The organism is Pseudooceanicola batsensis HTCC2597 (assembly GCF_000152725.1).
In the GTDB taxonomy this organism is placed as follows: domain Bacteria; phylum Pseudomonadota; class Alphaproteobacteria; order Rhodobacterales; family Rhodobacteraceae; genus Pseudooceanicola; species Pseudooceanicola batsensis.
Genome location: NZ_CH724131.1, coordinates 276686 through 331810, shown reverse-complemented (window position 1 = coordinate 331810; position 55125 = coordinate 276686). Strand labels below are relative to the sequence as shown.

Genomic DNA, 55125 nt, shown 5'->3' with positions numbered 1-55125 from the left:
ATGTAGCAGCGCACGGTGTCTATGACCTCGACCGTGTGGCCGCGCGCCTCGCCCACCTCGACCAGCCGGCGGGTGGAATAGTTGTTCTCGCGGCTCAGCACGGCGATGCGCAGCGCGCGGTTCGGCGCCGTCTTGCGCACGCGCGCGGTGTGATAGACGTCGTAATTCAGTTCGGGCTGGCAGAACCGTTCGTGCGGCACCACCGTCATCCGGTCGCCGAGCGCCTGCCGGCCCAGCAGCATGTGCGACTGCATGCCCCTCCGGTCCGTCAGCGTGATCTCGATCGGCCGGCGTTCTTCCGCGATCTCCATCGGGGTGCGGATCACATAGCGCATTTCGGTGTCGCCGTTGGAGGACGTCACCTCGCGCCGGTCGAGGATCTCGGCCGAACAGGCGATCTGCAGGTCGTCGCGCCCGGGGATCGGGTGCACCGTGAAGCGCACATGCGGGTTCTCGGCCCGTCCGAAGGTCTCGATGTTGGTGGCGTGCAGGGCCGATGTCTTGGCCCCCGTGTCGACCTTAGCGCGCAGGCTCGGCAGGCCGAGTTCGGGGAGGGAGATCCATTCTTCCCATCCCAGCCGGAGCGGGGGGCTGTCTTGTTCTGTCATAGGGGTTTTGTGCAGTATCGGGGGAGCATGGGCAAGGCGGAGGGCGGGGGCCGGCGCGGCGATATCGCGACCATGGCATCGGCTTGCGACGAAACCGTGTCGCCCGCGCGCCGGCGCGGGTCCCTTCACAAGCCCGCGCAATTGCGTCACAAGGCACCGCTCGCACAAGGGGACGTCATGACCACCCGTTTCGCATTCGAAAAGCTCGGCCAGGACGGCAAGGCGCGGCTCGGCCGCATCTCGACCCCGCGCGGCGAAATCCGCACCCCGGCCTTCATGCCCGTCGGCACCGCGGCCACCGTCAAGGCGATGATGCCGGAAAGCGTGGCGGCCACCGGGGCGGACATCCTCTTGGGCAACACCTATCACCTGATGCTGCGCCCGAGCGCGGAACGGATCGACCGGCTGGGCGGTCTGCACCGGTTCATGAACTGGGAGAGGCCGATCCTCACCGATTCGGGCGGGTTCCAGGTCATGTCGCTGGCCTCGCTCCGGAAACTCACGGAAGAGGGCGTGCGCTTCAAGTCCCACATCGACGGCTCGGATCACATGCTGACCCCGGAACGCTCGATGGAGATCCAGCGGCTTCTGGGGTCGGACATCGTGATGTGTTTCGACGAATGCCCCGCGCTTCCGGCCGACCGGGGCCGGATCGAGGAGTCGATGCGGCTGTCGATGAGATGGGCCGCCCGCTCGCGCGAGGCCTTCGGAGACCGCCCGGGCCATGCGCTTTTCGGGATCCAGCAGGGCGGGCTGGAAGAGGATCTGCGCGCCGAGAGCGCGCGCGCCCTGCGCGACATCGGATTCGAGGGCTACGCCATCGGCGGCCTGGCGGTCGGCGAGGGGCAGGAGGCCATGTTCGCCTGCCTCGACCATGCGCCGGACCAGCTTCCCGAGGACCGGCCGCGCTATCTGATGGGGGTCGGCAAGCCCGACGATATCGTCGGCGCGGTGAAGCGGGGGGTGGACATGATGGATTGCGTGCTGCCCTCGCGCTCGGGGCGCACCGGCCAGGCCTTCACCCGCCACGGCGTCGTGAACATCAAGAACGCGCGCCACGCCGACGACCCCCGGCCCCTCGACGAGGGCTGTTCCTGTCCGGCCTGCCGCAGCTATTCCCGCGCCTATCTGCACCATGTGTTCCGCTCGCAGGAGATGATCTCGGGGATGCTGCTCACCTGGCACAACCTGCAGTACTATCAGGATCTCATGGCCGGGATGCGGGCCGCCATCGCCGCGGGCACCTTCGCCGACTGGGAAGCCGGGTTCCACGCGGCCCGCGCGGCGGGCGACATCCCCCCGCTGTGAGGGCGGCGGGACGGCCCTGCGGGCCGTGCGAGAGGCGCTGCCCCTCGCGCTTCCCGGGATATTTCCGGCAAGAAGAAGGGGGCGGGGCGCGGGATGGGGGGCCGGCGGCACGGCCGCTCTGGCGTCCGGCGCCGTCCCGGTTCATTCTGCGCGCGATGAGCACGAGACCCCCCGCCCTGCGCCGTGGCTGGACCACGGGCGCCTGCGCGACCGCCGCCACGCGGGCGGCGCTGATCGGCTTGTGGCGCGGCGAATGGCCCGAGACCGTCCGGATCACGCTGCCGCGGGGCGAACGGCCCGGGTTCACCGTCGCGCACCGGGCCGAGGGTCCGGGCTGGGCCGAGGCGGGGATCGTGAAGGATGCCGGCGATGATCCCGACGTGACCCATGGCGCGCTGGTGATCGCGCGGGTCTCGGCCTCGGCCGGGGGGGTGGTCTTCGCCGCCGGCGCGGGGGTGGGGACCGTGACGCGGCCCGGTCTGCCGATCCCGCCGGGCGAGCCGGCGATCAACCCGGTGCCGCGCCAGATGATGCAGGCGGTGATCGCCGATCTTGCCGCGCGCGAGGGGCGCGCGCCGGACGTGACCGTCACCATCGCCGTTCCCGGCGGCGAGGAGCTGGCCGGAAAGACCTGGAATCCGCGGCTGGGGATCGAGGGCGGACTGTCGATCCTGGGCACGACAGGCATCGTCCGCCCCTTTTCCTGCGCCGCCTGGATCGCCTCGATCCATCGCGGCATCGACGTGGCGCGCGCCAGCGGGCTGACCCATGTCGCGGGATGCACCGGGGCGACCTCGGAACGGGCGGTGCAGGCGGCGCTCGGTCTGCCGGATCACGCCATGCTGGACATGGGCGATTTCGCCGGCGGCATGTTGAAATACCTGCGGCGCCATCCGGTCGAACGGGTCACGATCGGCGGCGGGCTCGGCAAGCTGACCAAGCTGGCGCAGGGGGCGACGGATCTTCATTCCGGCCGGTCCCAGGTGGATTTCGACGCGCTGGCCGCGGTGCTCGGGCGGCCGGACCTGGCGGGGGCGGGGACGGTGCTCGAGGTCCATCAGCGCCACGGCCCGCCGCTGGTGGACTGGATCGTGACGGCGGCACAGGCGCGGGCCCAGGCGATGCTGCCCGGTGCGCGGGTCGATGTGATCGCCGTCGACCGGGCCGGCACCGTGGTGGGGCGGTCGTGACGGTCCTGATCCTGGGCGGCACCGCCGAGGCGCGCCGGCTGGCGCAGGGCTGCGCGGAGCGTGGCATCCCGGCGCTGGCGTCGCTGGCGGGGGCGGTGCGGGAGATGCCGGACTATCCGGTCCCGACCCGTGTCGGCGGGTTCGGCGGCGCGGCCGGGTTCCGCGAGGTGGTGTCGGCCGAGGGCATCACCGCCGTGCTCGATGCCACGCATCCCTTCGCCGACCGGATCACCGCCCGTACCGCCGCGCTCTGCCGCGAGGACGGGCTCGCCCATGCGCGGCTCTCGCGCCCGGAATGGCAGCCCGGGCCGGGCGACGACTGGCACGACGCGGCCTCGCCCGAGGCAGCGGCGGCGCTCATTCCGGCGGGCGCGACCGTGTTCCTGGCCGTCGGCGCGAAAGAGATCGCGCGGTTCTCGGGGCTCGCCGGCCGGGCGGCGGGCGTGGTGGCGCGGCGGGCCGAGCCTGCGCGGGGTGACTTTCCCTTTGCCGGCGGCCGCTGGATCGTGGGGCGGGGGCCGTTCGAGACCGGGGCGGAAACGGCTCTTCTGTGGGAACTGGGGATCACATGGCTGGTCGCGCGGAACGCCGGCGGCGTGGCGGCGCGGGCCAAGCTGGACGCCGCGTGGCACCTTGGCCTGCCGGTCGCCATGATCCGCCGGCCCCTCGAACCGCAGGGCGTGCCGATCCTGCGGACACCCGAGGCCGCGCTGGACTGGATCGAGGGCCGATGACCGCCCGGATCGACACCGAGACCGACCTCGCCACTGGCTTTGCCGCCCTGTCGCGCCGCGACCCCGCCTTTGCCGCGATCGCCCATCTGACACCGCCGCTGCGCCGCCGCACGGCCGGGTTCGCCACCCTGTTCCAGGCGATCGTGGGGCAGCAGGTCTCGACCGCCTCGGCCGCCGCTATCTGGGCGCGGCTGGAGATGGCGGGGCTGGCGGATCCGGCCGCCCTGCGCGCGGCGGGGGAGGAGGGGCTGCGGGCCGCCGGGCTGTCGCGGCCCAAGATCCGGTACGCCCTGGCCCTGGCCGACGCGGCCCCCGACCTCGACGCGCTGAACGCGCTGTCGGACGAGGCCGCCGTCCGCGAACTCACGCAGTTGCCCGGCATCGGGCGCTGGACGGCGGAAATCTATCTTCTCACCGCGCTCGGCCGTCCCGATGTCCTGCCGGCAGGCGATCTGGCCTTGCAGGAGGCGGCGCGCATCCTCTACCACCTTGAGGACCGCCCGCAGGAACGGGCGTTCCGGAGAATGGGCGAGGCCTGGTCGCCCTGGCGCGCGGTGGCGGCCCGATACCTCTGGGAACTGTACGGGGCCGAGAAGAAGAGGGAGGGCATGCAGTGACCCGAATACTGAACGCGGGCCGCAAGGAGCCGGTCTCGGGGACGACGCGATCCGTCGTCGTCTTCCTGCACGGCTATGGCGCCAACGGGGCGGATCTGCTCGGCCTGGCCGACGTGCTGGCGGATCATCTTCCCGACACCCTCTTCGTGGCCCCCGATGCGCCCGAGGCGGTGCCCGGCGCCCCCTTCGGGTTCCAGTGGTTTCCGATCCCCTGGCTCGACGGCTCTTCGGAGGAAGAGGCCGAGCGCGGGATGACCCAGGCTTTCGAGGATCTGAACGCCTTTCTCGACGCGCTGATGGTGGACGAGGACGTGCTGCCGGAGCAGGTGGCGATCGTCGGGTTCTCGCAGGGGACGATGATGGCGCTGCATGTCGCACCCCGCCGCGAGGACGAGATCGCAGGGATCGTCGCCTTTTCCGGGCGCCTGCTCAAGCCCGACCTGCTGGAGGACGAAGTCGTCTCGCGCCCGCCGATCCTGCTGGTGCACGGCGACCAGGACGATGTCGTGCCGCCGCAGAGCCTGCCCGAGGCGGCCGAAACGCTGCAGCAGGCCGGTTGGAAGGAAATCTATGCTCATGTGATGAAGGGCACCGGCCACGGGATCGCCCCCGACGGCCTGTCCGTGGCCCTGGCCTTCATGCGCGACAAGCTGAGCCTGTGATCGCGGCCGACTTGCTTTACCCTCGGGTCGGTCCGTGGAAATGTGGCGCGACCAAAGGGAGGAGACCAGCATGATCATCGTCACCGGCACGATGGAAGTGGCCCCGGGCAACGAGGACCAGGCCAGGGAGAATTTCACGCTCGCCGCCGAGATGTGCAAATCCGAACGCGGGTGCATCGAGTACCGGTTCTGGCAGAGCCTCGATCGGCCGACCCTGTTCCGCGTCTACGAGGAATGGGAGGACAAGGACTGTCTGCGCGAACATGCGGAACATCCCAACTTCAAGGCGCATGCGGAGAGGATGGCGCCGCTCGGGGTGAGCAACCGCAAGCTGAAGATGATCGAACCCGATCGGATCAGGGATCTCTGAACGCTCGCAGCCGCACGGGGTGCCGGAGCGCCTCGGCCCGCCTCACTCTTCTTCGAACCACAGCCGGGATTCGGCCATCTCGATCGAATTCCCGGCCGGATCGCGGAAATAGATCGAACGGGCGCCGTTGGGCCAGTGGAAATCGGCCTCGATCCCGAAACCTTCCGCCGCCAGCATCTCGGCCCAGGCCGAGATCTGGGCCGCGCTCGCCCGGAAGCACAGGTGGCCCGGGCCGCGGGCGCCGTGCGGCGGGACAGGAAGGTCGGGGTTGCTGCTGCCCGTCACCGTCCGGTCCGGGTTGAAGATCAGGAGCACCGTCTCGCCGACGCGAAAGAAGACGTGGCGGTCGTCTACACGGGTGATCTTTTCCAGCCCGAGCACGCTGCCGTAGAACCGCTCGGCCGCATCGAGATCTTCCGCATAGAGCGCGGCCTCGAGAATTCCTTCGAGGATTGGTTTGTCCGTCATGCGCGTCCACCTAGTTCTCCTGCAAGGATTTGCCACGTTCGGCCTGCGCGGTCCATGCGGGGCAGGATCGGCGCCCGATGTCATGGCGCTGTCACCGAATCCCGGTAGCCCTGTGGATAAGCAGGATATCGGGGGCTTGCCTTGGGTCAGCCGCGATATATAGTCGATGGCAGGCAGGGGCGGGTCTCCCCGCCCTGGGGCCGGACAGGTCGAACCGGGCGGGAGATGATGTGACGATGGACGGCGATTTCAGAACTGAATTCGTAAGGGAGCCGGCGGCGCTGAAACAGCATCCCGCGCTGGTCCTGAACGCGGATTACAGGCCACTGTCCTACTATCCCCTCAGCCTCTGGCCCTGGCAGGAGGCGGTAAAGGCGGCCTTCCTCGACAGGGTGGACATCGTGGCCGAGTACGACGCCTTCGTGCGAAGCCCCAGTACCGAGATACGGATACCCTCCGTAGTCGTTCTCAAGGACTATGTGAAACCTCAAAAGCGCGTGGCCTTCACGCGCTTTAATTTGTTTCTGAGGGACGAATTCCGCTGCCAGTATTGTGGCTCCCGCGGCGATCTCACCTTCGATCACGTGGTGCCGCGCGCCAGCGGCGGCATCACCAGCTGGGAAAACGTGGTCGCCGCCTGTTCCCCCTGCAACCTGCGCAAGGGCTCGAAGAGCCTGCGCCGTGCGAACATGTCCCTGCGCAAGCCCCCGCGCGCCCCCGGCGCCGAGGAGTTGCGCAACATGGGCCGCAAGTTCCCGCCCAACCACCTGCACGAAAGCTGGATCGACTATCTCTACTGGGACGCCGAGCTCGAGGCCTGAGTTCGGCCTTCGACCGGTCGCGCTGTTGCGGGGCAGGCGGCTCATCAGGCCCCGGGGCCGCGCGTAGACGGAGTACGCCCGACCGCCCCCGCGCTTCTGACAAGCTGGCAATGCAAAGCAAAAGGCCCCGGAAACCGGGGCCCCGGATCGTCGTTGTCGCGCGGATCAGCTTTCGGTGTTGGCCGTCGGCTTGGGGGCCGGAGCATGCGCAGGGGCCGAGCTGCCGGCGGGCGCATGGGTCGGCTGGCCCGAAGCGGCAGGCTTCTGCGCCTGTTTGCCGCCCGACAGCGGATCGTCCTGGCGCTGCACCGAGCCTTCGAAATGCGCGCCGCTCTCGATGGCGATGGTCTTGTGGATGATGTCGCCTTCGACCCGCGCGGTCGAGGTCAGGCGCACCTTGAGCCCGCGAACCCGGCCGACGATGCGGCCGTTGATCACGACGTCGTCGGCGATCACTTCGCCCCGGATCGTCGCGGTTTCACCCACGGTCAGCAGATGCGCGCGGATGTCGCCGTCCACGGTGCCTTCGACGTTGATGTCGCCCGACGTCTTCAGGTTGCCCGTCACATGCAGATCCGACGACAGCACCGACGCTGGCGGTTTGGCCTTGGGCGCCGAGGGCTTGAAGTCCGATCCCTGCGACTTTGTCACGCCGGAGTCGGACTGGGCGGCGCCGGAGGGGGCTGTCGTGTCCCCTGCCTTCGGGCCGGGCTCGTTGATTTTGCTCTTAGAAAACATCGTTAGCAGCCTTGATATAGATCATCGGGTTGACGGCCTTGCCCCCGACACGCACTTCGTAATGCAGATGGGGGCCGGTCACCCGTCCGGATGCTCCCATATCACCGATCCGATCCCCGCGCGAGACTCTTTGTCCGACCTTCACGCGAATGCGCGACATGTGGGCATAGCGGGTCTCGATGCCGAACTGGTGCTGGATCTTCACGATACGGCCGTACCCCGACTGCCAGCCCGCGTGGGTCACGACCCCGTCACCGGCGGAATACAGCGGAGTGCCGACCGGGCCGGCGAAATCCACGCCCGAATGCATCCGCCGCCCGCCGTTCTTGGGATCGCGGCGATAGCCGAATCCCGAGGTGAACCGGTAGGAGCTCTTGACCGGCACGGCAAAGGGCGCCTTTTCGGCCGCGATCCGATAAAGGTTCAGCCGGTCGAGCTGGTTGATGATCCGGTTTGCGCGGCTGGCGTCGAGCGAGGGCAGCTCGCCCTTGGTCGACAGAGAGATCGGCGTCAGCGGGCCGCCCTGACCGGAATAGCCCCGGCGCACCTGGTCGATGATCCGGTCGGTGTTCATCCCCGCGCTGCGGAACATCTTGTCGAGCGGCTTGATCGACACGGTCATCGCCTCTTCCAGCTGGCGGAAGATGCGGTCGTTCTGGTCGTGCAGCATCGCGATCTGGTGCGACAGCTCGTCCGCCTGGTCCAGCGCGTCCTGCGCGTCGGCGGTGATCTGGTCCCGCTCGGCGGCTGTCTGCGCCAGCGCGTCGGTCATGAACTCGAGCGTCAGCTTGTTCGTCTCGGCCTCGGCCGAACCGGGCAGGGGGGTGTCGGTCTGACCCAGCCGGGCCTCGAGCACCTCGGTCTCGGCCCGCGCCTCGTCGCGTTCCTTCATCGTCCGGCGCAGGGTGGACTGGACCACGCCCAGCCCGGTCTCGGCCTCGCGCAGTCGTGTCTCCGCGGCGAGCAGCTGCGACTGCATGACCGAAATCTGTTCCAGCGCCGAGTTAAACCGTTCCTGCGCGGCCACGGCCTCTTCGGCGCGCATGTCGCGTTCGTCGGCCATCGCGTTCAGGCGTTCCTGATAGATGCGCTGGTCGCGCTTGGCCTGTTCGCGGAAGTTGCCCGAACCGATCGTGTCCATCAGCAGGACGGCCGTCGCGATGATCGTCCAGGCGATCACGGCGGCCGAGCCGGAAAAGGCGATGAGCTGCGTGAGTGGTTTGAGACGTATGAAGCGCGTGTCGCTGTCGGATCTCAGAAAAAGTCGACGTTCCGGAAAATGCCGCTCCAAAAGAGCATGTGCACGAATAGCCAGCCGTGTCCGCAAGACCTGCGCCCTCTGTCCCGTTCCCCAATGAACAGCACCCGTTGTCCCCATGGCGCTGTTTGCAAAGTTGTTAACCCGTTGATTCGGATCGGGCAAGGATTTTGGCCGGAACCATGGCGAAACCGGAGGTTTTCCGCCGTTTGGGCAAAAAACCGCCGACTATGAGGCTCTTACGTCCCGGTGCTGAGCTATGCTTTGGGGGGGTGCGCTTCCGCCAGCGGCCAGTAGAAATCGGGCGGCAGGCCGGCCTCGGCCCGTTTCTCCTCGTTGAACGGGGGCTTGAGGGAAGAGTGAAAATAGCGCCTCACGAGGTCGTGAAAGACCGGCTTCGGGTCCAGCCCCTCGCGCCCGCAGAGCCAGTGGAACCACTTGGATCCATAGGCGACGTGGTGCACTGCTTCGGCATAGATGATCCGGAGCGCCTCCACGGCCTGATCGACCCCCGCCTTTTCGAAGATCCCGATCATGCCCGGCGTCACGTCCAGCCCCCGCGCCTCGAGCACCATCGGCACGACCGCAAGCCGGCCCAGGATGTCGTCGACCGTGTCTTCCGCCGCGCGCCACATACCGGCATGAGCGGGCAGGGCGCCGTAGTGCGACCCCAGCGACTCGAGGCAGTCGCAGACCAGGTTGAAATGCTTGGCCTCCTCGTCGGCCGCCTGCACCCAGTCGTCGTAGAACCCCGGGGGAAAGCCTAGATTGGTAAACCGGGCGACAAGATCCCAGTGCAGATCCACTGCGTTCAGTTCGATATGTGCAACCGCGTGCAGGATCGCGACCTGGCCTTTCAGGCTGCCGGGACGCCGTCGCGGCACGTCGCGCGGGTCGAGCAGCTCGGGCTTGTCGGGACGCGAGGGGCGCAGCGGCGGCTCGGCCTCTCCCACCGTTATTTCGGGGGCTTCTCCCGCGCGGGCGGCACGCCACGCGGCGGCATGCCGGTGCACCAGGGCGGTCTTGGCGCGACCGTCTGCGGTCGCAAGCACGTCGACGGCCATTTCGGCCAGGCTCTGAGTCATTCCGGTCCCCCGCTGCAAGCCGCCCGAGCGCGGCGGCTCACATCTAGCGGAAAGCCGACCGGGGCGAAACCGCCGGGGCCGGCATCCGGCCGGCCCGCGAAAGGCCGGCCGGTATCGTCACGGCCGCGGGATCCGCGTGCTGTGGATATTGACCACGAGGCCCTCGGCGGTCAGCGTCGGCCGGGTCTTGGCCCGCAGACAGTATGTCTGCGTGCAGACCAGGTCACGGCGCACCTCCGAGACCACCCCGAGGGTCACCCCGTCGCGCGAGATCAGGCGCTCTCCGACCAGGCTGACGATGCCCGGTGTCGCGCGTCTGCCTTGCGGTCGAGACGCCGGATCCCCTCGGCTGCCCTCGTCCGGCGCAGTCGCGCGCCCGCCGAGGGCGGTGTCGGCCCCGAGCGCCGCGACGGACCCGGCGCCCACGGTCGCGCCGACGCCGACATCCGCGACCGAACCGCCACCGACCGTCGCGCCGACCCCGGCCGAGGCGACCGATCCGCCGCCCACGGTTGCGCCGGCGCCGACATCCGCGACCGAACCGTCACCGACCGTCGCGCCGACGCCGACATCCGCGACCGATCCGTCGCCGACCGTCGCGCCGACCCCGGCCGAAGCGACGGATCCGTCGCCGACCGAGGCGCCGAGGCCCGCGTCGGCAACCGATCCGCCGCCGACCGAAACGCCGAGCCCGGCATCGGCAGCAGAACCGATGCCGACGGACACGCCGAGTCCGAGCGATCCGCCGCTGCCCCCTCCTTCGGCAAGCACAGGTTGCGCCGCACAGGCGGCGATGATGGGAAGAACGCAAAGTGCAGACTTTGACATAAGGATATCCTCCTCTGGCAGGCCCCCGCCCGCAGCTGCACTAGCCCCTCAACGCCTCTACCTGTGATTGAGTTCCATCATTTGTCGGCCGTGTCGCCCCGCAGCTCCCGCACCGCGGCGAGCACCTCGTCCACGTGGCCCGCGACCTTCACCTTGGGCCAGACCCGCGCGATCCTGCCGTCGCCATCGATCAGGAAGGTCGCGCGGGTGATCCCCATGAAGGTCTTGCCGTACATCTTCTTCTCGCCCCAGACTCCGTAGTCCTCGCAGACCGTTCCCTCGGCGTCCGACAGCAGGACCGTCGTCAGATCGTGCTTGGCGCGGAACCGCGCGTGTTTCTCGACGGTGTCCCTGGACACGCCGAGCACCCTGGCGCCCGCCGCTTCGAACTCGGGCCCCAAGGCGGTGAAGTCCCTGTTCTCGGTCGTGCAGCCGGGTGTATCGTCCTTCGGATAGAAGAACAGCACCACCGGGTCGGGCCGCAGGGCCGAGAGGGTCACCGGATCGCCCCCGTCGCGGGGCAGCGTGAAATCGGGGGCGGTCTCGCCGACCGCAGGCATGGTTTGAGTCATTGTGAGCGGCTTCCCTCTACCTGATCCGTCGAAACCATATTAGACCGGTATACTGACGGGGAAAATCCCGCGAGCCGGAGAAGCCCTTGACCGAAACCGCCGATCCCGATCCCGGCCCCCCCGCGGCGCCCCGCCGGCGCAGGCGCAGGCGGCTGATACATTGGGGGCTGGCCGTCCTGCTGGTTCCGCCGATGCTGGCCGGGCTGGCCGTTCTGGCGCTGCTGTGGTCCGCGCGGGGCACGGAATACGCCGCGCCCGACTGGCTGAAACAGCGGATCGAGGCCCGCGTCGCGGGGGCGCTGCCCGGCACGAGCATGGAATTTGCCGATCTGACACTGACGGTGACCGACAGCTGGCAACCCAGCCTGCGTCTCACCGATGTCAGGATCATGCCGCTGGCCGGAGGCGACCCGGTCCTCCTGTCCGACGTGACGGGCAGTTTCGATGCCGAGGCGCTGCTCGACGGGCAGGTGCGTCCGCGCGTCGTCACGGTGACCGGCGCGCGCATCAACGTCCATCGCGACGAGGACGGCGAATATGGCGTGGCCCTGGGCATGCCCGGCGGCGTCGGGGCGAACAATGTGGCGCGGGATCTCGCGCAGACGCTGCGCGCGGTAAGCGACCTCTTCGACTATCCCGTCTTCGCCTCGCTCCGCCGGATCGAGGGCGCCGGGCTGACCGTGCAGTACGAGGACCGGCAGAGCCGCCGCTCCTGGACGGTCGACGGCGGGCGCCTGGCGCTCGAGCGCGAGGCTGACGCGCTCCGCCTGCGCGGGGATTTCGCGCTTCTGGGCGGCCATTCCTACGCCACGACGATCGAACTGAGCGCGACCGCCGCGATGCACAGCAGCGCCGCCGCCCTGACGCTGCTGTTCGAGGACGCGGCCGCGCGCGACATCGCCAGTCAGAGCGCCGGTCTGGTCTGGCTCGGCGTGCTCGACGCGCCGATATCGGGGGCCCTGCGCGTCTCGACGAACGAGGACGGCGCCCTCGGCCCGCTGAACGGCACGCTGCGGATCGGCAGCGGCGCCGTCGCCCCCAATGCCTCGGCCGAGCCCATTCCCTTCGACGCGGCCCGGACCTATTTCCGGTACGAGCCCGAGGCCCGCACCCTGACCTTCAGCGAGATCTCGGTCGAAAGCGCCTGGGTCGAGGCGACGGCCGAGGGCCGCGTTGTCCTGGGCGACATCACCGGGGTCGTGCCGGAGGCCATGACCGGGCAGCTGCGCATCACCGACCTGACGGCCAATCCGGCCGGCATCTATCCCACCCCGCTCTTTCTCGAGGGGGCGGAAACCGAGATGCGCATCCGCTTCGATCCTTTCCGGCTGGAACTGGGGCGGCTCGACCTGCGCGACCGCGGGGAAACGCTGCGCCTCGCCGGATGGTTCGACGCCACGCCCGAAGGCTGGGATATCAGCATGACCGGGCACATGGCGGAACTGACGGCGGACGACCTGCTCGAGCTCTGGCCGACCGGCGTGCTGGCCGGCACGCGGGAATGGGTGGCGCGCAACGTCCTGAACGGGGTGATGCGCAACTTCCAGCTCGGGGTGAGATCGCGGCCCCGGTCCCGTCCCGACGTCATGCTGGGCTTCGATTTCGAGAACCTGATCACCACCTTCGCGCGGACCATGCCGCCCATCGAATCCGCCAGCGGCCACGTCGAGATGCGCGACGACAGGTTCGTGGTCACCGCCGATGCCGGCCGGCTCTATACTCCGAACGGAGAGGGGCTCGACATCACCGGCACCTCGTTCATCTACGAGAATATCCACGTCAAGCGGGGCCCCGCCGAGGTCCGCGTCAACGCGCGCGGGCCGCTGACGGATGTCCTGCGGCTGATCGACAGCGATCCGCTCAATCTCCTGTCGAACGCGGGCCGCACGCCGGACATCGCGCGTGGCACGGCCGAGCTGAGCGCGCGGCTCAATTTCGACCTGGTCAAGAACCTCCCCGCCGAGGCGGTCGAGGTTGCCTATGCCGCCCGCGTCACCGATGTCGAAAGCGACGTGATCGTGCCGAACATGGCCCTGACGGCCGAGCGGCTCGACATCAGCGGCACCGGCCGGAACATCGAGGTATCGGGCGAAGCGCGGATCGACGGCATCCCCGTCGGCGGCACCTGGACGGCGGATTTCGCCCCCGGCGGCCCCGGCGGCAGCCGCCTTGAGGGCTGGCTGGCCTTCGACCGCGCGGCGGCGGAACGGTTGAACCTCGGCCTGCCGCCCGGCGCTGTCGATGGCCGGACCCGTGCCCGGGTGACGCTAGAGATGGCACGCGACAGGCCGCCGGAATTCACCCTGACCAGCGACCTGCAGGGGCTGGCCGTCGCCATCGACGCCCTGAACTGGCGCAAGTCGCGCGGCCAGAGCGCCGCGCTCGACGTGGCGGGAAGCCTGGGCGCCCCGCCCCGCATCGACAGCATCCGGCTCAGCGCTCCGGGGTTGAACGCCGCCGGATCCGTGACCCTGCACGAGGGCGGCGCCCTCGACAGCGCCCGGTTCGACCGGGTGCAAGTCGGCGGCTGGATCGATGCGCCGGTCCGGATCACCGGCCGGGGCAAGGGGGTGCCGCCCCGGATCGCGGTCGGCGGCGGGACACTCGACCTGCGCGAGCTTCCCGCCGGAGGAGGGGCCGGCGATACCGGCCCGATCACCCTGACGCTGGACCGGCTCCAGGTCTCGGACGCCATCGCGATCCGCGGTCTGCGGGCGGAACTGGCCGGGCGCGGCGGCCTGTCGGGACAGTTCGCCGGGCGCGTCAACGGCACCGCGCCGATCAGCGGCACCCTCGTGCCCCGGAACGGGCGCAGCGCCATCCGCATCACCTCGGACAATGCCGGGGCCGTCCTCGCCGCCGCCGGTCTCCTGGGGCAGGGGCGTTCGGGTGCGCTCGACCTCACGTTGAACCCGGCCGGTCCGCGCGGCAGCTATGACGGCCTTCTCAAGGTCAGCAACATCTGGTTGCAGGACGCGCCGGCCATGGCGTCGCTGCTCTCGGCGCTCTCCATCGTGGGACTGCTTGAACAGATGTCGGGCCGGGGCATTCTCTTTTCCGATGTGGAGGCCGATTTCAGGCTCACCCCCGATCAGCTCGTCCTGCGCCGGTCGAGCGCGGTCGGCGCCTCGATGGGCATTTCGATGGACGGCATCTACGACCTGGGACGCAAGACGATGGACATGCAGGGCGTGGTCTCGCCGGTCTACATGATCAACGGCATCGGCCAGATCTTCAGCCGCAAGGGCGAGGGGCTGCTCGGCTTCAACTATCTCTTGCGCGGCCCGGCGGCGAACCCGCGCGTGACGGTGAATCCGCTTTCGATCTTTACACCCGGCATGTTCCGCGAGATTTTCCGCCGCCCGCCACCGACGACGAACTGACGATGAAACTCAGCGATTTCGACTTCGACCTTCCCGAGGGGCTCATTGCCACGCGCCCCGCCCGCCCCCGGTCCTCCGCGCGGCTGCTCGTGGCCGAGGGCGACGCCATCCACGACGCGGTGGTGCGCGACCTGACCGACTGGCTGCGCCCCGGCGACCGGCTGGTGCTGAACGACACCCGCGTGATCCCGGCCCGACTGGCGGGCAAAAGGGCGCGCGACAGCGATCAGGGTCCGACCGAGGCGCGGATCGACGTGACCCTGCTCGAGCCGCGCGCCTCGGGCCACTGGGCCGCGCTGATCAAGCCGCTCAAGAAGGTGCGCGAGGGCGAGGTGATCCGTTTTTCGGACGATCTCTCGGCCAGGCTGACAGGGCGCGACGAGGGGCAGGGCCTGCTGGAGTTCAACCTGAAGGGCGAGGATTTCGACCGCGCCCTGGCCGAGGCCGGCGCCATGCCCCTGCCGCCCTATATCGCGGCGATGCGTCCGCCCGACGACCGCGACAAGGACGACTACCAGACGGTCTGGGCCCGCCGGTCCGGCGCGGTCGCCGCCCCGACGGCCTCTCTCCATTTCGACGCGCCGCTGCTCGACCGGATCGCGGGGATGGGGGTGGAGATGACCCACGTCACGCTCCACGTCGGGGCCGGCACCTTTCTGCCGGTGAAGGTCGAGGACGTGACCACCCACAGGATGCATGCCGAATGGGGCGAGGTGACGGCGCAAGCGGCCGACGAGATCGCCGCCACCAGGGCCGGGGGGGGACGCATCATCCCCGTCGGCACCACCGCGCTGCGCCTGATCGAGAGCGCCGCCCGTTCGGGCCAGATCGGACCCTGGCGCGGCGAAACCGACATCTTCATCTATCCCGGCTTCGAATTCCGTGTCACCGACGCGCTGATGACGAATTTCCACCTGCCCAGGTCCACCCTGATGATGCTGGTCTCGGCCCTCATGGGACAGGAGCGGATCCGGTCCGTCTACGACCATGCCGTCGCGCGCAAATACAGGTTTTTCTCGTACGGCGACGCCTCGCTGTTGATCCCCTGATCCCGCCGTGTCAGCAGGGGGAGCGACGGACAGGAGATAAACTGATGCTACAGGTTCTCGGCTCGGCCTGGGCCCTCCTCTTGGGCCTCTGCCTTCTGATGGTCGGCAACGGCCTGCAGGGCACGCTGCTGGGTGTGCGCGGCGATCTCGAAGGCTTTTCGACATTCGAGATGTCCCTTGTCATGTCCGCCTATTTCCTCGGCTTCCTCGGTGGCTCGCGGCTGGCGCCCGAGATGATCCGCCGGGTCGGTCATGTCCGGGTCTTCGCGGCTCTGGCCTCGTTCATCTCGGCCGTCCTGATTCTCTATCCGACGTTCGCCGATCCGATCGCCTGGATCATCGGGCGCGTCGTCATCGGCTTCTGCTTTTCCGGCGTCTACGTCACTGCGGAAAGCTGGCTGAACAACGCCGCGACGAACCAGAACCGCGGCAAGGCGCTGTCGCTCTACATGATCGTGCAGATGATCGGCATCATCGCCGCGCAGGGCCTGCTGCTGGTGGGCGATCCCTCGGGCTTCATCCTGTTCATCATTCCCTCGGTTCTCGTCTCGATCTCCTTCGCGCCGATTCTCCTGTCGATCTCGCCCACCCCCGCCTTCGACCAGACCGAGCCGATGACCCTGCGCGAACTGATCGACGTCTCGCCGCTCTCCTGCGTCGGCATGTTCATCCTGGGTGGCGTCTTCTCGGCACAGTTCGGCATGGCGGCGGTCTACGGGTCGCAGGCCGGGCTCAGCCTGAGCCAGATTTCCCTCTTCATCGCGACCTTCTACGTGGGCGCGACCCTGGCGCAGTATCCGATCGGCTGGATCTCGGACCGCATGGACCGCCGGCGCCTGATCATGATCGTCTCGACCATCGGCGGGATCGGCGCCGTGGTGGGCATGATGGTGAACGTGCAGATCGGGCTGCTGATCGCGGCCTTTACCGTTGGCGGCATGTCGAACCCGCTCTATTCCCTGCTGATCTCATATGCGAACGACTTCCTCGATCCCGAGGACATGGCTGCAGCCTCGGGCGGGCTGATCTTTCTGAACGGGCTGGGCGCGGTCTCGGGCCCCATCGTCACCGGCTGGATGATGACCGTGGTCGGCCCCGCCGGCTTTTGGCTTTTCATCGGGGTGCTGCTCTTTCTCATGGCGGGCTACGCGCTCTACCGGATGACGCAACGGCCTGCGCCCAGCACGGAAGAGTCGGGCGTCTACACGCCCGTCACCATGTCCGCGTCGCCCGTCGCCCTCGAGGTGGCGCAGGAATGGGCCATCGCGGAAGCCGAGGCCGAGGCGGAAGCCCAGGCCGAAGACGCCCCCGAGGATGACAATACCGCCACGCCCGCGTCATGATAGCGCCCAAACAGGGCGCTATCCCCATTGCACCCCGCGGATGATTTGCGACACTTGTGGATAACTAGGCGCGGGACCGGAGGACTGCATGGCGAGCCCTGAGGAAATACTGGCGTTCTGGCTGGACGAGACCGGCCCCTCGGGCTGGTACGAGGTCAGAGAGTCACTCGACGACGAAATCCGCGACCGCTTCGGCCCGGCCTGGGAAAAGGCGGCGCAGGGGGCCCATGGCCTGTGGCTCACCTATCCTTCGGGCACGCTGGCCTACATCATCCTGACGGACCAGTTTCCCCGCAACATGTTCCGCGGTTCCGGCCGGGCATTCGACACCGACGGCATCGCCCGGACGGCCGCGAAACTGGCGATAGACCGCAGCTGGGACATGCGGATCGACGAACCGGCGCGGCAGTTCTTCTACCTGCCGCTGATGCATTCCGAGAACCTTGCCGACCAGGACCGCTGCGTCCGTCTCATGAAGGAACGGATGCCCGAGGGGGGCGAGGCCAACCTGCTCCATGCCAAGGCGCACCGCGAAGTCATCCGGCGCTTCGGCCGCTTCCCCTATCGCAACGATGCGCTCGGCCGCAAACCGACGCAGAGCGAAGAAAGCTATCTCGAAGCGGGCGGATACGGTCAGACGGTCCGCGAACTCCAAGCGGCCGGATAAGCTTCACCGGCCGCACCTCTCGGTGGCCGGCGCTCGCCGATTGATGGCGTCCGTGAAATAGTTTAACGTCAAACTATCTCGCCGGGCGAAGGAGTTTCAGCATGGCCGCATCCTACGATTTCCTTGTCATCGGGTCCGGTCCCGGCGGCTATGTCGCGGCCATCCGCGCCGCGCAGCTCGGCCTCAGGACCTGCGTCGTCGAACGCGAGCATCTCGGCGGCATCTGCCTCAACTGGGGTTGCATCCCGACCAAGGCGCTGCTGCGCTCGGCCGAGGTGTATCACATGATGCATCGCGCGAAGGAATACGGCCTTTCCGCGGAAAAGATCGGCTATGACCTCGACGCGGTGGTGAAACGCTCTCGCGGGGTCGCCAAGCAGATGGAGGGCGGGGTCAAGCACCTGCTCAAGAAGAACAAGGTCGATGTCGTCATGGGCGAGGGCAGGCTGGCCGGCAAGGGCAAGGTCGCCGTCAAGACCGACAAGGGCACCGAGGAGATCAGCGCCGGCACCATCGTCGTCGCCACCGGCGCCCGCGCCCGCGAGCTGCCGGGGCTCGAGGCGGATGGCGATCTCGTCTGGACGTACAAGCACGCGCTGAACCCGCCGCGCATGCCGAAAAAGCTGCTGGTCATCGGCTCCGGCGCCATCGGCATCGAATTCGCCAGCTTCTTCAACACCCTCGGCGCCGAGACCACCGTCGTCGAGGTGATGGATAGGATCCTGCCGGTCGAGGATGCCGAAATCGGCGCCTTCGCCCGGAAACAGTTCGAAAAGCAGGGCATGAAGATCATGGAGAAATCCATGGTCAAGCAGCTCGACCGCGCCAAGGGCAGGGTCACCGCCCATGTCGAGACCGGCGGCAAGGTCGAGAAGCTTGAATTCGACACCGTGATCTCGGCCGTCGGCATCGTCGGCAACGTCGAGGGGCTCGGCCTGGAAGAGGCCGGGGTCAAGGTCGATCGCACACATGTGGTGACCGACGAATGCTGCCGCGCGGGCGACGGTCTCTACGCCATCGGCGACGTGGCCGGTGCGCCCTGGCTCGCCCACAAGGCCAGCCACGAGGGCGTCATGGTGGCCGAACTGGCGGCGGGCGGTCATCCGCACCCCGTCAGACCCTCGGACATCGCCGGCTGCACCTATTGCCACCCGCAGGTCGCCTCGGTCGGGCTGACCGAGGCGCAGGCCAAGGAGGCGGGCTACAAGATCAAGGTCGGCAAGTTCCCCTTCATCGGCAACGGCAAGGCCGTGGCACTGGGTGAACAGGAGGGGATGGTGAAGACCGTCTTCGACGAGAAGACCGGCGAACTGCTGGGCGCCCACATGGTCGGGGCCGAGGTGACCGAGCTTATCCAGGGCTATGTCGTGGGCCGCACGCTGGAGACCACCGAAGAGGACCTGATGAACACGGTCTTCCCGCATCCGACCCTCAGCGAAATGATGCATGAGTCGGTCCTGGCGGCCTACGGAAGACCTATTCATATCTGAATTCGAAACAACAAACGGTTGTATCCGGGATTGTGCGCGTGTAATTCCTCAATCGAGGCAGAAACAGGGCATAAACTTGCCTGGCGACTCGGACCGCCGCATAGAGGTCATATTCGCCAGGTCTTATCCGGAGTAACAAATGTTCCATAAATTCCTCATGGTTGCCGCCGCAGCCATTGCGGTCGGTACCGGTGCTTCCGCCGCGACGATCGTCAACGGGGGCTTCGAAAGTGGCTCCGACGGATCCGATGTCTTCAGCGTCATCGGCTCGGGACCTCTGCCCGGCTGGACGGTCGCGTCCGGCAATGTCGAAATCATCTCGAACAACTATTGGGAGTCTGCGGAAGGCGGGTATTCGCTGGACCTCGACGGCGTTCTCGTCGGGTCGATCTTCCAGGACGTCACCGGTCTGAACGTGGGCTCGGTCTACCGGCTCGGCTTCGCCATGTCGTCGAACCCGAACGAAGGGGTCGTCGTGCATACCCTCGGCGTGAACGCGGGACCGGCCTACCAGACCTTCACCCATACCGCGACCGGCTCGCTCCAGAACATGGAGTGGACCTACCACTCGCTGGACTTCACCGCGATGAGCTCGGTCGAGCGGGTGATGTTCACCAGCATCTCGGGCGGCACCTCGGCTGCCGGTCCGGCGCTTGATGACGTCACGCTCGAGTTGATCTCGACCCCCAAGGTGCCGGTTCCGGCATCTGCGCTACTTCTTGTGACCGCGATCGGTGGGATCGGGGCGGTTCGCCGCCGCAAGTCGTAAGCTTTCCTGCAGCTGCAACACGACGGCCGCCCATTTCGGGCGGCCGTTTCGTTTGGGTGGGCAGGACGGTCCCGCGGTTTTCCCGAGCGGCGGCGGCGAAGCGCGCCGAAACCGGCAACACCGGCGCCGAGCAGCAGGGCGCTTGCCGGCAGCGGCACGGTCGGAGGCGCATAGAAGGCCGCGTCGCGGTGGCCTCGTCGGTCGCCATGGGCGAAACGACGTCGGAACCGCCCGTGGCCGCGAAGAACCGGACCTTGCATCCGCCTTCGGCGTCTCGTCGGTTTGTTGGGGGAGGTGGCGGTTCGCTGATGGGGCCATGTTGCGCCGCGAAATCCGGCGGCCGTCACGATGTGTCGGGAATGTGAGACCAAGCTGCGCCAAAGTTCGCGCAATGTTCTTCTTTTGCACTTGGAACACGGCCTGACGTAAACTATTTCTTAGCCATTCATCGCCGGGGGGCACATGGCCGAGCTGAAACATATCGAGGTGCGCGGCGCGCGCGAACACAACCTCAAGAGCATCGACGTCGACATTCCGCGCAACGAACTTGTTGTGATCACGGGCCTTTCCGGTTCGGGCAAGTCGTCTCTGGCCTTCGACACCATCTATGCCGAGGGTCAGCGCCGCTATGTGGAATCGCTCTCCGCCTATGCGCGCCAGTTCCTCGACATGATGGAAAAGCCGGATGTGGACTACATCTCCGGCCTCAGCCCCGCGATCTCCATCGAGCAGAAGACCACGTCGAAGAACCCGCGCTCCACCGTTGGCACGGTGACCGAGATCTACGACTACCTCCGCCTGCTCTTCGCGCGCGTCGGCACGCCCTACAGCCCCGCCACCGGCCAGCCGATCGAGGCGCAGCAGGTCCAGGACATGGTCGACCGGGTCATGGGGATGGAGGAAGGCACGCGCGGCTATCTCCTCGCCCCGATGATCCGGGACCGCAAGGGCGAGTACAAGAAGGAGTTCCAGGAGCTTCGCAAACAGGGGTTTCAGCGGGTCAAGGTCGACGGCGCCTTCTATGAACTCGACGAACCGCCCGTTCTGGACAAGAAGTTCCGCCATGACATCGACGTCGTGGTCGACCGCATCGTGGTCCGCGAGGGGATGGAGACGCGGCTCGCCGACAGTTTCCGCACCGCGCTCGACCTTGCCGACGGCATCGCCATTCTGGAAACCGCCCCGCGCCCCGACGAGACCGGTAACGAGGGCGAGCCCGAGCGCATCACCTTTTCGGAGAAATTCGCCTGCCCGGTCAGCGGGTTCACGATCCCCGAGATCGAGCCGCGCCTGTTTTCCTTCAACGCCCCCTTCGGCGCCTGCCCGGATTGCGGCGGCCTCGGGGTCGAGCTTTTCTTCGACGAACGGCTGGTCGTGCCCGATGCGGCCCTGCGCATCGCCGACGGCGCGCTGGCCCCCTGGCGCAAGGGCAAGAGCCCGTATTTCCTCCAGACCATCGAAGCCATCGCGAAACACTACGAATTCGACAAGAAATCCCGCTGGAAGGATCTCCCGCCCCATGTCCAGCAGGTCTTTCTGCACGGCTCGGGCGACGAGGAAATCCAGTTCCGCTACGACGAGGGCGGGCGCGTCTATCAGGTCTCCCGCACCTTCGAAGGCGTCATCCCCAACATGGAACGCCGCTACCGCGAGACCGACAGCGCCTGGATCCGCGAGGAATTCGAACAGTATCAGAACAATCGCCCCTGCGGCACCTGCGACGGCTATCGCCTCAAGGCCGAGGCGCTGGCGGTCAAGATCGGCCGCAAGGGCGACGATCTCCGCCACATCGGCCAGGTGGTCGAGATGTCGATCCGCGAGGCCTATGACTGGTGCCAGACCGTGCCCGACGCGCTGACCAACCAGAAGAACGAAATCGCCCGGGCGATCCTCAAGGAAATCCGCGAACGCCTTGGATTCCTGAACAATGTCGGGCTGGAATACCTGACGCTTTCGCGCAATTCCGGCACGCTATCCGGGGGCGAGAGCCAGCGGATCCGCCTGGCCTCGCAGATCGGGTCGGGACTGACGGGGGTGCTCTATGTCCTGGACGAGCCCTCCATCGGGCTGCACCAGCGCGACAACGGACGGCTGCTGACGACGCTCAAGAACCTGCGCGATCAGGGCAACACGGTCATCGTCGTCGAGCATGACGAAGAGGCCATCCGCGAGGCCGACTATGTCTTCGACATCGGCCCCGGGGCAGGGGTCCACGGTGGCTCGGTCGTGTCCCACGGCACGCCCGCACATATCACCTCCGACACCGCCAGCCTCACCGGACAGTACCTCGCCGGCACGCGCGAAATCGCGGTGCCCGCGCAGCGGCGCAAGGGCAACAAGAAGAAGCTGACCGTGGTCAAGGCGACCGGCAACAACCTGCGCGAGGTCACGGCAGATTTTCCGCTGGGCAAGTTCGTCTGCGTCACCGGCGTCTCGGGTGGCGGCAAGTCGACGCTGACCATCGAGACCCTGTTCAAGACCGCCTCGATGCGGCTCAACGGCGCCCGACAGACGCCCGCCCCCTGCGAGACGATCAAGGGGCTGGAACATCTCGACAAGGTCATCGACATCGACCAGCGGCCCATCGGCCGGACACCGCGTTCCAACCCGGCCACCTACACCGGGGCCTTCACGCCCATCCGCGACTGGTTCGCCGGCCTGCCCGAGGCGAAGGCGCGGGGATACAAGCCCGGGCGCTTCAGCTTCAACGTCAAGGGCGGCCGCTGCGAAGCCTGCCAGGGCGACGGTGTCATCAAGATCGAGATGCACTTCCTCCCCGATGTCTACGTCACCTGCGAGACATGTCAGGGCGCGCGCTACAACCGCGAAACGCTGGAAATCAAGTTCAAGGGCAAGAGCATAGCCGACGTTCTCGACATGACGGTCGAAGACGCGCAAGAGTTCTTCAACGCTGTCCCCTCGATCCGCGAGAAGATGGACGCGCTGGTCCGGGTCGGCCTCGGTTACATCAAGGTCGGCCAGCAGGCCACGACGCTTTCGGGCGGCGAGGCGCAGCGGGTCAAGCTGTCCAAGGAACTCTCGAAGCGTTCGACCGGCCGCACGCTCTATATCCTCGACGAGCCCACCACCGGCCTGCATTTCGAGGACGTGCGCAAGCTGCTGGAAGTGCTGCACGAACTCGTCGAACAGGGCAACACGGTGATCGTGATCGAGCACAATCTCGACGTGATCAAGACCGCCGACTGGATCATCGACATCGGCCCCGAAGGCGGCGATGGCGGGGGCGAGATCGTCGCGACCGGCACGCCCGAGGATGTGGCGCAGGTGGAACGCAGCCACACCGGCCGCTATCTGCGCCCCATGCTGGAAAACGGGCGGGTCGCCGCAGAATGAGCAGATTGATCAGCGGCGCGAGATATGCGGATTGACGTAGTCCAGCACCCGCCGCGACCTGAGGATCGCGCGGTAAATCTCTGATCCGTGGCTGAAATAGGTCCAGCCGTCGCGCGGCCGGGGCAGGCCGTATCGCAGCGGGTTCATCAGGACGAGCACGTCCGCGGGCAGCGTGTCGCCTTCCGAGAACGTTGGTTCCGGTACCTTGTTGCGCCGTGCCATGATCCGCTTGAAGGTGGAGTCCCGGTCTGTTTCCTCGTTCGCCACCTCGCGCTCGGGGACGGTCACGAAACGCGAGATGATTTCGGACCCGCGGGCGTTGCCGTCCTCGTTCGGGCCGACATAGATGCATTTCACGCGCAACCCTTCCGTGGCGCATTGCGCACCGGCGGGGCCGGCAACGCCCAGCATCGCCAGTCCCACAAGGACAGGTCGGGTGATCGCGTATCGCAGCATCTCGGCTTGCAGTGTGCCACGGCCGGGCGCGTGAAAAAAGCGCCCGTGCCATCCGGTCGGGGAAACAGTCAGTTCAGCACGCGCGCGGCCGCCCCGATCAGGGCCAACACGTCATGCGTCTCGCGGTCCACCTGGTAGACCTGTCCGGCGATCTCGTAATAGGTGCCATACGGGTCGAGACCGTAGCGACCGGGATCGCGTACCAGCACATAGCGCGTGCCGAACCCGTCATCCTGCAACCGGTCGCCGATATCCAGCCGGTGTGTCTTGGCCTGGCCCGGCGGTACGCAGGCGGGGGACTTCTTCGCCAGGCCCGGCGGACATCCCTTCGCCTCGATGACGGGCACCGGATCGCGCGCGAAGGGGGGGGCTCCGGCGCCTTCGGCCAAGGCGGCGCCGGGAACCGCCGCGAGGGCGACGAGTATCGGGAGAAAGCGGGTCATGTGAGGCCTCCTTTGCATCCGGACAATTCCGGGGCCCCACATGTGGTTCCCGCGTGCGGCAGGCGCCCGCTCAGCCGCGCCCGCGCTTTTCGAACCGGGGGAGCATGGCGCTGAAGTCGCGGCCCGCGCCGTCCTCCTGCTCCACGAAGCGTTCGTAGAGCGCCAGCGCCGCCTCTCCCATGGGCGTGTCCGCGTCCGCCACCTCGGCCGCCTGCTGCGACAGGCGCAGGTCCTTGAGCATCAGATCAGCGGCAAAGCCCGGCTGATATCCGTTGTCCGCAGGCGACTGCGGGCCGATCCCCGGCGCCGGGCAGTAGGCGTTCATCGACCACGAATATCCGGACGAGGTCGAGACGACATCGAACATCGCCTGCCGGTCCAGCCCCAGCTTGTCGGCCAGGGCGAAGGCCTCGCAGGTGACGATCATCGTCGCGCCCAGGATCATGTTGTTGCAGATCTTGGCCGCCTGCCCATTCCCCGACGGGCCGCAATGCACCGCCTTCTGTCCCATGACGTCGAACAGATCCTTCGCTTTGCCGAAGGCCGCCTCGCTGCCGCCGACCATGAAGGTGAGCGTGCCGCCCTGTGCCCCGCCGACCCCGCCCGAGACCGGCGCGTCCAGCGGAAGCAGCGATGCGTCCACGGCCTGGTCCGCCACGGCCCGCGCGCTCTCCACATCCACGGTCGAGCAATCGAGGAAAACGGCCCCCTGGCGCATCGCGGGAACGATCTCTGCGGCGACCGCGCGCAGGATCCTGCCGTTCGGCAGCATGGTGATGACCACCTCCTGGTCCGTCGCGGCCTCGGCCGCGCTGGCGGCCATGGTGACGCCCTGGACCGAGACATCGGCCATGTCGAAGCCGGTCACGACGTGTCCGGCCCTGGCCAGGTTGGCGGCCATCGGCCCGCCCATGTTGCCCAGGCCGATAAATCCGATATTCATGCTCATTCCTCCTCGAATGTCAGCTCGTGCGACAGCGGGGCCAGCATGGCCTCGGCGGCCGCTGTGTCGACCGGCCCCTCTCTCCACTGCGGATTGCGGTCCCGGTCGATGATCTGCGCGCGGATGCCCTCCAGGAAATCCCCGTGCTCCATCGACCGCGCGGTGTAGCGATATTCCAGCCGCAGCGCCTCGCGCAGGTCGGTGACGCCCGCCAGCCGGTCCAGCATGGCAAGTGTCACCGCCATCGCAAGGGGAGAGTTCCGGCGCATCGCCTTCAGCGTGGCCGCCGCGAATTCCCCCTCCGCCGCCTCCAGCCGGTCCATGATCTCGGGCAGGTCGCCCCGGAACAGCCGGTCGATCTGCGCCTGTTCCGCCGCCAGCGGCGCCTCCTGGTCCGGCACCTGCGCGGCGGCGAGGCAGGCCGGATCGCCGCTTTCCTCGATCTCGGCGGTCAGGCCGGCCCAGCGATCGCGCGGGATGCAGAAATCCGCAAACCCGGCGCGGATCGCGTCGCCGGGACCCATCCGGGCCGCGGTCAGGCCCAGATAGGCCCCCAGCCGGCCGGGCGCGCGCGCCAGCAGCAGCGAGCCGCCCACATCCGGCACCAGCCCGATCCCGCATTCCGGCATGGCGATCTGCGTGCCGCCCTCGACCACCCGATGCGACAGGTGGCAGCCGACGCCGACCCCTCCGCCCATCACGAAACCCTGCATCAGGCTGACGATCGGCTTGGGGAAACGTGCCAGGCGCGCGTTCATCCGGTACTCGTCCCGCCAAAACCGCTGGCCGAAGGCGAAATCCCCTGCCTTGCCGGTCTCGTAGAGTTTCTGGATATCGCCGCCCGCGCAGAATGCCTTGTCGCCCTCGGCGTCGATCACCACGACGCGGACGCGGTCGTCCCCGGCCCAGTCCCGCAGCGCGGCGTCGATACCCATGGCCATGTCATAGGTCAGTGCGTTCAGAGCCTTGGGGCGGTTCAGCGTGATGCGCCCCGCCCGGCCCACGACACGGATGTCGATCCCTTCGCTCATGCCGCCACCATCTGCCGGGCCACGATCAGGCGCATGATCTCGTTCGTGCCCTCGAGAATTTCATGCACCCGAAGATCGCGCACCAGCTTTTCGATCCCGTAATCCGCCAGATAGCCGTACCCGCCGTGCAGTTGCAGGCACTGGTTCACCACCTTCGATCCCGTCTCGGTCACGAACTTCTTGGCCATGGCGCAGAACTTGGTCGCATCCGGCGCGCCCTGGTCCAGCTTCCACGCCGCCTGCCGCAGGAAGGTCCGCGCCGCCTGCAGCTCGATCTCCATGTCCGCCAGCCGGAACTGCAACGCCTGGAACTGGTTGATCGGCTGGCCGAACGCCTTGCGCTCGGCCATGTAGGCAAGCGTCATGTCCAGCGCCGTCTGCGCCGCGCCGAGCGAACAGGCCGATATGTTCAGCCGTCCGCCGTCCAGCCCGACCATCGCATAAGTGAATCCCTTGCCCTCTTCTCCGATCAAGTTGGCAGCGGAAACATCGCAATTGTCGAACTGCACCTGGCGCGTCGGCTGGCTCTTCCAGCCCATCTTCTGCTCCAGCCCCCCGAAGGAGAGCCCCTCGGCCCCGTCTTCCACGTAGAGGGTCGAGACGCCCCGCGGGCCTTCGGCCCCGGTGCGCGCCATGACGACGTAGGCGTCGGAATATCCCCCGCCCGAGATGAAGGCCTTGGTGCCGTTCAGCCGATACCCCTCGTTCGTGCGTTCCGCCCGCGTCCGCAGCGCCGCGGCGTCCGAGCCCGAACCGGGTTCCGTCAGGCAGTAGGAGAGCACCGTCTCCATCGACACGACGCCCGGCAGGACCCTGTCGCGGAATTCCTGAGAGCCGAAACTGTCGATCATCTTGGCGCACATGTTGTGGATCGACAGGAAGGCCGCGACCGAAGGACAGGCCATCGAGAGCGCCTCGAACACCAGCGTCGCATCCAGCCGCCCCAGCCCGGCGCCGCCGTTCTCTTCGCTCACGTAGAGCCCGCCGAACCCAAGCGCGGCGATCTCGGGCCAGAGTTCCTTGGGAATGGATTCCGCTTCCTCCCAATCCCGCGCGTGGGGCGCGATCCGCTCCTGCCCGAAGGCCTTGGCCATCTCGAAGATGGCCTGTTGTTCGTCAGTCAGGGCAAAATCCATGTGAGTCTCCTTGCGTGGCCGACCGGCGCTGACGCGGCCGCCGTTCTTCTTTTGGTTGTGCGCGGCGCGTCGCCGTACACCCTGGCGCAGTCTGCGCACCGCGATTTCGCGGATAATCGGTGGCAATGCGCAGGCCGGAGGCTGTTTGCACGCCGCCGTCTCTTGATTTCTGCGGAAAAACAGTTTAACCGAACTTTCATATTTGTAGATGCGTCGCGCGCGTCGGTATCGGTTTCAGTCACTATAGCACCGCCGCTCGCCATAATTCCCATTTCCTTCGCTCTGCTTCTTTGGAGGAGCCTCAGATGAAACTTATGAAGACCATGGTTCTTGCTGCCGGCATGGCAATCGCAAGCTTGGCGTCCACGTCCACCGCCTCGGCGGCCGTTGCCAACTGCAGCACGCTCGGCCCGAACCTCAGCTACTACGATTTCGATAGCTGCATCATCACCGGTTCGAACGGGCATGTGGGCAAGTACCCGTCGCTCAGCGGTACCGTTTCTGCCGTATTCGGGAGCGCGATCACGCTCAATCAGGCTGACAGCCACGTCCAGGCCGGTGGCGGCGACAGCAAGAGCGAATTTCCCGGTGGTTTCACCGAACTCACGCTCACGCAGCAGCTGCTGGATGATTTCGTTTTCATCCATTTCAAGAAAAGCACCAACGTCCATCTGTTCGGCCTGGCTGGTCTGAGTGTGGGCGACAAGCTGGTTTCGGCCATCGGCTCCGATATCAGCCACTGGGGCGCTCTCGCCGGCACGGTTCCGCCTGCACCGCAGGTGCCGCTGCCAGCCTCGGGGCTGCTGCTGATCGCGGCTCTCGGCGGGGCCGGTGTGGGGCTGCGCCGCCGCAAGGGCTGACGCCATCGCCAGGAAACTCCGAGAGCGGGGGCCTTCGGGTCCCCGTTCTTCTTTCGCGCAGGCCGTGCCCCTCAGGCGTCCTTCATCGGCAGATCGGCGAACTGCGTCTCCTTGACGCCCAGCAGGGCGAGCGCCTCGCCCTCGTCCTGGGTCAGGATCGGCACCACGCCGTTCAGCCCCTCCCAGGATCGGATGATCGACAGCGCCATGGCATAGCCGATCCGCGTCGGCGCATAGTAGACCGTCAGCGACCGGTGCCCCTCGGTCATGATAAAGTCGGCCTTGGCCGCCTGCAGCTTGATGAGGTCCGGAAAGTTCCGCTCGTAGTCGTCGATCCGCGACAGATCGATCAGATGGTTCTGCCCGGGGCGGAACAGCGGATCCTGCGCATATGCCAGAAAGGCCTCGGCCGTTTCCTGCAGCGTCGCCAGACCCCAATAGCGGATGTAGACGAGGCCGATCTCGGGCAGGATTTCGTAGCGCAATGGCATCAGCAAAGCTCGGGCTGGGGCGGGCCGTCCACGGTCGGCCCGCCCTTTGAGCATATTTGTTCCCCTGGTTCAATCCTAGGTCCTTTGCAGGTACACTGTGTTTCCGCTCAGGGGGTTAGTCCATGGCCTTGAAGTGGAACTCGCCGCCCTCCTTGAGCCCCGAGGGCCAGCGCGCGGTGACCGTCTTGGTCCGCGTGTAGAACTTGAACGCGTCCGGCCCGTGCTGGTTGAGATCGCCGAAGACCGACTTCTTCCAGCCCCCGAAGGTGTGGTAGGCCAGCGGAACCGGGATCGGCACGTTCACCCCGACCATCCCGATGTTGATCCGGTTGGCAAAGTCGCGGGCCGTGTCGCCGTCGCGGGTGAAGATCGCGGTGCCGTTGCCGTATTCGTGGTCCATGGCCAGGCTCAGGGCCTCTTCATAGCTCTGCGCGCGGACGGTCGACAGGACGGGGCCGAAGATCTCCTGCTTGTAGATGTCCATGTCCTTTGTGACGCGGTCGAAGAGGTGCGCCCCGACAAAGAACCCGTCCTCGTAGCCCTGGAGGCTGAAGTCGCGCCCGTCCACCACCAGCTCGGCACCCTGGTCGACGCCGGACTGCACCAGCCGCAGGATGTTCTCCTTGGCCGCCGCCGTCACGACCGGACCGTAATCCACGTCGTCGCCGGCAGTGTAGGGGCCGACCTTCAGCTTTTCGATCCGGGGCACCAGCTTTTCGATCAGCCGGTCCGCCGTCTCGTCGCCCACGGGCACCGCGACCGAGATCGCCATGCAGCGTTCGCCCGCCGCACCATAGCCCGCGCCGACCAGCGCATCCGCCGCCTGGTCCATGTCGGCGTCCGGCATGACGATCATGTGGTTCTTGGCGCCGCCGAAGCATTGCACGCGCTTGCCCGCCGCGCAGCCGCGCGAATAGATGTATTCGGCGATCGGGGTCGAGCCCACGAAGCCTACGGACTGGATCACCGGATGATCCAGGATCGCGTCCACGGATTCCTTGTCGCCGTTCACGACCTGCAGGATCCCCTTCGGCAGTCCGGCTTCCTCCATCAGTTCCGCCAGCATCAGCGGCACCGAGGGGTCGCGCTCGGACGGCTTGAGGATGAAGGCGTTGCCGCAGGCGATGGCCGGGGCGAACATCCACATCGGGATCATCGCCGGGAAGTTGAAGGGCGTGATGCCCGCCGTCACGCCAAGCGGCTGACGCATGGAATAGATGTCGATGCCGGGTCCGGCGCTGTCGGTATACTCGCCCTTCAGCATCTGCGGCGCGCCGATGCAGTATTCCACCACCTCGAGCCCGCGCTGGATGTCGCCCTTGGCATCGGGAAAGGTCTTGCCGTGCTCGCGGCTGAGCGCCTCGGCCAGCTTGTCCATGTCGCGGTTGAGCAGCCCGACGAAGGCCATCAGCACGCGCGCACGGCGCTGCGGGTTCACCGCGGCCCAGGCGGGCTGCGCGGCGGCGGCCACCTCGACCGCCCGGTTCAGCTCGTCCGTCGAGGCCAGCGGCGCCTTGGCCTGCACCTCGCCGGTGGCCGGGTTCATGACATCGGCAAAGCGGCCGGAGGCGCCAGATACATGGGCGCCGTCGATATAGTGAGTCAGTTCCTGCATGGAGTCCTCCGTCTTTGACCCGCAGGATAAGGTTGCGTACCAGTCCGCGACAGGGGAAATAGGGCAAAAAGGTTTTGCATTTCTGCAAGGGTAGGGGCTGCATGCATTGGGATGACCTGCGAATTTTCCTTGCCGTCGCGCGCGACGAAAGCCTCTCGGCGGCAGGGCGGCGCCTGCGGATCGACCCGGCCACCGTGGGTCGCCGCGTGGGACGGCTGGAACAGGAGACGGGCGCCGCCCTCTTCGTCAAGTCGCCGCAGGGCTATGCCCTGACCGATGCCGGGCAGCGTCTGCTGGATCACGCCCAGCAGGCGGAACAGGCGGTGCTGGCCGCGCAGGAGGGCATCGCCGGGCAGGCGGGCGGCCTGTCGGGGCAAATCCGCATCGGCGCGCCGGACGGGGTGGCGAATTTCCTGCTGCCGCAGGTCTGCGCCCGGATCCTCGACGCCAACCCCGAGCTCGAGATCCAGATCGTCGCCCTGCCACGGCTCTTCAACCTGTCCCGGCGCGAGGCGGACATGGCCGTCACCGTCAGCGCGCCGACCGCGGGTCGGCTGCTGGTGCAGAAGATCACCGACTATCGCCTGCACCTGGCCGCGTCGCACGATTACATGGCCCGCCACGACCCGATCGCGGCGCTGCGCGACCTGAAGGCGCATCGCATGGTCGGCTACATCCCCGACATGATCTTCGACCGCGAACTCGATTATCTGGGCGAACTCGACGCAGGTCCGGTGCCGCTGGCGTCGAATTCCGTCCTGGTTCAGCTTCACTGGCTTCGGCAGGGGGCGGGCGTGGGGATCGTCCACGACTTTGCGCTGCCCTCGGCGCCCGAACTGCGCCGCATCCTGACGGATCAGGTCGCGCTCACCCGCAGTTTCCACCTGGTCCGTCATGCCGACGATGCGCGCCTCGAACGGATGAACCGCCTGGCAACCCTTCTGGCCGAGGGACTCCGGCAGGAAACGGCCCGGCTGGAAGCCGAACTTGACAAAATGTCGCAGGGGTCGGACGCTTGAGCCAGGCTTGTCCAGAGGAGGAACGGCAATGATCGTACAGCAGATCCTGAAATCGAAGGGCGCGGACGGGGTCGTCACGGTCACACCCGACACGCCCGTGTCTCAGGTCGCGCAGGTTCTGTCCGAAAATCGTATCGGCGGCGTCGTGGTATCGACCTCGGGCGACACGGCCGAGGGGATCCTGTCGGAGCGTGACATCGTCCGCGCGCTGTCCCGCCGCGGACCCACCTGCCTCGAGGATCGGGCCGAAGAGATGATGACCCGCGATCCGGTCTGCTGCCAGCGCCGCGACACGGCCGACGAGGTGCTGCGCCGCATGACTGATGGCCGGTTCCGCCACATGCCCGTGGTCGAGGACGGCAAGCTCATCGGCATCGTCACCATCGGCGACGTGGTCAAGGCGCGCCTGAACGAACTCTCGATGGAGCGGGACGCGCTGGAGGGCATGATCGCGGGGCACTGACCCAAAATAGCAATTCGCGCCTCTTGCATTTCCCGGCGCAATAATGTTGCGTGCCCCGAAATTGCGGCAGCGAGAGGACGCCATGCGCACCGGACTGTATCCCGGAACGTTCGACCCGATAACGCTCGGACATCTTGATATCATCCGGCGCGCCACGGCGCTCGTCGACCGGCTGGTGATCGGCGTGGCGATCAACCGGGACAAGGGGCCGCTCTTCGATCTCGAGGATCGCGTCTCGATGATCCAGAACGCCTGCGAGGACATGCAGGCCGAGACGAATACCGAAATCGTCGTCCACCCGTTCGAGAACCTGCTGATCCACTGCGCCCACGACGTCGGCGCGACGCTCATCGTGCGTGGGCTGCGCGCCGTCGCAGATTTCGAATACGAATACCAGATGGTCGGCATGAACCGTTCGCTCGACAGTTCGGTCGAGACCGTCTTCCTCATGGCCGACGCCAAGCGTCAGGCCATCGCCTCGAAGCTGGTCAAGGAAATCTGCCGCCTCGACGGGGATGTCAGCAAGTTCGTGACCCCGGCGGTCAACGATAAACTTCGGGCGAAGCTCGGGAAATGAACTTGCGGTCCTTCATCGCCTCGGCGGCGGTGCGGACAAAGGATATGCAGTCCTCGGGGCGGGTCACCGGCAGCATGTGACCGCCCTCGATCAGTTTCAGACCGATCTGCGGATGCCGCCTGACCAGCACTTCGCCATGATGCTCGTGGTCGAGGATCCGGTCCTCGCGCCCGAAGAGCACCCGCACGGGAACCGCCAGCCGCGCGTATTCCCGCGCCATAGCCGGCAGGTCGTCGGCGCTGGCGCGGAAGTCGACGCTGGCGTGATAGTACCCCTTGGGCCGGATGGCGAGCAGCCCGCCCCCGCGCACGGGAAACTCGGGCGGGATCTCGTCCGGGCCGAAGACCTGCTGGCGCACCGGTTCGGGATGGCGCAGCATGTGCGGCACGGCGGTCGTCCACGACAGGACCTTGCGGTAGAAGTCCGACCGCACGTCATAGCCCGAAAACGCCCCGGGCACCTCCTTCATCGGCAGCGTCAGCGGTGCGAGCAGCGCCAGCCCCCGCACGAGATCGGGCTTTTCCAGCGCCAGCGCCAGCGCGATCGCACCCCCCAGCGAGTGCCCCACCACCAGCGGATTGTCGAGTTCGAGCCGCTGGATCACCTCGGCCACCTGGCGCGCCTGCGCCCGGATGTTGGCGGGCCCGTCCTCCGCCCGGTCGGAATGGCCCGACCCGGGCCGGTCGATCGCCACCACCCGGAAATCCCGCGCCAGGTCGTCGATCATCCCGCAGTCGAAATGCCCCAGGTTGCCCGCCAGACCGTGGATCATCAGGATCGCCGGCCCCTCGCCGCAGTCCAGGTAATGCAGCCGGCCGGTCGAGATCGTGGTGAAGGCCCCCCGCGGCGGCACCTTGCGCTCGAACTGCCGCGCCTTGACGTAGGTGAAGGCCACATAGCCCAGTGTCATCAGGACATAGAGCGCCAGCAGCAGAAGAATGAGGTTCGGCAGGTAATCCAGCATGATCTATGTCGCGTCAGTCTGATACGGCTTAGCGCCAAAACGCGACCCATTCCAGCAGATCGGAAAACTTTTTCGCCAGGAACAGGCTGTTGTTCAGACCGAACATCTGCCAGTCCACCACAAGCAGGCCGAGGATCAGCACCGCCAGTCCGATCGCCACCTTATTGGTCATGCCCGCCTCCCGCTGCCCGGGAGGGCTATGCATGACACCCCGCGCCGGATCAAGCCCGGCGGAGGTCCGGGCGGGCGTTCAACCGATCAGCCGGCCCATGACCGCCGCCACATCCGCCATCCGGTTGGAAAAGCCCCATTCGTTGTCGTACCAGGCCAGCACCCGGACCATCCGCCGGTCCAGCACCCGCGTCTGCTCCAGCGCGACCGTGGCCGAGACGGGCGAATGGTTCAGGTCGACCGAGACGAGCGGCGCCTCGGTCACGGCGAGGATGCCCGCAAGCGGTCCCTCCGCCGCGGCGGCGAAGGCGGCGTTGATCTCTTCCGCATCCGTGTCGCGGCCGGCATCGAATGTCAGGTCCACGCACGACACGTTCGGCGTCGGCACCCGCACCGCCACCCCGTCGAGCCGGCCGTCCAGTTCCGGCAGCACCAGCCCCACGGCCCTGGCCGCGCCGGTCGAGGTCGGGATCATCGACATCGCCGCCGCCCGCGCGCGGTAAAGATCCTTGTGCCCGGTATCCAGCGTCGGCTGGTCGCCGGTATAGGCATGCACCGTGGTCATGAAGCCGCGCTCGATCCCGACCGTGTCGTGCAGCACCTTCGCCACGGGCGCCAGGCAGTTCGTCGTGCAGGAGGCGTTCGACACCACGAGATGATCGCCCGACAGCGTATCCTCGTTCACCCCCATGACCACCGTCGCGTCCGCGCCCTTGCCGGGGGCCGAGATCAGCACCCGCGCCGCGCCCGCCTCCAGATGCGCCGCCGCCTTCTGCCGCTCGGTGAAGATGCCGGTGCACTCCAGCACGACATCCACGTCCTTCCAGGGCAGGGCGGCGGGATCGCGCTCGGCGGTGACGCGGATGCGGCCGCCTCCGGCATCGATCCAGTCCTCTCCCGAGGTGATCTCGCCCCCGAACCGCCCGTGCACACTGTCGTACTGCAGCAGATGCGCGTTGGTCGCGGTCGGGTAGAGATCGTTGATGGCGACGACCTCGACGTCCCTCCGGCCGCTTTCCGCGATGGCGCGCAGGATGTTGCGCCCGATGCGGCCGAATCCGTTGATCGCAAGAGTGGTGGTCATGGCAGTCTCTCCCCCTCGGAATTCGCGATGTCCGTTAACGCTAACATAGCACTCCCGTTCCGGCTTGACCAGCACCAGGGTGCAGGGGCAGCGACCCGGCCCGCACACGCGGACGTGAGCCGCTGCGACCGCTCGCGCCCTTGATCCCCTTCGCCGCGCCCGCATCTTGCCCGCCATGCCCTCCGCCCGCCGTCCCCGCCCGACCCGCCGCGCCGTCCTCGGCTCCGGTCTCGCCTTCGCCGCCACCGCCGGACAGCTGCCCGCGCAAGAGGCCCCCTGGTCCCGCGTGGCCGAGGCCGCGCGCACCCATGACCAGCTCCACGCCATCCTCGTCGCGCAGCGCGGCGAAACCGTCCTGGCGCAATCCTTCCGCGGCCCGGGGCTGGATCGTGTCGCCAATATCAAGTCGGTCTCGAAATCGGTCGTCGCCCTGCTGCTCGGCGTCGCGATCGAGCGCGGGCATCTGCCGGGCGTCGGCGCCCGGCTGGCCGATGTGGCGCCCGGGCTGATCCCCGCCGATGCAGAGCCGCGCGTCGCCGACATCACGCTGCGGGATCTCGTCACCCTCCGCGCCGGTCTCGAACGCACCTCCGGTCCGCGGTACGGGGCCTGGATCGCCAGCGGCGCCTGGGTCGCCGACGCGCTCTCCCGCCGCTTCGTGGCCGAGCCGGGCGGGCGGATGCTCTATTCGACCGGATCGACCCATGTGCTGGGCGCGGTCCTCTCCGAGGTCACGGGCGAGAGCCTCCTGACCCTTGCGCGGGACTGGCTGGGCCGCCCCCTCGGGATCGAGATCCCGCCCTGGACCCGCGATCCGCAGGGCCGCTACATGGGCGGCAACCAGATGGCCCTGACCCCGCGCGCCATGCTCCGCATCGGCGAAATGGTCCGCAACCGGGGCCGCCACGCGGGCACGCAGGTCGTTCCCGCCGACTGGATCGCCCGCTCGCTGGAACCGCGCGGCCGTTCTCCCTTCTCGGGCATGTCCTACGGCTACGGCTGGTTCCTCGGCGGGCGGGGCGACGCCCGCCTCGTCCTCGCCCGCGGCTACGGCGGCCAGGTCATCGCCATCCTGCCCGACCTCGCTGTGACTTTGGCCATCACCTCCGACCCCACGCGGCCCGCCCGCTCCGCCGGATACTTCGGGGATCTCATGGACCTCATCCAGGGCCCCGTCACAGAGGCCGCCCGCCGCGCATGACAAAGGGACCCGCAGGCCCCTGAACTTCTTTTTGCCGGAAATATCCCGGGGGGTGAATTGGGCCCGCCAGGGCCCAAGAAGGGGGCGGCGCCCCCTCCGCCCGGTTTCAGATCAGCCGGCCCATGGCCGCGGCGACATCCGCCATGCGCGCCGAAAAGCCCCATTCGTTGTCGTACCAGGCCAGCACCCGGACCAGCCGCTTGCCGGTGACCTTGGTCTGGTCCGGCGCGAAGATCGAGGACTGTTCGGTATGGGTGAAGTCGATCGAGACCTTCGGCTCGGGATCGTACCCCATCACGGCGCCCATATGGCCGGCCACTGCCTCGCGCACCACCTCGTTCACGTCGTCCTCGGTCACGTCCTTCTTCGCGACGAAGGTGAGGTCCACGGCCGAGACGTTCGGCGTCGGCACGCGGATGGCCGAGCCGTCCAGCTTGCCCTTCAGGTCCGGCAGGACCTCGCCAAGCGCCCTGGCCGCGCCGGTCGAGGTGGGGATCATCGACATGGCCGCCGCCCGCGCGCGGTAGAGATCCGAATGCCGCCGGTCCAGCGTCGGCTGGTCGCCGGTGTAGCTGTGGATCGTGGTCATGATGCCGCTCTCGATGCCGATGGCCTCGTTCAGCACCTTGGCCAGCGGCGCCAGGCAGTTCGTCGTGCAGGACCCGTTCGAGATCATCACGTCCTCGGCCACCAGGTCGCGGTGGTTCACGCCGTAGACGATGGTTTTCTGCACGTTCTTCGCGGGGGCCGAGATCAGCACCTTCTTGGCGCCGCGCTCCATGTGGACCCTGGCCTTTTCCCCGTCGTTGAACTTGCCCGTGCACTCCAGCACCACGTCGCAGCCCGACCAGTCCAGTTCGGCCGGATCGTAGGTCGAGAAGACCTTCATCGGGCCGCGCCCGATGTCCATCGTGTCGCCGGCGACCTTGACCTCGTTGCCGAAGCGGCCGTGCACGCTGTCGTACCTGAGCAGATGCGCATTGGTCTCGATCGGGCCGGTCGCGTTCAGCTTGACCACCTGCACGTCGTTGCGCGCCTTCTCGGCGATATGGGCGAGGGTGCAGCGGCCGATCCGGCCAAATCCGTTGATCCCGAGCGTGACGGTCATTGCGGCATCTCCAAAATGATTTGGTCCGGTCTATACCCGGGCAATGCGTGAACCTTAAGGGAAAAAGGCCAATTTGCACAGTATGTTAGCGATAAACCGGCCTGTTGGCGCTAACCCGTCGGAGGGTTGGCGCTAACAGGCCCCGCCGGCTTTCTGCGCCTGCGAAACAATCCTGCACCCGGGGGCGCACTGGCGCCATCTTCCGAAAGCGCGGGCAGAATCGGCCGGAGCGGGGCGCAGGCCCCGCCGCTGTCAGAGCAGGTCCTTCGCCGCCTGCACGACGCCCTCGGCGGTGATGCCGAAATGCTCGAACAGGACCTCGGCCGGGGCCGAGGCGCCGAAGGACGACATGCCGACGAAGGCCGCCTTGGCCTCGCGCCCGCGCTCGCCCAGAAGCCAGCGGTCCCAGCCCATGCGGACCCCGGCCTCGACCCCGATCCGCACCGGGCCGGCGGGCAGCACGCGCTTGCGGTAGGCCTCGGGCTGCGCGGCGAACAGCTCCATGCAGGGCATCGAGACGACGCGCGTGCCGATCCCCTCGGCCTCCAGCGTCGCGCGGGCCTCCATGGCCAGCGACACCTCCGACCCGGTCGCGATCAGGATCACCTGCCGTTTGCCCGCCTCGGCGTCCGCCAGCACATAGGCGCCCTGTTCGGTGAGGTTCTTCGCCTTGTGCTGCTGGCGCACCGCCGGCACGCCCTGCCGGGTCAGCGACAGGACCGAGGGCGTTCCGCCCTGCGTCAGCGCCAGTTCCCAGGCCTCGGCGGTCTCGACCACGTCCGCCGGGCGGAAGACCAGCGTGTTCGGCGTCGCGCGCGAAATCGCCAGGTGTTCCACCGGCTGGTGGGTCGGCCCGTCCTCGCCCAGCCCGATGCTGTCATGCGTCATCACGTAGACCACCGGCTGCTGCATCAGCGCCGAGAGGCGCATCGCGGGGCGGGCATAGTCGGTGAAGCACATGAACGTGCCCGAATAGGGCCGGAGGCCGCCATGCAGCGCCATGCCGTTCATCGCCGCCGCCATGCCGTGTTCGCGGATGCCGTAATGCACGAAGCGCCCGTCGCGGCTGTCGATGTCGAAGATGCCCAGATCGCCGGTCTTGGTGTTGTTCGACCCGGTCAGGTCCGCCGATCCGCCCATGGTCTCGGGCATCACCGGATTGACCACCTCGAGCACCATCTCCGAGGCCTTGCGCGTCGCCACCTTGTGCCGCGCCTCGGCGGCCTGCTTCTTCAGCGCCCGGATCACCGAGGTCAGCTTCTTCGGGGCCTCGCCCGCCATGGTCCGTTCGAACTCGGCCCGCTTGCGGTCCGAGACATCGGCCAGCCGGCCCTCCCAGGCATAGCGGTCCTCGGTGCCGCGCCGCCCGATCTCCTCCCAGGCCGACTTGACCTCGGCGGGAACCTCGAAGGGGCCGGTCGTCCAGCCATAGGCCTCCTTGGCCGCGGCCAGCTGGTCGGCATCGGTCAGCGCGCCGTGCCCCTTGGCCGTGTCCTGCGCCGCATGGCCCAGGGCGATATGCGTCTTGCAGGCGATCATCTGGGGGCGCGTGCCCTTCTTCGCCCGGGTGATGGCGGCGTCGATCGCCTCGGGGTCGTGGCCGTCGATCTCCTGCACGTCCCAGCCCGAGGCCTGGAAGCGCGCGACCTGATCGGTGCGGTCGGCCAGGCCGACCTCGCCGTCGATGGTGATGTTGTTGTTGTCCCAGAAGACGATCAGCTTGGAGAGCTGCTGGCGCCCGGCCAGCGCGATGGCCTCCTGGCTCACGCCCTCCATCAGGCAACCGTCGCCGGCGATGACATAGGTGTGGTGATCGACGAGCTTCTTGCCGAACCGTGCCCGCAGCGCCTCTTCGGCGATGGCGAAGCCGACCGAATTCGCGATCCCCTGGCCGAGAGGTCCGGTGGTCGTCTCGATCGCCTTGGCGAGGAAGTTCTCGGGGTGCCCCGCCGTCCGCGAGCCGAGCTGGCGGAAGTTGCGGATCTGCTCCAGCGGAAAGTCCTCGTAGCCCGTGAGGTGGAGAAGGGAATACAGCAGCATCGACCCGTGGCCCGCCGAAAGGATGAACCGGTCGCGGTCGTGCCAGAGCGGGGCCGAGGCGTCGAACTTCAGGTGTTTGCCGAACAGCACCGTCGCCACGTCGGCCATCCCCATGGGCATGCCGGAATGTCCCGAGTTCGCGGCGGCCACCGCGTCGAGGGTCAGGGCGCGGATCGCGGTCGCCTTCGACCAGTGATCGGGATGGGCGGAACGGAGGGCAGCGATATCCACGGGCGACGGCTCCTTTGGGTGCTTGGGGCGATGATCGCGGTGAATAGCAGCCGCACCGCCAGTTGCAAGCGGCCCTTGGACCACCGCCGCCGCGCCCCGTTCCCGCGAAACCGATTTATCCCGTGGTTACAGACAGATTTGGGCAATCCTTCATGTTTTGGATAGAGTTGGGCAAAATCGCGCGACTCCGGCGATTCGCTCAGGCGGATCGGCAGGCGCGGACAAGGACGCGGCAGGAACGACAAGAGGCGGCCCGGGAATGAGTGAAATCGATGAGCTTCAGCGCCGCCTGGCGGTCGCGATGGACCGGATCGGGCAGGGGATCGGCGCGATCGGCGAGCCGCGCCCCGCGCCGGGTGCGGATGCCAACGCGCTGGAGGATATGAGGAAAGCCCTGGCCGAGGCCCGAGCGGCCCGGACCGGCCTGGAAACCCGCCTGGCCGAGCTCTCGGCCGAGGTCGACCGCCTGCGCCAGACGAACGAGAACCTGCTGGAACTCAGCCAGGCCCTGCGCGCCGCCAACGAGGCCCGCCTCGGCGACGCGGAACTGATCGACCGGACGATGGCGGCCGAACTCGAGTCCCTGCGCGCCGCCCAGGCCGTGAGCGAGGCCGAGGCGCGCGCCATCCTCGATGCGCTCGCCCCTCTGCTGGCCGAAACCCCGAAGGAGACCGCCTGATGCCCGAACTCGAGATCCTGATCGGCGGGCGCGCCTTCGAGGTCGCCTGTCAGGAAGGCGAGGAACATTACCTCCAGTCCGCCGCCGAGATGCTGAATGTCGAGGCCCAGACCCTCATTGCCCAGACCGGCCGGATCCCCGAGGCGCGGATGCTGCTGATGGCGGGCCTGATGCTGGCCGACCGCACCGCCGGCGTCGAGGACCGGCTGAAGGTGGTCGAGGACGAGGCCGAAGCCCTGCGCGCCGAGATCGACCGCCTGAACGCCGCGTTGAAGCGCGCCGAGGCGCAGCCCTCCGCATCCCCCGAACGCGTCGAGGTGCCGACCCTCCCCGAAGGGCTGGCCGCCAACCTCTCCGCGCTGGCGGACCGGGCCGAACGCCTGGCCGACGAGGTCGAGGCCAAGGCGGGCTGACGGTCCTTCGTCCCCGCCATCATCCCCGGGCCCGACCGGAGCATCTCCGGCCGCCCGTCGCCCCCGCAGCCCGAAGATCCTCCGGTCAAGCCGGAGGATGACGCACCGCCCGCAAGGCACCGGCCGCCCGACGCCACCGTCGTCCCCGGGCCCGACCCGAGGATCTCCGGACGCAGTGCGCCTGTCAGTTCACTGGAAGATGTCTCACCGACCCGGCGGGCCGGTCCGTGCCCGTCAGGCGTTTGCCGCCCGGATCTTCTCGGCCGCGTCCTTGTCGTAGGTCACTCCGTTCGCCTCGAACAGCGTGTCCAGCTCGCCCGAAAGGGTCATCTCGGTCACGATGTCGCAGCCGCCCACGAACTCGCCCTTCACGTAGAGCTGCGGGATGGTCGGCCAGTCGGAATAGTCCTTGATCCCCTGCCGGATGCCTTCGTCGGCCAGCACGTTCACGTCGGAATAGTCGACGCCCATGTAGTTCAGCACCCCGGCCACGCGGGACGAGAATCCGCACTGCGGCATCTCCTTGGTGCCCTTCATGAACAGCACGACATCATTGGCTTTCACGGTCTCGTCGATGGAGGTCTTCACGTCGGTCATTCGGTCGATCCTTTCGGTCTGCGCCCGCCCGGGCGGACGGCGATCAGGGGGCAGGGCGGCCTCAGGGCGCCCGCGTGGTCAGGGCCAATGCGTGCAACTCGCCCGCCGGGCCGTCCATCTTGCCCTTGAGCGCGGCATAGACCGCACGCTGCTGCTGCACGCGGTTCTTGCCGCGAAAGCTCTCGTCGATCACCGTGGCGGCGAAATGCTGGCCGTCGTCGCCCTGCACCTCGATCGTCGCATCGGGAAAGCTTTCGCGGATAAGGTCTTCGATGTCCTGGGCCTGGATGGGCATGAAACGCCTGCTTTCTGTCTTCATTGCAGATGTAATCCGCGCCTTGCGCCGTTGCAAGGCGTTGGCGCGGCTGTCGTACCGGCCCGATCTCAGCCGAAGGTTTCCCCGAACGTTCCGCGATACAGCGCCGAAAGCTCGGCGAGCGGCGCTGCGCTGCCGCCCAGGCTGACCGTCTCCCCGGTAAAGCGGCCGACGCTGCGCAGCGGCACGCGGGCGCGCCCGGCGGCCACCATCAGCGCCTCGGCCTGGTCGAAGTTGCAGGCCACGAGGTACCGGCCCTGGTCCTCGCCGAAAAGCTCGCCCTGATCGCTGTCGTCCAGGACCACGCCGACGCCCGAGGCCTCGGCCATCTCGAAGGCCGCGAGCGCAAGGCCGCCGTCCGAAAGATCGGTGCAGGCCTTGATGAACTCCCGGTTCTCGAGGATGAAATCGCCCGCCTTCCGCTCGGCCTCGAGGTCGACCGGCGGGGCGTCGCCCTCGATCCGGCCGAAGACCTCGGCCAGCAGGGCGGACTGGCCCAGATGCCCGCGCGTCTCGCCGATCAGCAGGGCGACATGCCCCTCGCGCGCGATCCCGGTGATGGCATTGTCGATATGGTCGATCAGCCCGACCGCCCCGATGGTGGGCGTCGGCAGGATCGCCTGTCCGTCCGTCTCGTTGTAGAGCGAGACATTGCCCGACACGATCGGCATGTCCAGCGCCTTGCACGCGGCGCCGATCCCCTGGATCGCGCCGACGAACTGGCCCATGATCCCCGGCTTCTCGGGGTTGCCGAAGTTCAGGTTGTCGGTCGAGGCGAGCGGCCTGGCCCCCGCCGCCACGAGGTTCCTGTAGGCCTCGGCCACCGCCTGCTTGCCGCCCTCGACCGGGTTCGCCCGGACATAGCGGGGCGTCACGTCAGAGGTGAAGGCCAGCGCCTTGTCGGTGCCGTGCACCCGCACGACGCCGGCGCCGAAGCCCGGGGTGCGCATCGTGTCGGCCATCACCTGGCTGTCGTATTGCTCATAAACCCACTGGCGCGAGCAATAGTTCACCGACCCGATCAGCGCCTTCAGCCCGTCGATGGGATCGACCGCGGCCACCGGCTCCAGCGCCTCGGCCTCGGGCGTCGGCTCGTGCGGGCGGTCGTATTCCGGCGCCATCGACGACAGTTTCGACAGCGGGAGGTCGGCCCAGGTCTTGCCCTGGTGCAGGATCAGGAACCGGTCTTCCTCGATCGTCTCGCCGACGATGGCGAAATCCAGGTCCCACTTGTCGAACACCGCCTTGGCCTCGGCCTCCTTCGCCGGGTCGAGCACCATGAGCATCCGCTCCTGGCTTTCCGACAGCATCATCTCGTAGGCGGTCATGCCCTTTTCCCGGCAGGGCACGCTGTCCAGATCCAGCTGGATCCCGAGGCCCCCCTTGTCGCCCATCTCGACCGCCGAACAGGTCAGCCCCGCGGCCCCCATGTCCTGGATCGAGATCACGGCGCCGGTCTGCATCAGCTCCATGCAGGCTTCCATCAGGCGCTTTTCGGTGAACGGGTCGCCCACCTGCACCGTGGGGCGCTTTTCCTCGATCGTCTCGTCGAACTCGGCGCTGGCCATGGTGGCCCCGCCGACCCCGTCGCGCCCGGTCTTGGCGCCGAGGTACACCACCGGCATCCCCACGCCCGACGCGGCCGAGTAGAAAATCGCGTTCGCATCGGCAAGGCCCGCGGCGAAGGCGTTCACCAGACAGTTCCCGTTGTAGGCCGGGTCGAACCGCACCTCGCCGCCGACCGTCGGCACGCCGAAAGAGTTGCCGTAACCGCCCACGCCCTCGACCACGCCATGGACGAGCTGGCGGGTCTTCCAGTGATCCTTTTCCCCGAAGGACAGCGAATTCATCGCCGCGATCGGTCGCGCGCCCATGGTGAAGACGTCGCGCAGGATGCCGCCCACGCCCGTCGCCGCCCCCTGGTAGGGTTCGATGTAGGAGGGGTGGTTGTGGCTTTCCATCTTGAAGACCACCGCCTGGCCGTCGCCGATGTCCACGACACCGGCATTCTCGCCCGGTCCGCAGATCACCTGCGAACCCTCGGTCGGCAGGGTGCGCAACCAGCGTTTCGAGGACTTGTAGGAACAATGCTCGTTCCACATGGCCGAGAAGATGCCCAGTTCGGTGAAGGTGGGTTCGCGGTTCAGGATGCGCAGGATCTCGGCATATTCGTCCGGCTTGATCCCGTGGCCCGCGATCAGCTCTTCGGTGATGGCCGGTTCCTGCATGATGTCCCCCGTCTGCTGGCTGCGCCTCCTTTACGATAGCTGGCGCAGGGGGGGAAGGGGGCAGGGGCCGGCCGGTAAGGTTCCTGCAGGGCGCCCGGCGCCCCGTGCCTTCCAGCAAGGGCCGCGTTCGTTTCGCGGCCGGGGCAAAGGCCGGAACCTGCGGGAAAAAAAGCCTGCTCGGCAGAGGGGCGGGGGGGGCACCCCGGGCGCTGTCCGCCGGTTGACGTGAGGTCGGCGGGCGAATCCCGCGCTGCGCCGCGGCGTTACCGTCCGCGGCCAGAACCGCAAGCGGAAAGAAAAAAGGCCGGACATAAAGTCCGGCCAAGTCCAACAGGGAGGTATGATGATGATGAAGCGCTAGGCATCATCACCGTCGAAAGCCGAAATAAGAGCCGCCCCCGAGTCGCGCAAGTTCCAAATTGCCGCAGGTGCATCAACCCTGCTATGCGCGTGGCGCAGGGCTTACGAGGCGGCCGCGGCCTCGTCCGGGCGCTGTTCGCGCAGCCGGCGGCGGTGCGTGATGATCTCTTCCTGCACGAAGTCGCGGAAGGCCGCGATCCGCTTGGAATGGCGCAGCTCCTCGGGGAAGGCCAGGAAGACGGGAACCTCCTGCGACTCGACCCCCGGCAGCACCCGTTCCAGCGTCGGAAAATCCTCGACCAGGTAGTCGGGCAGCACGCCGATCCCCAGGCCGTTCAGCACCGCCTGCAGGGCGCCGAAATAGTTGTTCACCGTAAGCAGTGAGCTGACGTCATAGCTCATCAGTTCCTGCACCAGCTGCGCCCCCGCCGCCACCTGCGCCGCCGAGGTGTTCTGACAGATGAGACGATGGCGGCTGATCTCCTCGATCCGGGAGGGGCGTCCCGCGCGGTCGAGATAGTCGGGCAGCGCGTACATCCGCATGCGCAGCGACATCAGCCGCTTGCGGATCAGGTCGGCCTGGCTCGGTTCCTTCATGCGGATGGCCACGTCCGCCTCGCGCATGGGCAGGTCCAGCACCCGCTCTTCCAGCATCAGGTCGATCTTCAGATCGGGGAACTTCTCGTAGAGCTTGGGCAGGCGCGGGGCCAGCCACAGGGTCCCGAACCCGGTTGTGGTGGTTACCCGCAACTCGCCGAAGACCTCTTCCTCGCTGTCGCGGATCCGCGCGGTCGCGGTGTCCAGCCGTTTGGCCATGGCGCGGGTGGCGTCGAACAGCAGTTCGCCCTGTTCGGTGAGAATCAACCCCCGCGCGTGACGATGGAAAAGGGTGGTGTTCAGCGATTCCTCCAGCCCGCGGATCTGGCGGGAAACCGCCGATTGCGACAGATGAAGCGCATCGCCGGCATGCGTCAGGCTGCCCGCATCGGCCACCGCGTGAAATATTCTGAGTTTATCCCAGTCCATAACCGAAACTATCCATTCCCAGGGACCGCTGGTCGCGAAATCAATGGTCAGATAGACCCTATGCCCCGTCAGGTTAAGTGTTTTTCAAAAAAACAGCGAAATTGGTCATATATCATGACCCATTCTTGGGCTATCATTGTGACGGGAGGCGTACATGACTAAACCTGAGATCTCGCTATCCGACCGTTTCGACATTGAAAAAAGTCCCGTTCTTCTGAACGGCACCCAGGCCCTGGTCCGGCTCATGCTCATGCAGAAGGCCCGCGACCGCGCCGCCGGTCTGAACACCGCAGGCTATGTCACTGGCTACCGCGGCTCGCCGCTCGGCGCGGTCGACATGCAGATGAACCGCGCCGCCAAGCAGCTCGCCGCCGCCGACATCAAGTTCCAGGAAGGCCTGAACGAGGACCTCGCCGCCACCGCCCTCTGGGGCGCGCAGCAGGCCGAGCTACGCGGCGAAGGCAGGTACGATGGCGTCTTCGGCCTCTGGTACGGCAAGGGCCCCGGCGTCGACCGCTCGGGCGACGCGATGAAACATGCCAACATGGCCGGCACCTCGCCCCACGGCGGCGTGCTCATGGCCATGGGCGACGACCATACCGGCGAATCCTCCACCGTTCTGCACCAGTCCGAATGGGCGCTGGTCGATGCCTACATGCCCATCGTCTCGCCCGCCGGCGTGCAGGAGATCCTCGACCTCGGCATCTACGGCTACGCGCTGTCGCGGTATTCCGGCTGCTGGGTCGGTCTCAAGACCATGAAGGACACGGTCGAGGCCACGGCCGTGGTCGATGGCCGCCCCGACCGGATGAACCTGGTCCTGCCCGACGATCACGACCTGCCCGCCGGCGGTTTGAACATCCGCCTCGTCGACAGCCCGCCCGAGCAGGAGGCGCGCATGATCGACCACAAGCGCTTCGCGGCCGAGGCCTTCGCCCGCGCCAACAGGATCGACAGGCGCGTCTGGGGCAAGCCGGGCGCCAAGATCGGCTTTGTCGCGGCGGGCAAGAACTGGCTCGACCTGGTGCACGCGCTCAACCTGCTGGGCATCGACGAGGCCGAGGCCGAGCGGCTCGGCATCACCACCTACAAGGTCGCGCAGGTCTGGCCGCTCGACATGGCCGGTTTCCACGACTGGGCCGAGGGGCTCGACCTGATCGTCGTGGTCGAGGAAAAGCGCAAGCTGATCGAGGTGCAGGTCAAGGAGGCGATCTTCGACGACCGCCGCGGCCGCCGCGTCTATGGCTGGCACAAGGGCGGCGGCGCGGGCTCGATGCACGGGCCGGAACTGTTCCAGACCAAGCAGGCGCTCGACCCGATCGGCATCGCCCAGAAACTCGGCGCCATCCTGATCGAGGAGGGGCGCGGCACCGACCGCATCAAAGCCGGCATCGCCGCGCTGGACGAGGCCCGGCGCAACGACAACACCCCCGAGATCGCGGCGCGTCTGCCCTATTACTGCTCGGGCTGCCCGCACAACACCTCGACCAAGGTGCCCGAAGGCTCGCGCGCCTATGCCGGGATCGGCTGCCACTACATGGTGCAGTGGATGGACCGCAACACGCAGGGCTTTACCCACATGGGGGCCGAAGGGGCCAACTGGATCGGCGAGGCGCCGTTCTCGGCGACCGGCCACGTCTTCCAGAACCTCGGCGACGGCACCTACAACCACTCGGGCGTGCAGGCGATCCGCGCCGCGCTCGCCTCGGGCGTGAACATCACCTACAAGATCCTCTTCAACGACGCGGTCGCCATGACCGGCGGCCAGAAGAACGAAGGCGGGCTGACCCCCGACCGCATCGCCAACGAGCTCAAGGCCATGGGCGTCCAGCGGATCGAGGTCGTCTACGACGAAAAGGAAGAACCCCGGCGCGAGGATTTCCCAAGCGACGTCGGCTGGCACGAGCGCGCCGAGATGGAGGCCGTGCAGAAGGCCCTGACCAAGGTCGAGGGCGTCAGCGCCATCATCTATGTCCAGACCTGCGCCGCCGAGAAGCGCCGCCGCCGCAAGCGCGGCCAGTTCCCGGACCCCGACCAGCGCGTCTTCATCAACTCGGACGTCTGCGAGGGCTGCGGCGATTGCGGCGTGCAGTCCAACTGCGTCTCGATCGTCCCGAAAGAGACGGAGCTGGGCCGCAAGCGCCAGATCGACCAGTCCTCGTGTAACAAGGATTACAGCTGTCTCAAGGGCTTCTGCCCCTCCTTCGTCACGCTCGAAGGCGCGAAGGTGAAAAAGGCCGAGGGGCAGGGGATCGACCTGCCCGACCTGCCGGACCCGCAGCTGCCGAAGATCGACGGCACACACAACGTCGTCATCACCGGCGTCGGCGGCACCGGCGTCGTCACCGTCGGCGCGCTGCTGGCCCAGGCCGCGCAGCTTGACGGCAAGGGCGCGGGCATGATGGAGATGGCCGGCCTCGCCCAGAAGGGCGGCGCGGTGCATATCCATGTTCGCCTTGCCGAGAAGCCCGAGGACATCAGCGCGATCCGCGTCGCCACGGGCGAGGCCCATGCCCTGATCGGCGGCGACCTCGTGGTCAGCGCCGGCGCCAAGACGCTCGGCCTGACGCGGCAGGGCCAGACCGGGGCGGTGGTGAATTCGCACCAGATCATCACCGGCGACTTCACCCGCGATACCGAATTCCAGATCCCCTTCGATCGGCTGGAAGTGCAGCTGCAGGCGCGGCTCAAGGATCGTGTGACCCTGTTCGACGCGTCGGAACTGGCGCGGGTGGTCATGGGCGATTCGATCTTCTCGAACATGATGGTCTTCGGCGCGGCCTGGCAGAACGGCCTGCTGCCCCTGTCGAAGGAGGCCATCGACAGCGCCATCGAACTGAACGGCGCCGCGGTCGAGAAGAACCGCGAGGCCTTCGCCATCGGCCGATGGGCCGCGCTGCACCCCGAGGAGGCCGCCAGGCGCATCCAGGGCACCGTGGTCGACAAGCCGCTGAGCCTGCAGGAAAAGATCGACTTCCGCGCCGAGCAGCTGAAAAAGCACACCGGCAGGCGCCTGGCGAAAAGGTATCGCCGGATGCTCGACGGGATCGAGGACGAGACGCTGCGCCTCGCTGTCGCGAAGGGCTATCACAAGCTGCTGGCCTACAAGGACGAATACGAGGTCGCCCGCCTGCTGCTGGATACCCGGAAGAAGGCGAAGCAGGAGTTCGACGGCGATTTCCGCATGTCCTATCACATGGCCCCGCCGATCTTCGCCAGGGAGGGCAGCGACGGCCGCCCGCAGAAGCGCCAGTTCGGCCCGTGGATGAAGGCCCCCCTTTCGGTGCTCGCCCGGCTGAAGATGCTGCGCGGCACGCCACTGGACATCTTCGGCCGGTCCGAGGAACGCAGGATGGAGCGCGCGCTGATCCGGCAGTACGAGGCCGACATGCAGGAGATCCTGCCCAAGGTCACGCCGGACAATCGCGACCTGGCGGTCGAGATCGCCGAACTGCCGCTGAAGATCCGCGGCTTCGGTCCGGTCAAGCAGGCGAACGAGGCCAGGGCCGCAAAAGAGCGCGAGGCGCTGCTGGCCCGATTCCGCGGCGGCGGAGGGATGAAACAGGCGGCCGAGTGATCGCATGGCGCGTCCGTGACCCCCGGGTCCGGCGCGCTGCGGTTCCTGCCGCTTCGGGTCATGCGGCGCTCTCGTCCGCGTTACGGTTCGACGGTAGCTGCGTCCGTTCGGATGGCGCGACAGCGCCGTTTCGAACGCCGGGTCGATGCTGTCCCGCGCCGACGCGGGGCGGGAGGTCTCTCCGGTGTCTCCGGAACCGCATCGCAACGCGCAGCGTGACTTTCGGCGCGATGTCCAGCGCGTGAAGGGGACATGCTCCGACAGCCGCGGCCATGACCGCGCCTCTTCACGCCGCATGGGACCGGCGCCAGTCGTCCAGCGCGGCATTGGGCTCGGCGCCTGCCTCGGCGACCACAAGGCCGGGCGTCTCGTCCCGCAGCAGCACGGGGCGGCGGGCGAGTGCCGCGGCGATCTCGCGTTGGAATTGCTGCCCCTTCGCCTGATGGCGCGCGCCGAAATAGAAGCTCACCACGGCCCCCATCAGCCACCACAGCGGTTCCGGCACGAGGGCCAGCCCCTGCATCCGGTCGGCGAACCAGACCGGTTCCATCATGGCCGAGACGAACAGACCGATCGTTCCGAGCGCCAGCATCGGGCGGGGCAGGCGGTTCACCCCGTCCATCACGATGTCGAACGCGCTGCGGCGGTCACGGAATTCGGCGGCGTGCTGCTCCAGCGCGGCGGCCATCCTGTCGAGATCGCGTTCACCGGCGTTCTCGGCATTTTTCCGAAAGATTTCGGCGGTTTCCCGGATCGCGTTCCGGCCGCCGCCGAAGGCGAGGGCGAAAAGTGAGCCGATCAGTCCCATGCCGCCACCCGGTTGCGGAATTCCTGTTCCGTCATGTGGTAGAGCGGCGATATGAACTCTTCCGCCCGCCGGATCCAGCCGCCTTTGCCCCCCGCGCGGGTGCGGGCGTATTTCCGGCTGGCGGGGCGGCGGTCGGCCAGGGCGAAATAGTAGTTCCGCCGCGCGATCCCGTAGGCGTCGACCAGATGGTCCGGGGCGAGTTGCGCGGCCCGGCCGGCCGCGGCGATGGTCCGGGGGCCGATCACGCCGTCGATGGCGACCTCTTGGCCCATCCGGTTCAGCAGGCGTTGCAGGATGCGGATTGCGTTCCGGCCGGCGTTCACCTGCATGTCGAAGACCGTTTCCCAGAGCATCTCGGGGAGATCGGCGATGCGCGGCCGGTGAAAGTAGCGGTTCATGTAGATGTCGACCGCGCGGTTCCGGGGCAGGGCGCGCACGTCGCGCGCGGTGACCGCGCCGTCCCCGTCGAGATCGAGCCCCAGGTCGCGCATCGTGCCGAGGGTCACGCCGTGGTTGGTCGCGCCGCCGGGATCGTCGGGATCGTTCACGTAGCCGCCCTCGCGCGAGACGATGGCATCGGCCATTTCTCGGACTGACTGCATCGGAGTGCCTCTCTCTGTTCTGGTTATGCAGGAGAGGATTGCGGCACAGGGTTAAGAGAGGGTTGCCGATGCGTGCGGTGGTGGCGGGGGCCGGGTTTTTCCGGTGGGTCTTCAACCCGCCCCCGAGGCGAACCTACCCCTCGGGCTCCTGGTACATGCCCTGTTCCTTCAGCGCGTCCACGACCTCTTTCGGCATGTAGCTCTCGTCGTGTTTGGCGAGGATCTCGGTGGCTTCGAAGGTCCCGTCCACGTAGCGCCCGGTGCCGATCATGCCCTGGTTCTCGGCGAAGAGGTCGGGCAGGATGCCGGTGAATAGCACCGGGACCGAGGCATTGCCGTCGGTCACCAGAAAACGCACCGTCTCCCCCTGTCCCCGCCGCAGCGACCCCTCTTCCACCAGCCCGCCGATGCGGAAGGTCTCGGACGGCGGCGGCGGCGCGTCGGATACCTGCGTGGGCGAGCGGAAGTAGTTGATGCCGTCGCGCATCGCATAGCCCACCAGGACGGTGGCCAGCGTCAGCGCGACGAAGGCCAGCAGGATGATCTGGACGCGGCGCTTTTTCTTCAGCCCCTTCATCGCCGTCTCACGGGAAGAGCGGGGCCGCCATGAGCCCCTGGGTCTCGGGAAGGCCGAGCATCAGGTTGGCGTTCTGCACCGCCTGGCCCGAAGAACCCTTGCACAGGTTGTCGAGCGCGGCCACCACGATGGCGCGGCCCTCGATCCGGTCGCCGGTGACGCCGAGATGTACGAAGTTCGACCCGCGCACGTGATGCGTCGACGGGGTTTCGCCGAAGGGCAGGACCTCGATGAAGGGCTCGTCGGCATAGGCGCGCAGCATGGTCTCGTGCACCGCCTTCGCATCGCCTGAGACATAGCCCGTCGAAAGGATGCCGCGGTTGGCGGGGATCAGATGCGGCGTGAACTGCACCCGGACGGGACGCCCCGCAAGCGCCGAGAACTCCTGGTCGAATTCGCCCAGGTGCCGGTGCTGCCCGCCCACGGCATAGGCGTTGTAGCCCTCGGACAGCTCGGCATGCAGCAGGTTCTCCTTGAGGCTCCGCCCCGCGCCGGAGACGGCGCATTTCATGTCGAGGATGATGTCGTCGAGCCCGATCACCCCCGCCTGGATCAGCGGGCGGAGCGAGTACTGCCCCGTCGCCGCGTTGCAGCCGGTGCCCGCAACCAGCCGCGCGCCGGCGATCCGGTCGCGGTAGAACTCGGTCAGGCCGTAGACGGCCTCCTGCTGCATCTCCACGGCCGCATGATCGTTGCCGTACCAATTCTTGTAGTCCGCCGGGTCGCGCAGCCTGAAATCGGCCGAGAGGTCGACGATCTTCATCTCGGCGGGCAGCTGGCTGATGACCTCTTGCGATGTCTTGTGGGGCAGCGCGCAGAAGCACAGGTCGATCCGGGCGAAATCGATCTGCTCCCAGATCACGAGGTCGGGCAGGTCGAGATGTCGCAGGAAGGGAAAGACCGAGGCCATGCTCTGGCCCGCCTTGGAATTGGCGGCCAGTGCGGCGACCTCCATCCCGGGATGGGAGGCAATGAGGCGGATCAGCTCGGCTCCGGTATAGCCGGACGCGCCGATTATGGCGATTTTCTTGGTCATTCCAGTGCCCTCGGTTGGCGCGGCCCCGGTCGCCGGACCCGCGTGTCGGCGGGGTGTTACACCACTGCGCGCGTCGCGTCTAACGCGTCGCGCGGCCGAATGGTATATGGGGTCGCCCCGGCGCGGCCGGAATGCGCCCGATCGTCACGCCGCGCGGCGGCGCCGTCCGAGAAGGCCGAGCGCGCCGAGAGCCGAGAGGCCGAGCCAGACGCCTGCCGGCAGCGGCACGGCGGGGGTGCCGGGTTGCGGAGACGGGTCGCTCGCGAAGGCGCTGCTGGTGACGTTGTAGAAGACGCCGGTCCCGCTCAGAAAGTTGATCTGGAGGAAGAGATCGGTCGTTGTGTCGTTGCCGAAGTTCAGCGTGACCTCGCGGGTCGGGTTGGCGGCATTCATGCTCATCTGCGGCGAGGGAATGCTCGGCGGGGACCAGGCCTGGAACGCGCTGGTGGCCCAGTTGACGCTGACGTCGCGATTGTTGGTGCTGGCATCCGGCGTGTAGCCGAAGCTGATCGTCACGGTCTGGGCGCCGGGCGTGAGGCCCGAGAAATGAAGGAAGTCGTGCCGGTTCTGCTCGCCCGTTCCGGACACGGCGGTATAGCCGCTGCCGATTTCGCTGAAGGTCCAGCCGGAATGCGGATAGCCGGAGGAATTCGAGAACCCGCCATAATCCGCCTCGGTCAGGGTGACGGCGGAAGCGGCGGAGGCCGCAAGCGAAAGAACGGCAGCGGAAACAAAGGTCTTCATCTCGGAAACAGTCTCTTGAACAGGGGAGTCGCGGTGCGGCGACAGGGTGACGTGCATATGCGCCTCGTCGACCGCTGCGGCAAGGGAGGCGCCGCGACGGTGACGCAGCGTCACGGGCAGCGCCGTGCGCGTGCCCCGTCACGCAGCGGTGAAGGTGATCTTCCGCCGCAGGAACTGGGTGGCCCGCGACGAGACGCGGGCCGGGTCGCCGGTTGTCAGGAACAGCGACTCGGTGCCCGGGCCGATGAATTCGGGCCGCCGGCCAAGGTAATCCGCAAGGCTCGCCGCCACGAGGTTGGCCTGGGAATAGACCGCCACCTCGGGGCCGAGCGCCGCCTGGAAGACCTCGTCCATCAGGGGGTAGTGGGTGCAGCCCAGGATCGCCGCCTCGGGCCGGGGCATCTTGCGTTTCAGCGCGTCCACATGCGAACGGACCAGCGCCTCGGCCAGGATCATGTCGCCCTCTTCGATGGCATCGACCACGCCGCCGCAGGCCTGCGCCTCGACGTCGACGCCGATGGCGCGGAAGGCCAGTTCGCGCTGGAAGGCGCGCGAGGCCACGGTGGCGGGGGTGGCGAAAAGCGCGACATGCTTGACCGCCACCTCGCGCGGAGGAGAGTTGTCGCCCCACTGCCGTTCGGTCAGCGCCTCGATCAGCGGCACGAAGACGCCCAGCACGCGCTTGTCGGCGGGCACCCAGCTTTCCTGCATCCGGCGCAGCGCGGCCGCGGCGGCCGTGTTGCAGGCCAGCACGACGAGATCGCAGCCCGCATCGAACATGCGGGCCACGGCGCGGGTCGTCAGGTCGTAGATGTCGTCGGCATCGCGCACGCCGTAGGGAGCATGGGCGTTGTCGCCGAAATAGACGAAGGGCACATCGGGCAGACGTTTCGTCACCGCGTCCAGCACGGTCAGCCCGCCGAGGCCGCTGTCGAAGATGCCTACTGCCATGATCTGCCTTCAGTAAACCCGGCGGGGGAGGTCGCCGTTGCGGTGCTTATCCTCGAATTCAAAGCCATATTCAAAGGATTTGAGCGGATCGGGCGACAACGCGTAGGTGCGCTTGCGCAGAAAGTCCATCATGGCGCGGGTGTCGCGGGCGTGGGGGGCCAGGTCCGCGGGCGGAATGGGGTCGCCGATCACCACCTCGACCGGGGTCCCCACGCGCGAACGGAACTCCTTGATCAGCAGCCCCATGCGGAGCGTCGAATGCAGGTGCGAGGCCAGCTGGAACAGGCGCGAGGTATGGCCGGCGAAGAACATCGGCACCACGGTCGCCTGCGACTTGGTGATCATCCGCGCCGTGAAGCCCCGCCAGCCCGGATCCATGGGGCGCGAGAAGGGGCGCAGCGCGGTCGAGACCGTGCCGCCCGGAAAGACCCCGATGGCGCCGCCGTCGGCCAGGTAGCGCAGGGCCGTCTTGCGCGTCTCGATGTTCTGCTGCACCGCCTCTTTGGTCTCGTCGAACGAGATCGGCAGGATGACGCGGTTTATGTCCTCGGCCTTGCGGAAGACCCGGTGCGCCAGGATGCGGAAATCACCCCGCTGCCGCTGCAGCACATGCCCCATCATCAGCCCGTCGAGGATGCCGTAGGGGTGGTTCGCGATCAGGATCAGCGGCCCGGTCCGGGGGATGTTGTCGAGCGATCCGCCCGTGACCGACAGCGAGAGCCGGTAGCGCTCGACCATGACCGACCAGAAGTCCCGCCCGCCCGCGATCTCGCTGGCATATCCGTCGGCCCGCCGGATCAGCCCGGGACGGCCGGTGACGTTCTCCATCACCCGGATCAGCGCCCGTCCGCCGCGCGTGGCGGCCGAATGGGCGTAGGAGATGTCGCGGGCGATCTGCCGGTTCGTGGGCGTGTTGGGCGGTGTCTGGGCGGTCATCGTGCTACCTGCTGGCTGGTGCGAATGTAGCGTTTGGCCGGGGGCGGGGCCAGAGGGTTCGGCGGCGGCCCGCACGGAGGGGAGGGAGCGGCCTCTCCCGCCTCTCCGACCGCGGCGTTCGGCCCGGAATCGGCCCGGATCCGGCCTGGATCCGGCGCGCGCCCGGTGCCGCGCGAATGTGGCTTTGCCGCGACCCGCGCGCCCCGAGCCTTCGCGCGGGCAGGGCTGTGAGATCCGCGCGCACCCCGCGACAACGTGAACCACCCGCGCGGCACGAAGTGATTGGCCCGTGCCGCGGCGATCCGTATAACCGCGGGCATGGTGACAGAACTCGGCCACTTCGCCCTCATTCTCGCGCTCGCCGTGGCGCTGGTGCAGACCGTCGTGCCGCTGGTCGGCGCACACAGGCGCTGGCCGGGCTGGATGGCCGTGGCGGAGCCGGCGGCCAACGCGCAGTTCCTGCTGGTCGGCTTCTCCTTTGCCGCGCTGACCCACGCCTTCGTCACCTCGGATTTCTCCCTGCGTCTCGTCACCGAGAATTCGCATTCTCTCAAGCCGATGCTCTACAAGATCACCGGCGTCTGGGGGAACCACGAGGGCTCGATGCTGCTGTGGATCCTGATCCTGGCGCTCTTCGGCGCCTCGGCGGCCTGGTTCGGCGGCGCCCTGCCGCCCACGCTGCGCGCCCGCGTTCTCGCGGTGCAGGGCGGCATCGGGCTGGCCTTCCTGGCCTTCCTGATCTTCACCTCGAACCCCTTCCTGCGCCTTGCGGTGCCGCCGCTGGACGGGCGCGACCTCAATCCGCTGCTGCAGGATCCGGGTCTCGCCTTCCATCCGCCCTTCCTCTACCTCGGCTACGTGGGCCTCTCGATGGCCTTCTCCTTCGCCGTCGCCGCCCTGATCGAGGGGCGGGTGGACGCTGCCTGGGGCAGGTGGGTGCGGCCCTGGACGCTGGCGGCCTGGGTCTTTCTGACCATCGGCATCGCCCTGGGGTCGTGGTGGGCCTATTACGAGCTGGGCTGGGGCGGCTTCTGGTTCTGGGACCCGGTCGAGAACGCCAGCTTCATGCCCTGGCTCATCGCGGCGGCGCTGCTGCATTCCGCCGTGGTCGTCGAAAAGCGCGAAAGC

At 67.6% G+C, this 55125-nt stretch carries 53 protein-coding genes and 1 pseudogene (2 of these 54 only partly in view); 23 read left to right on the top strand and 31 right to left on the bottom strand.

All coding sequences use genetic code 11. The annotated features are described in order from the left end of the window. Positions 1-608: the 5' portion of a 30S ribosomal protein S6--L-glutamate ligase gene (gene rimK, locus OB2597_RS05680; protein WP_009804572.1), read on the bottom strand. The gene continues 793 nt to the left of window position 1, outside the view; the window shows 608 of its 1401 coding nt (coding positions 1-608); the start codon lies at positions 606-608; its stop codon lies beyond the left edge, outside the window. Positions 609-785: 177 nt separating this feature from the next. On the opposite strand from rimK, the gene tgt reads away from it, so the two are divergent. The 6 genes from tgt to OB2597_RS20870 all read left to right on the top strand — a co-directional run bounded on the left by tgt (position 786) and on the right by OB2597_RS20870 (position 5489). After that, the gene (gene tgt / locus OB2597_RS05675) at positions 786-1916 is read left to right on the top strand and encodes a tRNA guanosine(34) transglycosylase Tgt (RefSeq protein ID WP_040609517.1); all 1131 of its coding nucleotides are present in this window, start codon (positions 786-788) and stop codon (positions 1914-1916) included. A 155-nt stretch (positions 1917-2071) separates the two neighbouring features. Further along, positions 2072-3106: a cobalt-precorrin-5B (C(1))-methyltransferase gene (locus OB2597_RS05670; RefSeq protein ID WP_009804570.1), complete on the top strand. Its 1035-nt coding sequence runs from the start codon at positions 2072-2074 to the stop codon at positions 3104-3106. Next, the gene (locus OB2597_RS05665; protein WP_009804569.1) at positions 3103-3840 is read left to right on the top strand and encodes a cobalt-precorrin-6A reductase; all 738 of its coding nucleotides are present in this window, start codon (positions 3103-3105) and stop codon (positions 3838-3840) included. Before OB2597_RS05670 ends, OB2597_RS05665 begins: the two co-directional genes overlap by 4 nt. Continuing rightward, positions 3837-4457, top strand: a complete 621-nt coding sequence (locus tag OB2597_RS05660; RefSeq protein ID WP_009804568.1) for a DNA-3-methyladenine glycosylase family protein — start codon at positions 3837-3839, stop codon at positions 4455-4457. Before OB2597_RS05665 ends, OB2597_RS05660 begins: the two co-directional genes overlap by 4 nt. Beyond that, positions 4454-5119: an alpha/beta hydrolase gene (locus tag OB2597_RS05655; RefSeq protein WP_009804567.1), complete on the top strand. Its 666-nt coding sequence runs from the start codon at positions 4454-4456 to the stop codon at positions 5117-5119. Before OB2597_RS05660 ends, OB2597_RS05655 begins: the two co-directional genes overlap by 4 nt. 70 nt (positions 5120-5189) lie before the next feature. Continuing rightward, positions 5190-5489 (top strand): putative quinol monooxygenase, encoded by a 300-nt coding sequence (locus tag OB2597_RS20870; protein ID WP_009804566.1) that lies wholly within the window; start codon positions 5190-5192, stop codon positions 5487-5489. 42 nt (positions 5490-5531) lie between these two features. Here OB2597_RS20870 and OB2597_RS05645 read toward each other — a convergent pair whose 3' ends face one another. Continuing rightward, a complete protein-coding gene (locus OB2597_RS05645) occupies positions 5532-5957 on the bottom strand; it encodes a VOC family protein (protein WP_009804565.1) in 426 nt (141 codons plus the stop codon). A gap of 236 nt (positions 5958-6193) precedes the next feature. Between OB2597_RS05645 and OB2597_RS05640 the strand changes: the two genes are divergently transcribed. After that, positions 6194-6778: an HNH endonuclease gene (locus OB2597_RS05640; protein WP_009804564.1), complete on the top strand. Its 585-nt coding sequence runs from the start codon at positions 6194-6196 to the stop codon at positions 6776-6778. A 165-nt stretch (positions 6779-6943) separates the two neighbouring features. Here the strand turns inward: OB2597_RS05640 and OB2597_RS05635 are convergent, their stop codons facing one another. From OB2597_RS05635 to bcp, 5 genes are all read right to left on the bottom strand, one after another. Continuing rightward, the gene (locus OB2597_RS05635) at positions 6944-7516 is read right to left on the bottom strand and encodes a bactofilin family protein (RefSeq protein WP_040609149.1); all 573 of its coding nucleotides are present in this window, start codon (positions 7514-7516) and stop codon (positions 6944-6946) included. After that, positions 7506-8843, bottom strand: coding sequence for a M23 family metallopeptidase (locus OB2597_RS05630; protein WP_040609147.1), 1338 nt, complete (start codon positions 8841-8843; stop codon positions 7506-7508). Before OB2597_RS05630 ends, OB2597_RS05635 begins: the two co-directional genes overlap by 11 nt. Before the next feature lie 188 nt (positions 8844-9031). Next, positions 9032-9859 (bottom strand): ferritin-like domain-containing protein, encoded by an 828-nt coding sequence (locus tag OB2597_RS05625; protein WP_009804561.1) that lies wholly within the window; start codon positions 9857-9859, stop codon positions 9032-9034. Positions 9860-9976: 117 nt separating this feature from the next. Next, positions 9977-10687 carry a hypothetical protein gene (locus OB2597_RS22240; RefSeq protein ID WP_009804560.1) on the bottom strand — a complete coding sequence of 237 codons (711 nt, stop codon included), beginning with the start codon at positions 10685-10687 and terminating at the stop codon, positions 9977-9979. Positions 10688-10764: 77 nt separating this feature from the next. Continuing rightward, entirely contained in the window at positions 10765-11247 is a 483-nt protein-coding gene (gene bcp / locus OB2597_RS05615) for a thioredoxin-dependent thiol peroxidase (protein WP_009804559.1), read from the bottom strand. Positions 11248-11345: 98 nt separating this feature from the next. Here bcp and OB2597_RS05610 point away from each other — a divergent pair, with 98 nt between their 5' ends. From OB2597_RS05610 to OB2597_RS05585, 6 genes are all read left to right on the top strand, one after another. Then, positions 11346-14642, top strand: a complete 3297-nt coding sequence (locus OB2597_RS05610; RefSeq protein ID WP_009804558.1) for a YhdP family protein — start codon at positions 11346-11348, stop codon at positions 14640-14642. A 2-nt stretch (positions 14643-14644) separates the two neighbouring features. Further along, positions 14645-15691, top strand: coding sequence for a tRNA preQ1(34) S-adenosylmethionine ribosyltransferase-isomerase QueA (gene queA / locus OB2597_RS05605; protein WP_009804557.1), 1047 nt, complete (start codon positions 14645-14647; stop codon positions 15689-15691). Between the two features lie 44 nt (positions 15692-15735). Next, on the top strand, positions 15736-17034 hold the full coding sequence (locus tag OB2597_RS05600; protein ID WP_009804556.1) for an MFS transporter: 1299 nt from the start codon (positions 15736-15738) through the stop codon (positions 17032-17034). Positions 17035-17122: 88 nt separating this feature from the next. Beyond that, a complete protein-coding gene (locus OB2597_RS05595) occupies positions 17123-17701 on the top strand; it encodes a DUF924 family protein (RefSeq protein ID WP_009804555.1) in 579 nt (192 codons plus the stop codon). Between the two features lie 101 nt (positions 17702-17802). After that, complete coding sequence (lpdA, locus tag OB2597_RS05590; protein WP_009804554.1) at positions 17803-19191, top strand: dihydrolipoyl dehydrogenase; 1389 nt, start codon at positions 17803-17805, stop codon at positions 19189-19191. A gap of 139 nt (positions 19192-19330) precedes the next feature. Next, positions 19331-19960, top strand: a complete 630-nt coding sequence (locus OB2597_RS05585; RefSeq protein ID WP_040609144.1) for a choice-of-anchor C family PEP-CTERM protein — start codon at positions 19331-19333, stop codon at positions 19958-19960. 95 nt (positions 19961-20055) lie between these two features. Here OB2597_RS05585 and OB2597_RS22735 read toward each other — a convergent pair. Next, a pseudogene (locus OB2597_RS22735) lies at positions 20056-20220 on the bottom strand (VPLPA-CTERM sorting domain-containing protein); the annotation flags it as partial. 202 nt (positions 20221-20422) lie between these two features. On the opposite strand from OB2597_RS22735, the gene uvrA reads away from it, so the two are divergent. Further along, on the top strand, positions 20423-23314 hold the full coding sequence (gene uvrA / locus OB2597_RS05580; RefSeq protein WP_009804552.1) for an excinuclease ABC subunit UvrA: 2892 nt from the start codon (positions 20423-20425) through the stop codon (positions 23312-23314). A 9-nt stretch (positions 23315-23323) separates the two neighbouring features. Here uvrA and OB2597_RS05575 read toward each other — a convergent pair whose 3' ends face one another. The 5 genes from OB2597_RS05575 to OB2597_RS05555 form a co-directional block, all read right to left on the bottom strand. After that, on the bottom strand, positions 23324-23770 hold the full coding sequence (locus tag OB2597_RS05575) for a hypothetical protein (protein WP_148234680.1): 447 nt from the start codon (positions 23768-23770) through the stop codon (positions 23324-23326). A 68-nt stretch (positions 23771-23838) separates the two neighbouring features. Further along, entirely contained in the window at positions 23839-24213 is a 375-nt protein-coding gene (locus tag OB2597_RS05570) for a hypothetical protein (protein WP_009804550.1), read from the bottom strand. Between the two features lie 70 nt (positions 24214-24283). After that, positions 24284-25156, bottom strand: a complete 873-nt coding sequence (gene mmsB, locus OB2597_RS05565; RefSeq protein ID WP_009804549.1) for a 3-hydroxyisobutyrate dehydrogenase — start codon at positions 25154-25156, stop codon at positions 24284-24286. A 2-nt stretch (positions 25157-25158) separates the two neighbouring features. After that, positions 25159-26187, bottom strand: coding sequence for an enoyl-CoA hydratase/isomerase family protein (locus OB2597_RS05560; protein WP_009804548.1), 1029 nt, complete (start codon positions 26185-26187; stop codon positions 25159-25161). Continuing rightward, positions 26184-27323 (bottom strand): acyl-CoA dehydrogenase family protein, encoded by a 1140-nt coding sequence (locus OB2597_RS05555; protein WP_009804547.1) that lies wholly within the window; start codon positions 27321-27323, stop codon positions 26184-26186. The genes OB2597_RS05560 and OB2597_RS05555 overlap by 4 nt, the downstream gene beginning before the upstream one ends. Positions 27324-27628: 305 nt before the next feature. Between OB2597_RS05555 and OB2597_RS05550 the strand changes: the two genes are divergently transcribed. Further along, positions 27629-28183 carry a VPLPA-CTERM sorting domain-containing protein gene (locus OB2597_RS05550; protein ID WP_009804546.1) on the top strand — a complete coding sequence of 185 codons (555 nt, stop codon included), beginning with the start codon at positions 27629-27631 and terminating at the stop codon, positions 28181-28183. A 71-nt stretch (positions 28184-28254) separates the two neighbouring features. On the opposite strand, the gene OB2597_RS05545 is transcribed toward OB2597_RS05550, so the two are convergent. Both OB2597_RS05545 and OB2597_RS05540 read right to left on the bottom strand, forming a co-directional pair. Then, on the bottom strand, positions 28255-28674 hold the full coding sequence (locus OB2597_RS05545; RefSeq protein ID WP_040609142.1) for a hypothetical protein: 420 nt from the start codon (positions 28672-28674) through the stop codon (positions 28255-28257). 115 nt (positions 28675-28789) lie between these two features. Further along, entirely contained in the window at positions 28790-30289 is a 1500-nt protein-coding gene (locus OB2597_RS05540; RefSeq protein ID WP_009804544.1) for a CoA-acylating methylmalonate-semialdehyde dehydrogenase, read from the bottom strand. 101 nt (positions 30290-30390) lie between these two features. Here OB2597_RS05540 and OB2597_RS05535 point away from each other — a divergent pair, with 101 nt between their 5' ends. From OB2597_RS05535 to coaD, 3 genes are all read left to right on the top strand, one after another. Then, on the top strand, positions 30391-31308 hold the full coding sequence (locus OB2597_RS05535) for a LysR family transcriptional regulator (protein ID WP_009804543.1): 918 nt from the start codon (positions 30391-30393) through the stop codon (positions 31306-31308). A gap of 28 nt (positions 31309-31336) precedes the next feature. Further along, positions 31337-31771: a CBS domain-containing protein gene (locus OB2597_RS05530; RefSeq protein WP_009804542.1), complete on the top strand. Its 435-nt coding sequence runs from the start codon at positions 31337-31339 to the stop codon at positions 31769-31771. Between the two features lie 82 nt (positions 31772-31853). After that, positions 31854-32348, top strand: coding sequence for a pantetheine-phosphate adenylyltransferase (coaD, locus tag OB2597_RS05525; protein WP_009804541.1), 495 nt, complete (start codon positions 31854-31856; stop codon positions 32346-32348). Here coaD and OB2597_RS05520 read toward each other — a convergent pair. From OB2597_RS05520 to gap (OB2597_RS05510), 3 genes are all read right to left on the bottom strand, one after another. After that, complete coding sequence (locus OB2597_RS05520; protein ID WP_009804540.1) at positions 32314-33312, bottom strand: alpha/beta fold hydrolase; 999 nt, start codon at positions 33310-33312, stop codon at positions 32314-32316. The genes coaD and OB2597_RS05520 overlap by 35 nt on opposite strands. Positions 33313-33340: 28 nt before the next feature. Next, positions 33341-33484 carry a hypothetical protein gene (locus OB2597_RS22235; protein WP_009804539.1) on the bottom strand — a complete coding sequence of 48 codons (144 nt, stop codon included), beginning with the start codon at positions 33482-33484 and terminating at the stop codon, positions 33341-33343. A 78-nt stretch (positions 33485-33562) separates the two neighbouring features. Beyond that, positions 33563-34567 (bottom strand): type I glyceraldehyde-3-phosphate dehydrogenase, encoded by a 1005-nt coding sequence (gene gap / locus OB2597_RS05510; protein ID WP_009804538.1) that lies wholly within the window; start codon positions 34565-34567, stop codon positions 33563-33565. Between the two features lie 175 nt (positions 34568-34742). On the opposite strand from gap (OB2597_RS05510), the gene OB2597_RS05505 reads away from it, so the two are divergent. Then, positions 34743-35768, top strand: a complete 1026-nt coding sequence (locus OB2597_RS05505) for a serine hydrolase domain-containing protein (protein ID WP_009804537.1) — start codon at positions 34743-34745, stop codon at positions 35766-35768. 106 nt (positions 35769-35874) lie between these two features. Here the strand turns inward: OB2597_RS05505 and gap (OB2597_RS05500) are convergent, their stop codons facing one another. Continuing rightward, positions 35875-36876 carry a type I glyceraldehyde-3-phosphate dehydrogenase gene (gene gap / locus OB2597_RS05500; RefSeq protein ID WP_009804536.1) on the bottom strand — a complete coding sequence of 334 codons (1002 nt, stop codon included), beginning with the start codon at positions 36874-36876 and terminating at the stop codon, positions 35875-35877. 252 nt (positions 36877-37128) lie between these two features. Continuing rightward, positions 37129-39147: a transketolase gene (gene tkt, locus OB2597_RS05495; RefSeq protein ID WP_009804535.1), complete on the bottom strand. Its 2019-nt coding sequence runs from the start codon at positions 39145-39147 to the stop codon at positions 37129-37131. Positions 39148-39406: 259 nt separating this feature from the next. Between tkt and OB2597_RS05490 the strand changes: the two genes are divergently transcribed. Both OB2597_RS05490 and OB2597_RS05485 read left to right on the top strand, forming a co-directional pair. Further along, positions 39407-39826, top strand: a complete 420-nt coding sequence (locus tag OB2597_RS05490) for a hypothetical protein (protein WP_009804534.1) — start codon at positions 39407-39409, stop codon at positions 39824-39826. Then, positions 39826-40239, top strand: a complete 414-nt coding sequence (locus tag OB2597_RS05485) for a cell division protein ZapA (RefSeq protein ID WP_009804533.1) — start codon at positions 39826-39828, stop codon at positions 40237-40239. Before OB2597_RS05490 ends, OB2597_RS05485 begins: the two co-directional genes overlap by 1 nt. Before the next feature lie 234 nt (positions 40240-40473). On the opposite strand, the gene grxD is transcribed toward OB2597_RS05485, so the two are convergent. The 4 genes from grxD to OB2597_RS05465 all read right to left on the bottom strand — a co-directional run bounded on the left by grxD (position 40474) and on the right by OB2597_RS05465 (position 44766). After that, entirely contained in the window at positions 40474-40836 is a 363-nt protein-coding gene (gene grxD / locus OB2597_RS05480) for a Grx4 family monothiol glutaredoxin (RefSeq protein ID WP_009804532.1), read from the bottom strand. A 61-nt stretch (positions 40837-40897) separates the two neighbouring features. Further along, the gene (locus tag OB2597_RS05475) at positions 40898-41131 is read right to left on the bottom strand and encodes a BolA family protein (protein ID WP_009804531.1); all 234 of its coding nucleotides are present in this window, start codon (positions 41129-41131) and stop codon (positions 40898-40900) included. An 89-nt stretch (positions 41132-41220) separates the two neighbouring features. Further along, a complete protein-coding gene (gene purL / locus OB2597_RS05470; RefSeq protein WP_009804530.1) occupies positions 41221-43380 on the bottom strand; it encodes a phosphoribosylformylglycinamidine synthase subunit PurL in 2160 nt (719 codons plus the stop codon). A gap of 462 nt (positions 43381-43842) precedes the next feature. After that, positions 43843-44766: a LysR family transcriptional regulator gene (locus OB2597_RS05465; protein WP_009804529.1), complete on the bottom strand. Its 924-nt coding sequence runs from the start codon at positions 44764-44766 to the stop codon at positions 43843-43845. 154 nt (positions 44767-44920) lie between these two features. Between OB2597_RS05465 and OB2597_RS05460 the strand changes: the two genes are divergently transcribed. Then, the gene (locus tag OB2597_RS05460) at positions 44921-48343 is read left to right on the top strand and encodes an indolepyruvate ferredoxin oxidoreductase family protein (protein WP_009804528.1); all 3423 of its coding nucleotides are present in this window, start codon (positions 44921-44923) and stop codon (positions 48341-48343) included. Positions 48344-48629: 286 nt separating this feature from the next. Here the strand turns inward: OB2597_RS05460 and OB2597_RS05455 are convergent, their stop codons facing one another. From OB2597_RS05455 to OB2597_RS05425, 7 genes are all read right to left on the bottom strand, one after another. Next, positions 48630-49151: a holin family protein gene (locus OB2597_RS05455; RefSeq protein WP_009804527.1), complete on the bottom strand. Its 522-nt coding sequence runs from the start codon at positions 49149-49151 to the stop codon at positions 48630-48632. After that, a complete protein-coding gene (locus OB2597_RS05450; protein WP_040609140.1) occupies positions 49142-49753 on the bottom strand; it encodes a holin-associated N-acetylmuramidase in 612 nt (203 codons plus the stop codon). Before OB2597_RS05450 ends, OB2597_RS05455 begins: the two co-directional genes overlap by 10 nt. 133 nt (positions 49754-49886) lie before the next feature. Beyond that, positions 49887-50330 carry a cytochrome c maturation protein CcmE gene (gene ccmE / locus OB2597_RS05445; RefSeq protein WP_009804525.1) on the bottom strand — a complete coding sequence of 148 codons (444 nt, stop codon included), beginning with the start codon at positions 50328-50330 and terminating at the stop codon, positions 49887-49889. Positions 50331-50337: 7 nt separating this feature from the next. Next, positions 50338-51366 carry an N-acetyl-gamma-glutamyl-phosphate reductase gene (gene argC / locus OB2597_RS05440; protein WP_009804524.1) on the bottom strand — a complete coding sequence of 343 codons (1029 nt, stop codon included), beginning with the start codon at positions 51364-51366 and terminating at the stop codon, positions 50338-50340. Positions 51367-51510: 144 nt separating this feature from the next. Next, the gene (locus OB2597_RS05435) at positions 51511-52110 is read right to left on the bottom strand and encodes a hypothetical protein (RefSeq protein WP_009804523.1); all 600 of its coding nucleotides are present in this window, start codon (positions 52108-52110) and stop codon (positions 51511-51513) included. Positions 52111-52248: 138 nt separating this feature from the next. Further along, on the bottom strand, positions 52249-53061 hold the full coding sequence (locus OB2597_RS05430; protein ID WP_009804522.1) for a glutamate racemase: 813 nt from the start codon (positions 53059-53061) through the stop codon (positions 52249-52251). Between the two features lie 9 nt (positions 53062-53070). Next, entirely contained in the window at positions 53071-53997 is a 927-nt protein-coding gene (locus tag OB2597_RS05425; protein ID WP_009804521.1) for a lysophospholipid acyltransferase family protein, read from the bottom strand. Positions 53998-54315: 318 nt separating this feature from the next. On the opposite strand from OB2597_RS05425, the gene OB2597_RS05420 reads away from it, so the two are divergent. Then, positions 54316-55125, top strand: the start of a protein-coding gene (locus OB2597_RS05420; protein WP_009804520.1) for a heme lyase CcmF/NrfE family subunit. The gene runs 1152 nt beyond the window's last position; the window shows 810 of its 1962 coding nt (coding positions 1-810); it begins with the start codon at positions 54316-54318; the stop codon falls past the right edge of the window.

What these genes read in the sequence shown, in the direction of transcription:
- tgt (WP_040609517.1), top strand. Translation starts at nt 786, where the DNA reads ATGACCACCCGTTTCGCATTCGAAAAGCTCGGCCAGGACGGCAAGGCG.
- OB2597_RS05670 (WP_009804570.1), top strand. Translation starts at nt 2,072, where the DNA reads ATGAGCACGAGACCCCCCGCCCTGCGCCGTGGCTGGACCACGGGCGCC.
- OB2597_RS05660 (WP_009804568.1), top strand. Translation starts at nt 3,837, where the DNA reads ATGACCGCCCGGATCGACACCGAGACCGACCTCGCCACTGGCTTTGCC.
- OB2597_RS20870 (WP_009804566.1), top strand. Translation starts at nt 5,190, where the DNA reads ATGATCATCGTCACCGGCACGATGGAAGTGGCCCCGGGCAACGAGGAC.
- OB2597_RS05645 (WP_009804565.1), bottom strand. Translation starts at nt 5,957, where the DNA reads ATGACGGACAAACCAATCCTCGAAGGAATTCTCGAGGCCGCGCTCTAT.
- OB2597_RS05640 (WP_009804564.1), top strand. Translation starts at nt 6,194, where the DNA reads ATGGACGGCGATTTCAGAACTGAATTCGTAAGGGAGCCGGCGGCGCTG.
- OB2597_RS05635 (WP_040609149.1), bottom strand. Translation starts at nt 7,516, where the DNA reads ATGTTTTCTAAGAGCAAAATCAACGAGCCCGGCCCGAAGGCAGGGGAC.
- OB2597_RS05625 (WP_009804561.1), bottom strand. Translation starts at nt 9,859, where the DNA reads ATGACTCAGAGCCTGGCCGAAATGGCCGTCGACGTGCTTGCGACCGCA.
- OB2597_RS22240 (WP_009804560.1), bottom strand. Translation starts at nt 10,687, where the DNA reads ATGTCAAAGTCTGCACTTTGCGTTCTTCCCATCATCGCCGCCTGTGCG.
- bcp (WP_009804559.1), bottom strand. Translation starts at nt 11,247, where the DNA reads ATGCCTGCGGTCGGCGAGACCGCCCCCGATTTCACGCTGCCCCGCGAC.
- queA (WP_009804557.1), top strand. Translation starts at nt 14,645, where the DNA reads ATGAAACTCAGCGATTTCGACTTCGACCTTCCCGAGGGGCTCATTGCC.
- OB2597_RS05600 (WP_009804556.1), top strand. Translation starts at nt 15,736, where the DNA reads ATGCTACAGGTTCTCGGCTCGGCCTGGGCCCTCCTCTTGGGCCTCTGC.
- OB2597_RS05595 (WP_009804555.1), top strand. Translation starts at nt 17,123, where the DNA reads ATGGCGAGCCCTGAGGAAATACTGGCGTTCTGGCTGGACGAGACCGGC.
- lpdA (WP_009804554.1), top strand. Translation starts at nt 17,803, where the DNA reads ATGGCCGCATCCTACGATTTCCTTGTCATCGGGTCCGGTCCCGGCGGC.
- OB2597_RS05585 (WP_040609144.1), top strand. Translation starts at nt 19,331, where the DNA reads ATGTTCCATAAATTCCTCATGGTTGCCGCCGCAGCCATTGCGGTCGGT.
- uvrA (WP_009804552.1), top strand. Translation starts at nt 20,423, where the DNA reads ATGGCCGAGCTGAAACATATCGAGGTGCGCGGCGCGCGCGAACACAAC.
- OB2597_RS05575 (WP_148234680.1), bottom strand. Translation starts at nt 23,770, where the DNA reads ATGCTGCGATACGCGATCACCCGACCTGTCCTTGTGGGACTGGCGATG.
- OB2597_RS05570 (WP_009804550.1), bottom strand. Translation starts at nt 24,213, where the DNA reads ATGACCCGCTTTCTCCCGATACTCGTCGCCCTCGCGGCGGTTCCCGGC.
- mmsB (WP_009804549.1), bottom strand. Translation starts at nt 25,156, where the DNA reads ATGAATATCGGATTTATCGGCCTGGGCAACATGGGCGGGCCGATGGCC.
- OB2597_RS05560 (WP_009804548.1), bottom strand. Translation starts at nt 26,187, where the DNA reads ATGAGCGAAGGGATCGACATCCGTGTCGTGGGCCGGGCGGGGCGCATC.
- OB2597_RS05555 (WP_009804547.1), bottom strand. Translation starts at nt 27,323, where the DNA reads ATGGATTTTGCCCTGACTGACGAACAACAGGCCATCTTCGAGATGGCC.
- OB2597_RS05550 (WP_009804546.1), top strand. Translation starts at nt 27,629, where the DNA reads ATGAAACTTATGAAGACCATGGTTCTTGCTGCCGGCATGGCAATCGCA.
- OB2597_RS05545 (WP_040609142.1), bottom strand. Translation starts at nt 28,674, where the DNA reads ATGCCATTGCGCTACGAAATCCTGCCCGAGATCGGCCTCGTCTACATC.
- OB2597_RS05540 (WP_009804544.1), bottom strand. Translation starts at nt 30,289, where the DNA reads ATGCAGGAACTGACTCACTATATCGACGGCGCCCATGTATCTGGCGCC.
- OB2597_RS05535 (WP_009804543.1), top strand. Translation starts at nt 30,391, where the DNA reads ATGCATTGGGATGACCTGCGAATTTTCCTTGCCGTCGCGCGCGACGAA.
- OB2597_RS05530 (WP_009804542.1), top strand. Translation starts at nt 31,337, where the DNA reads ATGATCGTACAGCAGATCCTGAAATCGAAGGGCGCGGACGGGGTCGTC.
- coaD (WP_009804541.1), top strand. Translation starts at nt 31,854, where the DNA reads ATGCGCACCGGACTGTATCCCGGAACGTTCGACCCGATAACGCTCGGA.
- OB2597_RS05520 (WP_009804540.1), bottom strand. Translation starts at nt 33,312, where the DNA reads ATGCTGGATTACCTGCCGAACCTCATTCTTCTGCTGCTGGCGCTCTAT.
- OB2597_RS22235 (WP_009804539.1), bottom strand. Translation starts at nt 33,484, where the DNA reads ATGACCAATAAGGTGGCGATCGGACTGGCGGTGCTGATCCTCGGCCTG.
- gap (WP_009804538.1), bottom strand. Translation starts at nt 34,567, where the DNA reads ATGACCACCACTCTTGCGATCAACGGATTCGGCCGCATCGGGCGCAAC.
- OB2597_RS05505 (WP_009804537.1), top strand. Translation starts at nt 34,743, where the DNA reads ATGCCCTCCGCCCGCCGTCCCCGCCCGACCCGCCGCGCCGTCCTCGGC.
- gap (WP_009804536.1), bottom strand. Translation starts at nt 36,876, where the DNA reads ATGACCGTCACGCTCGGGATCAACGGATTTGGCCGGATCGGCCGCTGC.
- OB2597_RS05490 (WP_009804534.1), top strand. Translation starts at nt 39,407, where the DNA reads ATGAGTGAAATCGATGAGCTTCAGCGCCGCCTGGCGGTCGCGATGGAC.
- OB2597_RS05485 (WP_009804533.1), top strand. Translation starts at nt 39,826, where the DNA reads ATGCCCGAACTCGAGATCCTGATCGGCGGGCGCGCCTTCGAGGTCGCC.
- grxD (WP_009804532.1), bottom strand. Translation starts at nt 40,836, where the DNA reads ATGACCGACGTGAAGACCTCCATCGACGAGACCGTGAAAGCCAATGAT.
- OB2597_RS05475 (WP_009804531.1), bottom strand. Translation starts at nt 41,131, where the DNA reads ATGCCCATCCAGGCCCAGGACATCGAAGACCTTATCCGCGAAAGCTTT.
- purL (WP_009804530.1), bottom strand. Translation starts at nt 43,380, where the DNA reads ATGCAGGAACCGGCCATCACCGAAGAGCTGATCGCGGGCCACGGGATC.
- OB2597_RS05465 (WP_009804529.1), bottom strand. Translation starts at nt 44,766, where the DNA reads ATGGACTGGGATAAACTCAGAATATTTCACGCGGTGGCCGATGCGGGC.
- OB2597_RS05460 (WP_009804528.1), top strand. Translation starts at nt 44,921, where the DNA reads ATGACTAAACCTGAGATCTCGCTATCCGACCGTTTCGACATTGAAAAA.
- OB2597_RS05455 (WP_009804527.1), bottom strand. Translation starts at nt 49,151, where the DNA reads ATGGGACTGATCGGCTCACTTTTCGCCCTCGCCTTCGGCGGCGGCCGG.
- OB2597_RS05450 (WP_040609140.1), bottom strand. Translation starts at nt 49,753, where the DNA reads ATGCAGTCAGTCCGAGAAATGGCCGATGCCATCGTCTCGCGCGAGGGC.
- ccmE (WP_009804525.1), bottom strand. Translation starts at nt 50,330, where the DNA reads ATGAAGGGGCTGAAGAAAAAGCGCCGCGTCCAGATCATCCTGCTGGCC.
- argC (WP_009804524.1), bottom strand. Translation starts at nt 51,366, where the DNA reads ATGACCAAGAAAATCGCCATAATCGGCGCGTCCGGCTATACCGGAGCC.
- OB2597_RS05435 (WP_009804523.1), bottom strand. Translation starts at nt 52,110, where the DNA reads ATGAAGACCTTTGTTTCCGCTGCCGTTCTTTCGCTTGCGGCCTCCGCC.
- OB2597_RS05430 (WP_009804522.1), bottom strand. Translation starts at nt 53,061, where the DNA reads ATGGCAGTAGGCATCTTCGACAGCGGCCTCGGCGGGCTGACCGTGCTG.
- OB2597_RS05425 (WP_009804521.1), bottom strand. Translation starts at nt 53,997, where the DNA reads ATGACCGCCCAGACACCGCCCAACACGCCCACGAACCGGCAGATCGCC.